Origin of the sequence: Caballeronia arvi (assembly GCF_001544695.2) — a bacterium.
Classification (GTDB): domain Bacteria; phylum Pseudomonadota; class Gammaproteobacteria; order Burkholderiales; family Burkholderiaceae; genus Caballeronia; species Caballeronia arvi.
On the sequence record NZ_FCOM02000006.1, the window covers coordinates 168682 to 225414 of the forward strand.

Sequence of the window (56733 nt, forward strand, 5' to 3'; positions counted from 1 at the left end):
GCTTTCCGACCGAGGCGCGGGCGTGCGGCGTCGGGTTGTCGATCGCGTGCAGCCGGTTGGGGTCGGCGGTGGGAACGTTCCTGCTGCCAATCGGTATCGCACAGGCCGGCATTCAGGTAACGATGATGGCGCTCGCGGCGGTTCTGCTCGTCGGGATGCTCGTTTCGATCGCGTGGGCGCCGGAGACGAAGCATTTGACGTTGAGTCAGGCGAGCGGGGGGTGAGGCGCGGGGCGATCTTGATCGCCCCTTTTGCGTTTTACCGTCACAGGACCGTCGCCCGTAACACGATCTGGCAGGTAGCGAAGATCAATGGGCATCATGTCGTTGATGCACGGAGTGCGTCATCGGATCGGCAGGCCTCGTCATGGAGCCAAGATAACTTTCTTTCCTGTTTTTTTCTCAATTTTAAAAGGAAGGTAAACGTGAAAGAACACTGTCCTCATACCAAGATACGCAAGTATCCATTGAGACATTGGATACGAGAAAAAAGAGAGAATTAGGAACACCACATGCGGTCCGCTAGTAGACTGAAAATGCTCAACTGAACTCAAAGCGATGCCACCAACCAGCGGTGCAAGCGACACTCCCCAGAAATGGAGCCGAGAGAATGGATTACGCTGCTTCAATGTCAAGATCACCGTCGACGCTTCGGCCGAGTAGACGATCCGGTCACTCTCGACTCGATACAAGCGACTCAACAATCCGAGACGCTCAGCATCGGACTCGTAATCGCGCCAAACAACGATCAACCAGTAAGCGGTCCCGGCAAGACAGGGCGAGAGGACTGTCCATCGGACAGACACGGGCATCGGAGCAAACAAGAAATAAGCAAGCCAGCACGACCCAAGAAGAAGCCATGTTGGAAGCAGACCTAAGGTTGCCGCTATACCCTCCCAGATCAAACGCCTTCGACGGCGATTTGCAAGGTATTGAACGAGCAGAACTGCACTAGATAGAAGAGTAAGAGCCCCTGTCACCTTCCAAGGCACGGTTGTAGTCTTGAAATCCGAGAAACCAGCGTAATACACGAACGTTATCAAGCCGCCGATGAACAAGTTTAATCCTGCAGCCTTTGGATGAAGATCGATACTTGTGAGGTCCCGGCTCGCCTCTGATGGCACGTAGATAGGCTCATCACTCATTGAGCATCTCCTTTAGCTTCAATCGTCCATTCTGGCACAATGGCCCATTGGGATGCTGCATACGAGTCGCCGTAGTCGGACGGTGTCGCCTCCTTTACTATCTTCACTAATCCACGGAGGAATTCACTCAGCTTATTGTTCACATCAAGTTCGTTGAACATCCAATCGACTGCATATCCAATGGATACCGTCAAGACGACTGTGCCAACGGCTATCGCCACCATCGATATTGCAAAGCCCGTCGCGGAAAGTGCTGCCACCGTGGTCAGTATCGCCGACACGGCTAGGGCAGTTCCCGCCGCATACAATCCTGCCGTTACGAGATCGACACCGACCAGAGTGAAAAGATCATAGAGATCCTTCTCACCGTTCTTATATTGATCGAACCACACCATTCCGTCGATGGCAATGTTTAAGGCTACTGCAACGCCCGCCCCGTGCACCACTGAACCTTTCAGCGCTGATTTTGTGGCGCTCCATGTCGCTGCACCTGTGCCGGCACCGCCAGCAAGCGTCATGATTTGACTCGTGCTCGGAAGTACCTTCTTATATCCTGTGAGTAACACACCCAAGATGCGCCAGTCTTCAGGACCGGTAGAGAACATCGCAACGAACTTGCCACCACTTCGCACGAGATAGAACTTTCGGTTCCAGAATTTCCGCAACCATGCTTCATCGTCCTTGAGCGCATCGAGTGCGAAAGCGAAAAGCCCGGTTGACTGCTGGATGAGCCAGTTTCGGCAAAGAATTTTGTTCGGGTCGAACGCATACTTTTCATCCCCTCGAACAAAAAACTGACGGAGATCGTCCAGACCGTTGGGGACGTTAGTATTAGTTACCTCGAATATGTGAACGGTTTGCAAGACTTCCGGCGAGCCATTACGCACCACTTTCAATCCCGACGCCCGCCCATGTGCCACTGTCGCGCTCAAAGGCTGATTCGAACGATCGAATGGCGCGCTCTGAAGCCCGACACCTTTGTGCGCGCGGTCTAACGTTGCGATTAGCTCTGCGGACGGCCGACCAACGGTAAGGGCTGCGTCGCTCAAGGCAAGCACATCTTGAGCGAAAGCTGTGTCATCTCGAAGAACGATAAACATCGGCGCAGGCTTATCCTTCGGGTCGTTGGTGCACGCCCCCGCGCAATCCATCTTCCGAACCGGATAGTGCCCAATCTCGTTGTCGCCGCTCAGCAAAATCAAGTTGCCCTGGAACCTACGTCCTACCCAGATGTGAAGCGGCTCACCATCGTTGAACGTTGTCCTCGCGATGGTCTGCTTGTGCCGGGTATCGTAGAAGCGCCCATACTTCGACTCCGGCCGATCGGTCTTCAGCGTATAAGTCGCGCCGGGTTTGAGCTTGATGTCGAACACCACGTCCCGATGCTTACGCAGCACGATGATGTTGTTGACCCCCGGCCACAACTTGCCTTCGGGAGGTTCGCCCGGCAAATCGATGTATTGATAGCTCTTCACGAGCGTGCGCGGATCACTCATGGTCGCTCTCCCTGCAGCTTCGGTAGTTCCGCCTTGAAATAGTCGAATGTGATTTGCAGGTGCGAGGCACTGATTGTTCTGGCATACAAAATATTTTTATTAAGAAAATTGATTCATCTATACGGATATGGATGAGTTCTACGACGAGACTAAGATCACGACGTACAGTCAGGGAAGCGCCATCGTGAACCGAGGTGGTTTGAGGAAGCCTTCCAGAGTTCGAATTAAACCAACGTCTTTCTGTGCATTCCCTTTGCAGGGTTCAAGCTAACGAACCCACTCTCCAGATATCCCCGCCCTCCCCCCGCAACCACTCCCCAAACGCCAGCACACAATCCGAACCCGCATACTCAGCCGCGATATCCAGCCAGTACCCATAAGGTCCCGCCGATTCCACCGCCGACAGCAGCACGAGCGAGCCATCGTGCAGTTCATCGGCGATCATGTTCCGGTCCACCACCGCCAGCCCCGATCCCGCGCGCGCCGCGTGAATCGCCTGATCGAGCGTCGAAAACTCGATGCCATTCTCGCCGAACGCGCGCGGCAATCCGGCCGCATCGAGCCAGTTCGGCCACAGCGTAAGCCGCGTATCGTTATGCAGCACATGCAGCGCCGGCAGCCGCTCGAGCAGCGCTTCGACCGATTGCCCCGCGAACTTCATCGCGCCGACGAGCACATGCCGCTCGATGAACAGCAACTCCGACCGATGATCCGCCCGCGCCTCGTAGCCGAAGCGAATGCAGCATTGACGATCATCGGTGGCATCGGTGCGCACGGAAAGATCGATGTCGGGCACCGCGTCCATCAGCGAGCCGAGCCGTGGCGAAAGCCAGCGCGTCGCGAACGTCGGCGGTGCGCTCACGGTCAGACGTCTGCGCGCGCCGCGCTGCGCGGTCGACAGCGAACGCGTCACACGCTCGATCGAATCGAACGCCTGCGACAAACACGCGAGCAGTTCCGCGCCATGCCTCGTGAGACGTATGCCCTTGTGATCGCGATCGAAGAGCTTCGCGCCGAGCGCATCTTCCAGCAGGCGAATCTGACGGCTCACCGCGCCCGGCGTCACGCACAACGCGGCGGCGGATTTGTTGAAGCTCATATGGCGCGCGCTCTCTTCGAAGAAGCGCAGCGCAGTGAGGGATGGCAGTCGGCGCACGATCTTTTCCTTCTAAACGCGCGTCCGCTTCCCGCCACGACCGCGCGTCTGCTTCTCGATCTCCGCGCGCAGCCACTCGCGAAAGAGCGCAACCTGAGGCGAATCGCCCTGGCCGGTCCGCGTGACGAGCCAGTACGACTGATGCCCGTCCACCTCGAGATCGACGATCGGCACGAGCGTGCCCTGCCGCAACTCGTGCGCGATCATGTGACGATCCGCGATGGTGATGCCCAATCCATCGACGGCCGCGCGGATCGCGTGATCGAGGAGATCGAACTCGTAGCCGCCGCGCGTATCGACATCGTCGATATTCGCGGCCTTGAGCCAGTGCTGCCACGTCAGATAACGCTGGTCACTGGCCGCGAGCACGTGCAGCAGCGTGAATGCGTTCAGGTCGATATCCGATGTATCGCGCTCGCCGATGAGCGCAGGCGAGCATACGGCGATATGCCGCTCGTTCATCAGCAATTGATTGTCGAGGCTGTCCCACTCGCCGTTGCCGAAGCGAATCGCGCAATCGAGCGCGCCCGATTCGACGAGATCGTCCCTCAGGCGCGTGGTCAGCGTGATTTCGAGTTCGGGCGCGGCGGCGCGCAGGGATTGCAGCCGCGGCATCAGCCAGCGGCTCGAAAAGGTAGGCGGCGCGTTGATGCGCAAGCGCTTCAGATGCGTCTTTTCCTGAATGCTGCGCACCGTGAGTTCGATGCGGTCGAACGACATCTTGAGCGCCTGCAGCAAGAGCCGCCCCGTCGCCGACAGTTCGAGATGATGATGCCGGCGCAAAAGAAGCGGCTCGCCGAGTTGCGTTTCGAGCTGGCGCACCTGCCGGCTCACCGCGCTTTGCGTCACATGCAGCATCTCGGCCGCGCGCGTGAAGCTGCCGGTGTGTCCGGCCACCTCGAAGGCCCTCAGCGCATTCAGGGCGGGCATCTTTCGCTTCAAGTCGATCTCCTTTCCTTGCGTTCCACGCGCGCTTTTAGCACGCATCGACGCCGGAACATGCCGCTCTCGGGCAGCATTTTACGAATCGAGCCAAATTATGCCGCTTCGGGACGGGAAAGCGGCGCGATGCCCTCACGCCCCGCGTGGATCAGGCGATCGCCTCGGGTTCCGCCGGCGCGGGAACCTGGGAGACGATCGCGCGCGCATCGTCGAGGATCATGTCGGACGCTTTCTCGGCGACCATCATCACCGGCGCATTCAGATTGCCCGACGTGATGTTCGGAAATACCGATGCATCCACGATCCGCAAGCCTTGCACGCCATGCACGCGCAGACGTTCATCGACGACCGCCGTGCCCGCGTCCGGACCCATCGCGCAGGAGCCGCACAGGTGGTAGATCGAGCCGGACTGCTCGCGGAAGTAGTCGAGCATGGCTTCGTCGCTCTTCACGTCCGGTCCCGGCGAAATTTCCTCGGCCGTGATCGCGCGCAGCGCCTTCGAGTTCATGATCTTGCGCACGAGCTTGCTGCCCTGCACCGCTTCGCGGATGTCCTTCGGCGTCGTCAGCGCGTTGATGCGGATTTTCGCGGCATCTTCCACGCGGTCCGATGCGATCTCGACCGATCCACGGCTCGTCGGCCGGCACGGGTTGAAGCACAGCAAGAAGCCCGAATACGGCTCCGGCTCCAGTTGCGCCTTGCTGCTCTTCGGAATGCGATACGACAGCGGATTGAAATACAGTTGCAGGTTCGGCTCGGTCTCGTCGTCATCGCCCTTGAAGAAGCCGCCCGACTGGTTGACGCTCATCGAGAGCGGCCCCTTGCGCGACACCAGATAACGCATCGCGGCCTTGGCCTTGCCGAAGAGCGAACCGAGCTCGTCGTTCAGCGTCTTCACCGTCGCGCGATAGTAAAAGCTCACGCATAGGTGATCCTGCAGATTCTTGCCGACGGCCGGCAGTTCCTGCACGACAGGAATGCCGTGCTTCGCAAGCAGCGCGCTATCGCCCAGGCCGGAGAGTTGCATCAGCTTCGGTGTATCGACCGCGCCCGCCGACAGAATCACTTCACGCTTCGCGCGGAACTGCATCGATTCGCCGTTGCGCGTTGCCATCACGCCCATCGCGCGCTTGCCGTCGAACAGCACGCGGCTCACGCTGACCTTGCGCTCCACGCGCAGGTTCTTGCGCCCGAGCACCGGATGCAGATATTCGAAGCTGCTCGACGAACGCTCGCCCTTGCGCGCGTTGAGATCGTAGACGGTTGCGCCTTCGTAATCCGCGCCGTTGATGTCGCCGGTCACCGGATAGCCCGCCTGCCGCGCGCCTTCGAGGAAGGTTCCGCAGATCGGATGCGCTTCGTCCTTCATCGACGATATGGCGATCTTGCCGTTCGCGCCGTGATACTCGGTCTCGCCGGCCCAGTGCGATTCGAGGCGGCGGAAATACGGCAGCACCTCGCGGTAGCTCCAGCCCGCATTGCCCGCGCGCGCCCAGTCGTCGAAATCGTGCGGCTGGCCGCGCACATAGATCATCGCGTTGATCGAGCCGGAACCGCCCTGCACCTTGCCGCGCGGGCAATACAGCGAGCGGTCCTTCAACTGCGCTTCCGGCTCGCTGTAATACATCCAGTTGTATTCCGGGTTGTAGTACGTCTTCGTGAAGCCGACCGGAATCTTGAACCAGAACGAATCGTCCGCGCCGCCCGCTTCGAGCAGCAGCACCGAATGCTCGCCGGATTCGGTCAGCCGGTTCGCGAGGATGCAGCCCGCCGATCCCGCACCGACGATGATGTAATCGAATTCCATGTGTCTGTTCGCCTTTTGCGCTCAGCCCTTCGCGGGCGCGAGATCCTTCACGTCGGCAGGTTTCGCCGCCATCTGCAAGTGCAGCCGTTCGCCTGTGTACGGCGTGTGCGCGCGCACGACGTCCATATTCAGTTCGACGCCGAGACCCGGCTCCGTCGACGGAATGATGTAGCCGTCTTCCCAGCGGATCGGCGTCTTCAGCACTTCGGCGTGGAAACCGCCCCACGTCTCGATGCTTTCCTGAATCAGGAAGTTCGGCGAGCACGCGGCGACCTGAATGCTCGCCGCAGCACCCACGGGACCGTTGTAGAGATGCGGCGCGATCTGCGCGTAATAGACTTCGGCAATACTCGCGATCTTCTTCGCTTCGAGCAAACCGCCCACGCGCCCGACGTTGAACTGCAGAATCGATGCGGCTTTCGCGTCGAGCAGCTTGAAGAACTCGTACTTCGTCGTGAGGCGCTCGCCCGCCGCGATCGGAATGCTGGTCTTCTCCGCGACTTGCGCCATCGCGCCCTCCTGTCCCGGCGGCACCGGCTCTTCGAACCACAGCGGATCGAATTTGGCGAGGCGCTGCGCGAGTCGAATCGCCGACGACGGCACCATCTGGCCATGCGTGCCGAACAGCAGATCGGCCTTGCTGCCGACCGCTTCGCGCACCTTGCGGCAGAACGTTTCGCAGCGGTCCATCACTTCGAGCGAAATCTGATGACCCGAATACGCGGTGTACGGGCCGGCCGGATCGAACTTGACGGCCGTGAAGCCCTTCGCGACGTTATGCGCGGCGCATTCGGCGGCGAGATCGGGATCGTCGTAGTCGTATTCGCCGCGGCTGTTCTTCGGATACAGATACGTGTACGAACGCAGGCGTTCATGCACGCGGCCGCCGAGCAGTTCGTAGACAGGCTTGCCCGCCGCCTTGCCGATGATGTCCCAGCACGCCATTTCGAGGCCGCTGACGACGCCCATCATCGTGAGATCGGGGCGTTGCGTGAATCCGCTCGAATACGCTTCGCGATAGAAGCGCTCGACATGATGCGGATCGTGGCCTTCCAGATAGCGCTGGAAGACGTCTTCGATGATCGGCATCATCGCTTTCGGATGGAACGTCGCGGAATAGATTTCGCCGACGCCCTCGATGCCGCACGCCGTGCGCAGTTTCACGAAAATCCAGTACATCCCGCCGATATGCGGCGGCGGCACAGCGACGATATGCGTTTCCAGCGCGGCGATCTTCATTGTTGTGCTCCCTGCTTCTTGAGTCGAAGTTTGAACATGATGGCCGCCACACCGCCGAGCGCGGACATGAAGGCGATGTAACCGAAATACAGCTGATAACCGTGCACGCCCGGATAGTTTTGCGTGAGATAACCGTTGATGAGCGGCAGCACCGCATCGGGCGAATAGCCGACGACGGACACGAGGCCGATCGCGAGGCCCATCGTTTCGGGCGGCACCTTGCATTGATCGAGCAGCGACCAGTAGAGCCCGCGAATCGCATACGTCATCACGCCGATGAAGAGCACGAGCGCTGCGATGACCCAATGACTCGAAATGCCCGGCGCGGCCATCAGCACGAGCAGCGCGATGGAAGCCGAGAACAGCGCGACGATCAGCACCGAAGTCTTCGAAAAGCGATCGCCGAGGAAGCCGCCGCCGATGCCGCCGATCGGGCGCATCCACAGCTTCAACGTCGTGATGAAACCGGCCGCGACCACCGTCAGGCCGATTTCCTTCTCGTGCAGATAAGCGGAGAAGCTGTACGTCGACCAGAACACCTGATAGCCGCAGAACACGATCGCCGAAAGCAGCGCGAGTTGCGGATTCTTTATCAGCGAAGCGAGATCGCGCAGCACGTTGCGCTTCTCGCGCTTCGCCGTTGCGGCGCCTTGTGCGGCTTGCGGATCGCGCACGAGACCGAGCACGACGCCCAGCCCGATGCACAGGAACGCGTACATATAGACGACGAGCCGGAAGCCCTCCGTGGTCGATGCACCGCGCGTCTGCGTCATCCACGCGAAAAGCGAAATCGCGATGGTCGCGAGCAGCGCTTCGATCAGGCCGCGCCCGCCGTCGAGAAAGCCGAAGAAGCGGCCTTGCTCGTCGGCGGCAGCGATCATCTGCACGCGCTTGATGATCGCGGCCCAGAACGTAAGGCCCGTCGTCAGGCCCCAGCCGCCGAAGATCACGATCAGCGAACCGAACGACGGCGCCGTGGAGTACCACAGCCCGAGCGCGCCCGTCGCGATCAGGGAAAAGCTGATGAGCACGCGCGGCCTGACGCGGTCCGCAAGCCAGCCGCTCGGCAGATAGCACACCAGAAAGATCGTGCCGAGCGCGGAGTAGAGATAGCCGAGCTGCGCTTCGGAGATATGGAAGACTTCGAGCATCGTCGGCTGGTAGACCTGCCGCAGATACAGAATCGGATAGATCGCACCAGCGGCGATCACGAGCAGCGCGAGCTGGATATAGCGGTCGGTGCGCGAGGCTTCGCGCGGCGCGGCGACGCTCTGAGTGGATTGAGCGGGATTCGATGACACGGACGTGCTCCTCGAAGGGCGGCGGCGCGCGGCGTGGATGCCGTGCTGCCGTGCCTTCACTATGTTTTTGTTGAGTGGATCGAGTGCGGACCGGCGCGCGCCGGCCGCGAGAATCAGTACTTCATGACGACGAGACGCGTTTGCGTGAATTCGAGCATGCCGTGCTTGCCGTCGTCGCCACCGATGCCGGAGCGCTTCCAGCCGGCATGGAAACCTTGATAGGGGTCCGCAGGCGTGCGGTTGATGTAAAGCTCGCCTGCTTCGATGGCATTGGCGACCTTCATCGCCGTGCGGTAGTTCTCGGTGTAGAGCACCGACGAAAGACCGAACTGATGATCGTTGGCCATCGCGAGCGCTTCGTCGATGGTCGCGTACTTCAGCACCGCGAGCACGGGACCGAACGTCTCTTCCTGCACGATCTCCATGTCCTGACGGCAGTTCGACAGCAACGTCGGCGGATAGAAAAAGCCCTTGCGGTTCGGCACTTCGCCGCCCGTTTCGAGCGTGGCGCCCGCTTCGATCGCGCGCCGGACCATCGCGTGAACGCCGTCGCGCGAGGCCTTGTTCACGAGCGGACCCATGTGGCTCGCGTCTTCATGGCGATCGCCGATCTGCTTCGCTTTCATTTGCTCGCGCAGCAAGCCGACGAACTTGTCATGGATGCTCTCGTGCACATACACGCGCTCGATGGCCGTGCAAAGCTGGCCGCTATGCGTGAGCTTCGACGCGACGAGCTCGCGCGCGGCCTTCTGCAAGTCGGCATCCGGCTCGACGATCGCGGGCGTCTTGCCGCCGAGTTCCAGCGAAGGCTTCGCGATGTTCGCCTTGCAGTATTCGAGCACCTTGCGGCCTGCGTTGACGCTGCCCGTCAACGTGATCATGCCGACCTTCGGATGCGTGCAGACGGCTTCGGCCGTTGCGTGATCCATCGCGAGAATATTGACGACGCCCGCGGGCAGCGCCGCGCGCTCGACCGCGCGCGCCAGTTCGAACGCCGACGTCGGCGTGTTGTTGCTCGGGCGCACGACGACCGTGTTGCCCGCGATCAGCGCGGGCGCGATCTTGCGCATCAGCGTGTAGATCGGGAAGTTGAACGGAATCAGGCACGCGACGACGCCGATCGGCTCGCGATGCAGCACGAGGTTTTCGTCGGGCGTATCGCTCGGAATGACTTCGCCTTCGATACGGCGCGCCCATTCCGCGTGATAGCGCGTGATCTGCGCGGCGTAGACGGCTTCGTTGGTGGCGTCGACGAGGCTCTTGCCGGATTCCAGCGCGAGCGCGGCGCCGATTTCGGCCGACGCTTCGACGATGGCGTCCGCGAGACGCTGCATGTGCGCGCCGCGCTCGACGGCAGGCATCACGCGCCACAGGCGTTGCGCGGCGGCAGCCTGATCGACGGCGATAAGCGCCTCTTCGCGCGACGCGTTGTGGACATGGCCGAGCACACCTTCGGTCGCGGGATTCAGGATGGCGGTGACCTGATCGTTCACGGGCTCGATGAAACGTCCGTTCACAAAATTCCGTTCTAGCTTCATGTCTGGCGGGTTCCTTGATCGCAGTGCGGGGTTCCATCGGGCTGCCGCATATCGGGCAGCGCCGCGACAATGCAACGCATTTGCGACGCATTCTTCCGCGCGTCGCGCTGCAACGACAAGCGAAGAATTCGCTGGAAGAACATTCCAAAAACTCACGATTGCCCTTCGACTAAATCCTTTTGCAGTCCCTCTTTCATCGCTCACAATCCGTCGCTCGCGGTCCCACTGCATCGACGGTTGGGACTTCTTAATCAAAAAGTAAAAGATTCGAGACTTTCATGAGAATCAAAGCAATTTCGCTGGCTGCGCTCGCGTGCATCGCCACGTCCGTTCATGCGCAAAGCAGCGTCACGCTGTACGGCATCCTCGACGAAGGGTTCGATTACACGAGCAACGTCGGCGGCAATCACGTCTATGAACTGACGAGCGGTTATGCGGCAGGCAGCCGCTGGGGCATGCGCGGCGTCGAAGATCTGGGCGGCGGAACGAAGGCCGTGTTTCAGCTCGAAAGCGGCGTGAATCTGAGCAACGGCGCGGCCGGTCAAGGCGGTCGCATGTTCGGGCGGCAGGCTTATGTCGGCGTGAGCAACGAGCGCTTCGGCTCGGTGAAGTTCGGGCGCCAGTACGATTCCGTCGTCGACTATCTCGCGCCGACGACCGCCAATGGCAACTGGGCCGGTTATCTCTTCGCGCATCCGTTCGACAACGACAACACCGACAACTCGTTCCGCGTGAACAACACGGTGAAGTACACGAGCCCGTCCATCGCCGGCTTCCAGTTCGGCGGCACGTATAGCTTCAGCAACGACACGGGCTTCGCGAACAACCGGCAGTACAGCGTCGGGGCGTCGTATGCGAATGGCGGATTGCTGGCGGGCGCGGCGTATCTGCGCGCCGATGGCACCGGGATGAACGCGAACGGCGCGATCGCAACGAACGATGCGAGCTTCATCGCGGCGCGCATGCAGATTTTCGGCGCGGGCGTGAACTACACGTTCGGCAACGCGACCGCGGGATTCGCGTACACGAATTCGAGTTATCGCGATCCGGTGACGAACGGGTATATCGGCGTGCCGCTCGCAGCGACGGGCAACACGCTCAAGAACCTCAAGTATCAGAACTTCGAAGTGAACGGGAAGTATCAGTTCACGCCGGCGTTCTTCGTCGGCGCACAGTACGTGTATTCGATGGAAACCTACGACTCGACGGCCGGCACCGTGAAGCCGCACATCCACTCGGCCGGGCTGATGGCGGATTACTTCCTGTCGAAGCGCACCGACGTGTACGTGCAGGGCGCCTATCAGAAGATCGCGGGCAGCTCGACGGATTCCGTGATGGATCAGGCTTTCGTTCCGGGCACGCAGGGTTTGTCGTCGAACTCGGAGCAGTTCGTCGCGCGCGTCGCGCTGCGGCACGCGTTCTGACGCTTTCCGCTGTCGAATCGGGCGGCGCATCGTAGCTGCCCGGGCGCGCATGGCGGCCGCGCCGGACCATACGCGGGCCGCATGCCGCGCTCGCGCGCGGCATGCTATCGTCGATGCGTCATTCCGATGGGTCATTTCGATGCCGCCATCATGAGTCAAGTGCGCTATCCCCTCGGGCCCGACGACCGGGTTCATCTGCTGTGCTGGCTCACGTGCGGACTGCTCGGCGCGTACTACATCGAAGGCGACTGGCCCGATGCGTCGTTTCAGGTACGCACGGCGCATCGCTGGCTCGACCGGCATCATCGCGCGGCGGAGTGGATCGAAACCGCGCGGCTTTCGGTTGCGGCGCAGGCGCTCGCCGCACGCTTCTCCGCGATGCTCGACGCCGACGCCTCGCGCAGCGATATCGAGCGAATTCTCGAAGGCGAAGACCTCGACTACGAAAGCGCGCTCGTGCAGCGCATCTATCACGAGTGCTGGATCGAGCTGTCGAGCCGGCGCAAGCCTTCGCATTAATAGCGCTTTCAATCTCCCTTCAGGTTTTCCCGCCGCCGCGCTCAATTTCCATGCCGCGCCGCGCTTAAGGCCCGGCGCGTCTTGCGTCGGCGCGCTGACATTTTTTTGCGCGCACGAATGTGCGGAACCCCACATTGACGCGTAACGCCGGGCGCTACCATCGGCGCGCCTGCTCGCACGTCGATGTTCGCGCCTCCCGGCCGTGAATCAAGAATCGCCGGGCGACAAGCGGCTACACCGTCAGCGGCCAAAACGACCAGAACGATCGACACTGACCGGAGAAAGGCCCATGCAGCGCAACATTCGTCCGCTTCCGCTTCTTCCCCGAATCCGCATTCGCCGCGGCGCGCGCCTGCGCCCGCTCGCGATGCTCGTGCCGCTCGTCGCGGGCCTGTCGTGCGCGAGCCCCGCCGATGCCGCGCCGCCCTTGCCGAGCGGCGGCCAGTTCGTCGCGGGCAGCGGTGCGATCGGCGGCGACACGGCGTCGCTCACCATCAATCAGACGACATCGCGTGGGGTCATCGACTGGAGCAGCTTTTCGATCGGCGGCGGGCGTCAGGTCACGTTCAACAACGGCAACGGCGCGACGCTCAATCGCGTGACGGGCGGCGAAGCCTCCGTCATCCTCGGCCAGCTCAACGCGACGGGCAGCGTGTATCTCGTCAATCCGCAGGGCGTGCTGGTCGGGCCGGGCGGTGTCGTCGCGACGGGCGGGCGCTTCGTCGCGTCGGCGCTGAACATCGACAGCGATGCGTTCATGCAGGGCGGCCCGCTGACGCTCTCGGGCGGCGGCGACGGCATGGTCATCAATCTCGGCAAGATCGGATCGAGCGGCGGCGACGTGTTTCTCGTGTCGCGCACGTCGGCGGTGAACGGCGGCAGCATCAGCGCGCCGCAGGGCACGGTCGAGATCGCGACGGGCAATCAGGTGTTGCTGCAGGACGCCTCGGGCGGACAACAGGTTTTCGTGCAGGCGGGCAGCGGCGGCACGGCGATGAACGGCGGCGCGATCGAGGCGGCGCAGGCGAATCTGCAAGCCGCCGACGGCAACGTTTACGCGCTCGCGGGCAACAGCGCCGCGATCCGCGCGACCGGCACCGCGACGCGCGACGGCCACGTGTGGCTCGTCGCCGACAAGGGCACGGTGCACGCGAACGGCGCGATCGTCGCGACGAATGCCGACGGCAGCGGCGGCACGGTCGAGACGCGCGGCAACACGCTCGACATCGCCGGCGCGGACATTCAGGCGCGCGCGTGGAAGCTCGGCGCGCAGACCTTCACCGTCGATCAGACGAGCGGCGACACACTCGCGCGCAGCCTGGCGAACGGCACATCGGTCGATGTCGAATCCGCCAGCGGCGATGTCACCGTGACCGGCAACGTGCAATGGAACGGCAATGCATCGCTGACGCTGGGCGCGGCGCATGGCGTGACCATCGTGCCCGGTGCGACCATCGGCAACACCGGCAACGGCAATCTCACGTTGCGCGCGGATGCGGGCGGCATCGACAACGGCGGCAGTGTGACGAACGGCGGCACGATCGACTGGTCGAAGAGCGGCGGCATCGTGAGCGCGCTCTACGACATGAACGGCACGTACGCGCCCGGCACGCTGCTCACGAACAGCGGATGGACGGCCGCGCCCTATAGCGGGCTCGTCACGCAGGCGACCGCGTACAAGCTCGTGAACAATCTCGGCGATCTGCAGAAGGTGTCGCAAGACCTCACGGGCAACTATGCGCTCGGCAAGGATATCGATGCGAGCGCGACCGCCTATCCGAACTATTTCACCGCGATCGGCGCGACGGCGACGCCCTTCACCGGCCAGTTCGACGGCTTCGGCCACACGATCGACAAGCTCACCTCGACTTCGAATCTCAACGACGATTACTACGGCATGTTCGGCGTGATCGGCGCGAGCGGCGTCGTGCGCAACATGAATCTCACGAACGCGAGCACGAGCGGCTATTCGTCGGGCGGGCTCGGCTTGCTCGCGGGGCAGAACGACGGTCTGATCACCTACGTCAACACGACGGGCGCGGTCAGCCAGAACGGTTTCGGCGGACGCGGCGCGGGCGGTGTCGCCGGCGTGAACAACGGGACGATCGAGCGCTCGTCGAGCACGGCGGATGTCGGCTATCAGATTCCGGCGGGCGGGCTCGTCGGCTTGAACAACGGCACTATCGCGCAGTCGTATGCGACCGGCACGACGTTCGCCGGCACGCATGGCGAGACGGGCGGGCTCGTCGCGTTCAACACGGGCCTCATCACGCAGTCGTACGCGACGGGCGGCGTCGGCGGATTCGGCGGCGGCGGGCTCGTGTACGTCAACGGCGCGACGGGCGTCATCAACGAATCGTTCGCGGTCGGCCAGGTCGGCGGCGGCGGGCCTCCGGGCGATGCATACGGCGGCATCGCGGCGTACAACCAGGGCGCGATTCATAACAACGTCTATTGGAACAAGGACACGACGATACGCACGAGCGCCGCGGGATCGAACTCGGGGACCGTGCCGCCGGATGCGAACGGGATGACCACCGCGCAGATGAGCAACGTGTCGAATTATCTCGACTGGAATATTCCGGCGGGCGGGGTTTGGGCGATGCCGGCGGGTGCGACGCATCCGGTGTTGCAGTGGCAGCAGGCGCAGCCGTAAAGCGGTTCGTGGGACGGAGCGCTATAGGCACCGAGGCACCGTCCCATGCTTCAACTCCCAATCACCAGAAACACCTCCCCCACCGGCGCCTTCGATCCGTTCGGCACCACCGCCTTCAACGGAAACCCATACGTCCCGCGAAAGCTGACGAACCGCCCCACCTGCACGCGAATCCCCACGCCGATACCCGCCAGCGAAGCATTGTTCACCTCCCCGAATTCGGGGATCCGATTCCATACGTGCCCCGCATCGAAGAACACGAACGGTTGCATCGCCGCGATGCCCGCCGATATCGCCGGTGCGCGCAGCTCCGTCTGCACGTTCCATCCGCGATCGCCCTGCGCCGAGTACGGCTCGTAGCCGCGCACGGTGGCATCGCCGCCCAGGCCGAGTTCTTCGCTAGGCAAAAGCGTGCTGCCCGTCCACTGCACGAGCCCGCGCGCCGACACCGAAAAGCCGGACGTCCCGAGTGCCATATCGCGCTGCGCCGACAGTTGCATGTACTGATAACGCGGCGTCGCGCCGAGGCGCGCGGCATCGTAGGCAGCGTCGTTGCTGTTGCTGTCGAAATAACCGGGGCTCACGAAGAGCGATGCATTCAGATGCGTATCGCCGGATGCGTCGCGGCGCAGGAGATCGTAGGCAAAGACGAACTGATGAATATGCGTGTTCGCATTGAACACCTGAAAGCCGCCGAATTCGAGGTCGTTATTCGAGCGCTTGAAGTCGTAGCCGATCTGCACTTGCTGCTGCCACGCGCCCGCGTTGTCGAGCGGCGGCAAGCGCCAGTCGTAGCGAAAGCTGATCTGCGCGCTCAGGCCAGTCTGCCCGTAACTGTCCGGCAAACGCGGCGTGCTTTCGGCAAACACGCCGAACAGTTCGACGCGATCCAACCACGGCAGCGGCGCGACCACATTGAACGCGTGCGCGATGTAGCGCGGACGATCCGGCCGCCCTTCGATATCCGGATTGCCGCTCAGCAGATCGTTACTCGCGGTCATCTGATAGCCGATGCGCGCATCGATGCCGAACAGATTGCCGTAGTCGAACCCCGCGAGAATGCGATCGCGGCCGAGATCGCGCACGCCGTCGTTGTTATAGCCGCCGTAGATACGAAACGGAAAGCGGTCTTCGGTTTGCAGCACGACATCCGTCGTATTGAGCGCGACGCCGGGCGCGTAGACCACATCGACACGCCGGTACGGATTCGCGTTAAGCAGCGCGAGCCCTGAAGCGACATCGGCTTCGCGGATCGGCTCGCCGCTCGCAAGCGGCATCTCGCGCATGAGCAGCGCATCGGAGAAATAGCGATTGCCTTTCGGGATCACGCGCCCCGCGCGAAACTCTGCGACGGCGATGGTCACGACGCCATTGCTCACGTCCTGCTCGGGCACGTACACATCGACGAGCGGCTGGCCTGCATCGCGATATCGCCGCACGACCGCGCGGCGAATCGCGGCAAGACGCGCGAACGTCAGCGGCCTGTGCAGATCGTTCGAGAAGCCGTCGAGAAACTCCGGCGTGAGCAAGGGAACGCCGCTCGATGTGATCGCGCCATCCGCGCCCGACTGCATCGGAGATGAAGCATCGGGCCGCACGAACGCGATGCCGCGCAGATCGCGGATCGCGACTTCCTGCGAGCCGTCCCCCGGCTCCGGCGGCGATGGCGACGCGCGCGGCCCCACGGGTGCGGGCGGTGCGATCGGCGCGACATCGCGGTACGACTGCGCGTCGGCATCGCGTGCATCGACGATGCAGACGATCGCGGACAACAACGTCGCGGCGAGTCGGGCGCGTGTCAATCGCTCAGGCGCGCGCGGCGAACATGTTCCATGTCTGCTCCGGCGTTGTCTCGCGTGGTCGGGCTTCGCATGGTATCAGCGCGTCGGGCGTCGCGGAACGCTTCATGCAGCAGACGTGCGCGTGACGCGCCGCCGCTACTTTGCTGCGCGTAGAAATGACCCGACACAAGCAGGCGAGCCAGTAGAAATCACCGTTCGCGCACGATGCTTGTCACGACGTGCCGCCAGCCTTCCTGCCGAGCGCTCAACGCATCTATGATTCGAAGATGATCGGCGCGACGAGAAGCCGCAACCGCATTGCCAGGACGAAGATGGACAAATCCTCAACCGCAGACAACGCGGACACCGCAACGCCCGATGCATCGGCGCATGCGCCATGCGCGCGCGAGCCGATTCACATTCCCGGCGGCATTCAGCCTCACGGCGTGCTCTTCAGCGTGAACGCGCACTGCCATATCATGCAGGCGAGCGCCAACGTCGGGCAGTTCGCGCGTATCGCGGCCGACGCGTGCCTCGGCCGCGCATTGTCCGACGTGCTCGGCGAGGATGCAGCCGAACGCGCGAGCGCGGGCCTGAAGCAACTCACGCGTAACGGCGCGACGATCCATGTCGGCAATGTCGTGCTCGACGGATGGACGCCGCGCGGTCCCGTCGCGATCGTCGTGCATCGGCATGACGGGTTGTTGTTCGTCGAAGTCGAGCCGGCGCAGGACACCGCCGACGTCTTCTCGACGATGTATCCGCTCGTGCGCTCCTTCGTCACCGAAGTGCAATCGATGCGCACCGTCGAGCAGCTTTGCCAGTTCGCCGCGATGGAGATCGCGCGCATCACCGGTTTCGGCCGCACGCTCGTCTATCGGTTCGACGATGAAGGTCACGGCAACGTGCTCGCCGAAGCCGTCGAGCCGGGTTATCCGTCGTACCTGCATCAGCACTTCCCGGCGTCGGACATTCCGGCGCAGGCGCGCGAGCTGTATCGCAGGAACCGCATCCGCCTCATTTCGAACGCGAACTACGAAGCCGCGCCGCTCGTACCCGTGCTGCATCCGGCCACCGGCCGCCCGACCGATCTCACTTACGCGTCCTTGCGCAGCGTGTCGGGCGTGCATCTGCAATACATGCGCAACATGGGTACGCTCGCCTCCATGTCGATGTCCATCATCGTCGACGACAAGCTGTGGGGCCTCATTTCCTGTCATCACGCGACGCCGCGCCTGCCGCCGTTCGAAGTGCGCACGGCCTGCGAGCATGTCGCGCAGATCGTGTCGCTGCAAATCGAGGCGCGCGAGACGCAGGCGGAAGCGCATTACCGGCTCGAACTGCGTCGCATGCTTTCGAAGCTGCTTTCGTCGATGGCGAATTCGGACAGCTTCGTCGAAGCGCTCGTCGGCGATGCCTCGGATCTGCTCGGCTTCACGCGCTCGTCGGGCGCGGCGGTGATCTTCGAAGGCCGCACGTCGCTCGTCGGCGTGACGCCCGGCGAGCACGGCGTCACCGCGCTCGTCGACTGGCTCGACGATCAGAGCGAAGACGTCGTGATGTCGGACCGCGCGTCGCAGGATTGCCCCGCGCTCGCCGGCTCGCCGGACGTGGCGGGCTTTCTCGCGGTGTCGATCTCGAAGATCTACCGCAATTACGTCATCTGGTTCCGCCGCGAAGTCGTGCAGACGATCGAATGGGCCGGCGATCCGCGCGCGAAGCTGACGGGCCTCGCCGCATCGCTTTCGCCGCGCGAGAGCTTCGACACCTGGACCGATGTCGTGCGCGACCGCTCGCTGCCGTGGCGCGCCGCCGAACGCGAGATCGCGCTCGAATTCCGCGCGGCGGTGCTCGGCATCGTGCTGCGCCGCGCGGAGGAAATCGCGCAGCTCGCGACCGAACTCGGCCGCGCGAATCACGAGCTCGAAGGCTTTTCGTACACGGTGTCGCACGACTTGCGTGCGCCGTTGCGGCATATCGTGAGCTTCGCGGATCTATTGAAGCAGATCGACGGCGACAAGTTATCGGAGCGCGGACGCGGCTATCTGGAGCGCATCGTCACGTCGGCTCGTTTCGGCGGCCGTCTAGTCGACGATCTGCTTTCGTTCGCGCAACTCGGCCGCGCGGCGCTGCGCCCGCACAAGGTCGACGTCCACGCGCTCGTGCATACGGTCATTCAGAATGATATCGATGAACACGCGTCGGCGCGCGTGCACTGGAAGGTGGACGCGCTGCCGCCCATCGAAGCCGATCATGTCTTTCTGCACGTGGCGTTCGCGAACATCATGGCCAACGCGGTGAAGTTCAGCGCCCAGCGCGAGCAGCCGGCGATCGAGGTCGCGGCGCACGACGGCACCGGCGAGCTGATCGGTCACGTCGTGTATCTGGTGCGCGACAACGGTATCGGTTTCGACATGCGTTATGTCGACAAGCTGTTCGGCGTGTTCCAGCGACTGCACGTCAACGACCAGTTCGACGGAACCGGCATCGGGCTCGCGAACGTGCGGCGCATCATCGAGCGGCATGGCGGCAAGGCGTGGGCCGAAGGCACGCCCGATCGCGGCGCGACCTTCTATATGGCGCTGCCAAAGCAGTTCCGTCCCGAAAGCGGCGTCAGGCGCGATACGGCCGCGACCGCGCTCGCGCGTCTCGCCGCGGGCACGGGTGGCGCGGGACACGACATCGGACAGCTTTTGAAGCGCGTGGAGCAGGAGAAGAAGTAGCCGCAAGCAGACGCAAAAAACGGCCGCGATCTCGTCGATCGCGGCCGTTTCGCGTGGCTTGCGGAGGCGTCGTGCTTAGAAGCGGTGACGCAAACCGACCGTCGCCGCGACCTGATTCTGCGTCGACGACGGCGACAGTGTGTTGATCATCGCGACGTTGGCACCTGCGTTGCCCAGATCGCCCGACGCGTGCTGATACACGCCTTCGACGTACACGTCGGTGCGCTTCGACAGCGAGTAGTCGGCTTGCAGCGAAACCGTGTGCCACTTCGGATCGCCCGAACCGTTGCTGCCAGACACCTTGCCGTCCGTGTACGTGTACGCGGCGTCCAGCGCGAGCGCCGGCGTCAGCGCGTAGCGGCCGTTCAACTCGAAGTTGTTCAGATGCAGGTTCGTGTTGCCGGGAATCGCGATCGACGTGCCGCCTTGCGATGCAGCCAGCAGTTGGTCGTAGTGCGTGTTGGTCCACACGAAGCCGACTTGCGCCGGGCCGTAGGTGTAGTTCACGCCCGCGCCGAACGTGCGCTGCAACTCGGCCGTCAGATTGGCGTTGTTGCCCTGACCGGCCGACACCGCGCCATTCGCGTTCGCGCTGTTGCGCGCGTTATTCGTCTGCAGATAAGCGGCGGCGAAATTCAGCGGGCCGTTGCCGTACGAAGCGCCCGCGCTCCATGCGCGGTTATTCGCGAACTGGCCGGCGTCGTTCGAGAAACCATACAGGCCGCCGAACTTGAAGCCCGCGTAACTCGCGCTTTGATATTTGACCGAATTCTTGATCGAGAACGAATGATCGAGATTGTCGTTATCGAACGGATGCGCGGCCATATTATTGCCGAAGCCCGAGCCCGTGTCCGAGAGCGGCGCGAGATAATCGACCATCGAATCATATTGACGGCCGAGCGTAACGGTGCCGTATTGATCGTGCTGCAAGCCGACATAAGCCTGGCGATTGAACATCGTATTGCTTTCGGTATAGCGGCCGTTATTGAGGTTGAAGCCGCTCTCCAGCTTGAAAAGCGCGTGCAACCCGCCGCCCAGATCTTCGGTGCCTTTCAGGCCGAAGTAAGTATCGGAAAGCGCTCCGCTGCCTTGCTGCCAGTTGTTATGGCCGCCGGAATTGTTCGTATAGACGAGACCTGCGTCTAGGGTGCCGTACAGCGTGACGCTGCTTTGCGCGTGGGCTGCCGCTGCGAACGTGCCGAAAATGCCCGCGATGAGAAGAGTTTTTTTCATGGTTCTCTGTGTGTCCTGTTTAATGCGAAAGCTTCCGGGTTTTCGCGGGCCATCGGTCGCCGCTCGCCCTCTGGAAACTGGGACACACTTTATTCGACGAACACGCCAATGTGTCCGCGTATCGCACGCAATAATCTTTTGCTGATTCCGCGAAGCGGCAGGCTCATCGCCTCATAGTCGTTTAAGGTCAGTCGCTTAGCGGCGATCCCATGCGGGTAATGGCGCCGCGCCTGTTGCGGATCGACGACGTGATTAGTGCGCATAGCGGATTAGTCCATTGCGCGGCACGCGGTTTATATCCGCCGATGCGGTTGTTAAGCTTCCCGCGTCAACAGAACTCCGAGAAATTATTCTGAGGACACGGGGCGGTTTCGCGAGAGGATACCGCTCCGTTTCAATTCGCCTTCAAGAAGCGGAGGCGAATCCGCTTTTAATCGCGTCGCCGTGAAGCCGCGCATCTCCGTCAGAAGAACATTCAGTTTTCCAAACGATTATCTGCGTCGCGATTGGCTGTCGAATTGCTTTCGCCGAGCGTGCGTTTTCGGTCGGAACGACTCGCATTTGCTCGCATAAGGCTCGCTACCCGCGATATGTTTCGCGGAATATCCCGATGACTTTGAAAACTTTGCGCGGTATCGATGCGCGCCGGGCGTGAAATCCACCAACGTCTCGGGCGCAGTGGGACACCCCATCAAAAATATGTTACCGGCGCGTGAACGTTTGCAGACGGGCACTTCGCGAATTTGAACACCGTAGTTTCAATTCGAAACATCTTGTATTGCTTTGAATCGCCTGTCCGGAACATGAATTGCTTAAATAGAGGTCTGTGTAAATTCAGCCGGAATCGCGATATGAAAAGAAGCGCCAATGCAACCACCGTCCCAGCATTTCGACAGCGACGCCCCGCTCAACTCGCGGAGCGTGAGCTTCAACATCTGGAAATGATTCTGGCGAATTTCGTCGAACGCGACGCGGTCTCGGACCGGTTGCCTACCCGATATTGGGACATGCGTGTCGCGCAACTGGATGCGGAATACGATCTGGTCCCGTCGCAGAGCCAGCGCGTCGCATCGCTTCAGCGCAGGCTCGCGCTGCTGGACAACGCGCTGAATACGGCCTCGTCCGCCGCGGATGTTCAGGAAGGACAACAGAGCCGGCGCGCCGCCGCCTAGCTCGACCCGAATCTTCAGGCGTTACGACGCCGCTCGCACCCAATCGTCGACAAGCGTGCGTGCCGCCGTGTGAGCGCACATCAGCGCGTCTTCCGCCGAGGTGAAACTCGAAGCGTGCTTGCTGTCCATGCACAGCGGCGAAAACGCGGTGACGGGCCGTCCCGATCGGCTGATGGTCACGCTCGCCAGATAGTGAACCGCGCCGGGCGGCGGCACCAGCCTGCAACTCGTCACGACCGCGACTTCAAGCACGAAGCCCTTGTGGTTGTACGACCGTATCATCGGATCACCCCGCCGCTGTCCAGAGACGCGCCGTGCACATGCGCTACACGGCGCGGCACGATGAAGCACGGCGTCTGACCTTGCCCGCAGCACGGACCGTACCCGCGGCGCTCAGTGATTCAGCTCTTCGAGGCGCAGCCCGTTGGTTCTCGGTCCGAACAGGCCGATTGCGAGCGCGACGATCAACATGAACACGGTAATGCCCGTGAACACGCCCGGCACGCCGAAGTCCTTCAGCAGGAACGCGATGATGAAGCCCGACATCATCGCGCCCGCTCGGCTCGCCGAATACACGATGCCGCTGGCACGGCAACGCACGGCCGTCGGGAAGAGCTCGGTCTGGTACGCGTGATAGCAGACCGAGATGGTTTGCCCCGCGAGCGAGATCAAGACGCCGAGCGCGATGAGCGCGGCAGGCGATTTCATCTGTCCGAACGCGATGCCGCTTGCGATCACGACGAGCGCGCCACCGACGATCAGCCACTTGCGCTGGATGCGATCGGCGTAAAACATCGCGAGCATCGGTCCGATGGGCAACGCAAACGCGATGATGAACGAATACAGCAGACTCTTCGTCACGTTGATGCCTTGCCCGATCAGCAGCGTCGGCACCCAGTTGGCGAAGCCGTAATAGCCGATCGCCTGGCAGAAGTTGAAGACGATGAGCATGATGAGACGCGAGCGATAAGGCGCGTGAAACAGCTCGGAAAGCGATGCGCGCCGATGCGCTGGCTGCTCGACGACGGGCGCGGGCGGCGGCAACGCTGCGCCCGACTGGCGCTCGACCACGCGTTCGATCTCGCCCACCACGCGCTCGCTTTCCTCGTGCCGGCCGTGCATCGCGAGCCAGCGCGGGCTTTCGGGCACCGCACGACGGATGAACCACACGATCACCGCGCCGACCGATCCGGCGAGCACGACGATGCGCCATCCGTCCAGCCCGAACACGGTCTCGGGCACGAGCCAGTACGAGAGAATCGCGGCGACGGGCGCGGCGGCGAACATCACCATCTGATTGAACGCCATCGCGCGGCCGCGCATGTGCTGCGGCACGAGCTCGGTCACATAGCTGTCGATGGTGATGATCTCCACGCCCACGCCGATGCCCGTCACGAAGCGCCAGAAGATCACGCCTTCGGGCGTCGTCTGGAACGCCATGATCGCCGAGCCGATCGAGTACCACAGCAGCGAGATGGTGAACACGCTGCGCCGGCCGTATCGGTCGGGCAGCCAGCCGAAGCAGAACGTGCCGATGAACAGCCCCGCGAACGTCGCCGCGATGAAACCGGCGATCCCCGTGAAGCCGAAGAACGCGTGCGTGGTCGTCTGCAAGAGACCGCTCTTCGCCATCCCCGGCGCGATATAGCCGGTAAAGATCAGATCGTAGATTTCGAAGAAGCCGCCGAGCGAGATGAGAAACACGAGCATCCACAGATGCCGCGTGATCGGCAGGCGGTCCATGCGCGCTGAAATTTGCGCGCCGGGCGTCGTGGCGACGCGAACGTCGGGCGATGCGAGCGGCTCGGCGACCGCGCTGATGGTTGGCTGCATAGTCTTGTCTCCAAAGATGCAACTGTTCTGGCGACGGCGCGGGTTTTTATGTGCGCCTGTCGCGATCCGTTAAACCGTGGCGCGCTTCGTCAGCCAGCCCAGTACTTCGTCCGTGTGCTCGCCGACGCGCGCGAGCGGCTGACGCACGCCGGGGCGACGTCCGCCCATCGTGAGCGGGAGCAGCACGACATCGGTGGTGCCGCCGTCGTCGGTCTGCATCGGCACGAGGCCGCCGCTCGCTTTCAGATGCGGATCGTCGAGCAGTTGCTCGGGGCGCATGATCGGCGCGTACGGAATGCCGGCCGCTTCGAGCTTCGGCGCGAGTTCGTCCGCGCGGTGATGCGCGAGAATCTCGCCGAGCCGTTCCAGAAGATGCGGCCGCACCGCGACGCGCATCGCGTTGGTCGCGAAGCCGGGTTCCTGCGCGAGATCCGGACGTTCGAGCACATCGCACAGCGTGACGAACTGCTTGTCGCTGACCGCGCCGATGAACAACTGCTCGCCTTCGGCCAGCGTGAACACGTCGTAGACGCTCCAGGCCGACACGCGCGAGGGCATCGGCGGCGGCGCTTCGTGCGTCATCGCGTATTGCTGCATGTGCTGCGCCGAGAGAAACACGCAGTTCTCGAAGAGCGCGCTCTGCACTTCCTGGCCGCGTCCGGTCAGATCGCGTTCGCGCAGCGCGGCCAGCACGCCGATCGCACCGAACATGCCGCCCATGATGTCGTTCACCGATGTCCCCGCGCGCAGCGGCCTGCCCGCCGGACCGGTCATGTAGGCGAGGCCGCCCATCATCTGCACGACTTCATCGAGCGCGAGACGCTTTTCGTACGGACCCGGCAGAAAGCCTTTGTGCGACACGTAGATGAGCTTCGGATGCGCCTTCGACAAGCTTGCGTAATCGAGGCCGAGCTTCGCCATCAGGCCAGGGCGGAAGTTTTCGAGCAGCACGTCGCATTCGCCGATCAGCTCGATGGCGGCATCGCGGCCTTCGTCCGTATTGATATCGATGACGACGCTCTTCTTGTTGCGGTTGAACGAGCGAAAGAAGCCGATGCCCAGGCCCGGCAGATTGCGCGTCTTGTCGCCGCCGGGCGGCTCGACCTTGATGACCTCCGCGCCGAGATCGGCGAGGATCATGCCGCAGGTCGGGCCCATCACCATATGCGTGAACTCGATCACGCGCACGCCTTCGAGCGGCAGGGTTGTATGACTCATATCGTCCTCAGGCTTCAATTGCAGTGGTTTCGTAGGTGACCGGCAGGCCCGCGAGCGCGAGCGCGCCGTGCAGCGTTTCGCCGTCGAGCCATTGCGCGAGCTTCTCGCGCAGCGTCAGCAACGCGGGAATGTCGATGCCGGTGTCGATGCCCATGTCGGCGAGCATGAACGCGAGATCCTCGCTCGACGCGTTGCCGCTCGCGCCCGGCGCATGCGGACAGCCGCCGATGCCCGCGAGCGTCGCATCGAAGCGCGCGACGCCGGTTTCGAGCGCGGCGTAGACGTTGGCGAGCGCGAGGCCGCGCGTATCGTGAAAGTGGCCGCACCAGAAACGCTCGCCCGCGATCTTGCGCGCCTTCTCGAAGAGCGCGCGCACGGCGGCGGGACCGGCATAACCGACCGTATCGGCGATGGAGACGCGATCCGCGCCCGCATCGAGCAAGGCCTGCATGTAGCGCAGCACATCGGCGTGATCGACGCGGCCCTGAATCGTGCAGCCGAACGCCGTACCGATGCCGCCTTCGATCATCGTCTTCGAGCCGGCCGCGTCGCGAGCGGCACGCATGCGCGCGACTTCATCGACGACTTCTTCCGGCGTCTTGCGCAGATTCGCGAGGCTGTGCGCGCGGCTCGCGGAAAGCGGCACGAGCATCAGGTCGGCCTGGGTTTCGATAGCACGCTCGGCGCCCTTCAGATTCGGCACGAGCACGGATACGAACAGGCCGGGCAGCGTCTTCGCATACGCGACGAGTTCGGCCGTATCGGCGAGTTGCGGCAGGAGGCGCGCCGGCACGAACGAGCCGACTTCGATTTCGCGCTGGCCGGCGGCGTAGGCATCGCCGATCCATTCGATCTTTCGTTCGGTCGGCACGATCGTGCGAATGCTTTGCAGGCCGTCGCGCAGGCCGACTTCGCGGATCACGGCGCGTTGGGGGAACGCGGGCATGGCTTTGTCTCCGAGTCTTTTGTGTGGTTGGACTCGACTTTAGACATTCCGCAAATGCCCTAACAGCGGTATTTTGGAAGGCCCATGCTTCCCGTTCGGAACGTTAGAGGAATCAAGCCGGCATGCGCGATATCGACCTGAAAACGCTGCGTCTCTTCGTCACCGTGTGCGAGCACCAGAACATCGCCCGTGCGGCAGAGGAATCGCATATCGAGCCTTCCGCGATCAGCAAGCGCATCGCGCAGCTGGAGACATCGCTCGGCGTGCCGTTGCTGTCGCGCTCGCGGCGCGGCGTCGAGCCGACGCCCGCGGGCATCGCGCTGCTCGAACATGCGCGCAGCGTGCTCTTCACGATGGAGCGCATCGCGAACGATGTCGCCGCGTTCGGTGGCGGCCTGAAGGGACGCGTGAGCATTTGCGCATCGGCATCGGCGATTGCGGAGGCGTTGCTCGACGATATCGCGTCGTTCATGCGCGAGCCCGCGAATCAGAACATCAAGGTCGATGTGGAAGAGCGCCTCTCGAACGATCTGGTGCGGCAGTTGCGCGAAGGCGTGGCGTCGGTCGGCGTGTGCTGGGACAGCGTCGATCTGCGCGGATTGCAGCATCGCGCGTACCGGCACGATCGGCTGGCGCTGGCGGTGCCTGCGGATCATCCGTTCGCGAAGCGGCGTTCCGTGGCGTTCGAGGAGTCGCTCGAATTCGAGCACGTCGGTCTGCCGCCCGCGACCGCCGTCCACACGATGCTTCAGCGCGCGGCGGCGCAGGCGGGCAAGACGATGTCGTATCGCGTGATCGTGTCGAGCTTCGACGCGGCGTTTCGCGTCGTTGCGGCGGGATTGGGCATCAGCGTCGTGCCGATGGAAGTGGCCGGAACGTATCGGCAGGCGCTCGGCATCGAAGCGGTTCCGCTCTCCGATGCGTTCGCGAAGCGCCGCTTCGTCGTGTGCTTTCGGGACTTTGACGCGTTGCAGCCTGCCGCGCAGCGTTTAGTCGAGCATCTGGAAACGCGCGCGTCGCGTTAGGCCGGCGCGTCGCAGAACACGGTTTGCGTGTCTTTCTTTTCGACGGTCAGATTGACCGATCGCGCGCCGCCCGGCCGCGTGCAATGCCGTTTGCCCGCGGGCACCGTCAGCAATTCACCGGCGTGCAATTCGACGGCGCCTTCTTCGAACTCGATGATCAACGTGCCTTCCACCGAGACGAAGGTCTCGTCGGAGTTCGGATGAACGTGCCATGGATAAGGCGCGTCCATCACGCTGATATGCACGTCGTGATCGTTGACGGAGGAAATGACGCGATTCATGTAGCCGTCGCGCGCGGCGTCGGCGATCGCTGCGTAGTCGATGATTTTGCTCATTCGTTCAGGCTAGCGCGGCGTGCGCGACAGCACAAACGAATCTTTTTCGCTTCGATGTGAGCGCGATTGGCTTATTTGCCTGCTTTGCCTTACGCGATGCGCAGTTCCGTCGCCGGGTCGAACACGACGGCCTTCGACACATCGAACACGAGTTCCATGTTTGTCTCGGGCTGCGGCGACGATGCCGGATGCACGCGGCTCACGATGCGCCTGCCGTTGACCGAAGCGAACACGAGCGTATCCGGCCCGGTCGGTTCGACGACATCGACGCGCACATCGAACGTCTGCGACAGCGCGCGGCTTTCACCGTGCGCGCTGCGTGCATCGGTGATGCGTTCGGGCCGAATCCCGACGATCACCTCTTGCCCGACACGACCGCCCAGCGCATCCGAAGGCAGCGCGAGCACGCCGCGCGCCACGCCCGTATCGATCTCGATGCCCACGCCCGCGCCTTTTGCAACGAGCTTGCCCGCGATGAAATTCATCGGCGGCGCACCGATGAAACCCGCGACGAACAGATTCGCAGGCGTGTCGTAGATCTCCTGCGGGGGCCCGAACTGCTGCACGACGCCGTCCTTCATCACGGCGATGCGATCGCCGAGCGTCATCGCTTCGATCTGATCGTGCGTGACATAGACGATCGTCGAATTCAGGCGTTGATGCATCAGCTTGATCTCGGAGCGCATTTCGATGCGCAATTTCGCGTCGAGGTTGGAAAGCGGCTCGTCGAAGAGAAAGAGCGAGGGATCGCGCGCCAGTGCACGGCCCATCGCGACGCGCTGACGTTGCCCGCCCGACAGTTGTCCGGGCTTGCGGTCGAGCAGATGCCCGATCTGCAGCGTCTCCGATACGCGATCGACGATCTTCTTCTGCTCGTCCTTCGCGACCTTGCGAATGTTCAGGCCGAAGGAGATGTTGTCGCGCACGCTCATCGACGGATACAGCGCGTACGACTGAAACACCATCGCGATATCGCGGTCCTTCGGCGAAAGCTCGTTCACGCGCCGCCCGCCGATGCGAATCTCGCCTTCGCTCACGCTGTCGAGGCCGGCGATCATGTTGAGCAGCGTCGACTTCCCGCAGCCCGATCCGCCGACGAGAATCAGAAACTCACCATCGTCGATGTCGATATCGACGCCCTTGAGCACGTCCGCGCCGTTCGGATAGCGCTTGTGTACCTTTTCGATCGAAAGACTTGCCATGTTGTCGGCTCCCTTAACCCTTGACCGCGCCGGCCGTCAGACCGCGCACGAAATAACGTCCTGCCAGCAGATAGATGACGAGCGTCGGCAGCGCCGCAATGATCGCCGCGGCCATGTCCACGTTGTATTCCTTCGTCCCTTCCGATGTGTTCACGAGATTGTTGAGCGCCGCCGTGATCGGCATGGAATCGGCGCCCGCGAACACGATGCCGAACAGAAAGTCGTTCCATATCTGCGTGAACTGCCAGATGAAGCAGACCATCAGGATCGGCAGCGAAACGGGCAGCAGCACGCGCGTGAAGATCGTGAAGAAACCCGCGCCGTCGATGCGCGCCGCTTTCACCAGTTCCGCGGGCACGCTCACGTAGAAGTTGCGGAAGAACATCGTCGTGAAGGCGATGCCGTAGATCACATGCACGAGCACGAGGCCGGTCGTCGAATTCGAGATGCCGAGCGCGCCTTCGAGCCGCGCCATCGGCAGGATGATCGCCTGGAATGGAATGAAGCAGCCGACCATGAGCATCGTGAAGAGCGCGTCGGCGCCGCGAAATCGCCACAGCGTCAGCACGTAACCGTTGAATGCACCGATCAACGTCGATAGCAGCACGGCCGGGATCACCATCTTCACCGAGTTCATGAAGAACGGCTGCATGCCTTCGCATCGCACGCCGGTGCAGGCTTGCGCCCATGCTTTCACCCACGGCGCGACGGTCCATTGCGTCGGCAACGTGAGCAGATTGCCGACGCGCAGTTCATCGATGCTCTTGAACGACGTGCTGAACATCACGTACATCGGCAGGAGGAAATACAGCGCGAAGAGTATGAGTGCGGCGTAGATGCATACGCGGCTGAATCGGGCTTTACCTTGCAAGGCGCGCACTCCTGGATTCGAGGTACATGAGCGGCACGAGCACCGCGACGATGGTGACGAGCATCATCATCGACGCAGCCGCGCCCACGCCCAGTTGTCCCCGGTTGAACGAAAAGGTGTACATGAAGATCGCGGGCAACGACGACGACGTGCCCGGCCCGCCCGCCGTCAGCGCGACGACGAGATCGAAGGTCTTGATCGTGATGTGCGCGAGAATCAGCAGCACCGAGAAGAACACAGGCCGCATGCTCGGAATCACGATCTTGCGATAGATGGTCGGCAGCGTCGCGCCATCGACTTGCGCGGCCTTGAAGACTTCCGCATCGACGCCGCGCAGGCCCGCGAGAAAGAGCGCGGCGGCAAAGCCCGTCGATTGCCACGCCGCCGCCATCACGACGCAGAAGATCGCGCGGTCCGGATCGCCGAGCCAGTTGAACGCGAAACTCGCGAAGCCGAGATCATGCATCACCTTGTCGAGACCCGAGCCGGGATTGAGGATCCATTGCCACGCCGTGCCCGTGACGATCGCGGAAAGCGCCATCGGGTAGAGATAGATCGCGCGCAGTGCGCCTTCGACGCGAATCTTCTGGTCGAGCAGAATCGCGAGCAGCAAGCCGACGCCCATGCAGATCGCGATGAACGGAATGCCGAACCAGCCGAGGTTGGCGGCGGAAGTCCACCAGACATCGTTGGCGAAGAGTTCCTTGTAGCGTCCGAGGCCCGCGAACGCGTAGCGCGGCAACAGACGCGAATTCGTGAACGATATCCACGCCGTCAGTCCGATGAAGCCGTACACGAACACGAGGCTCGCCGCGATGCTCGGTGCGAGCACGATTTTCGGAAGCCATTGGTCCGCATTGAAAGCCATGCGCGCGGGGCGCATCGCGTGTTCTGGCTCGCGAAGGCGAGCGCGTTCGACACTGCTCACGAGTGTTCCTCTCTGTCGAATCGAAGGGGAAGGGAGCGCCTCGAATGAAGCGCTCCGTAAGCTAGGCGTTAGTTCGCCTTGGCAGCCGTGGCGAGCGCCTGAACCGCGCTCTTGCTGTCCTGCTGCGAATGCATGAACTTCGTGACGACGTCCGTCATCGCGCCCGCGACGGCTTCGGTCTGCGCCATGCCTTGCGCGAGCGACGGCACGATCGTGTTCGCCTTGATCGCCGATTGTTCGTCGGCGTAAGAGCGCTTCGCGCAGTCGTCGAACTTGTCCATCGGAATGCCGATGCGCGCCGGAATCGAGCCTTTGTACAGGCTGAACTGTTCCTGGAAATCAGGCGACATCACCGCTTTCGCGAGCACGAGCTGTCCGGGCGTTGCGGTCTTCGAACCGTTCTGACTGAAGAACGCGAGCGAATCCGAGTTGAACATGTAGCTGCCCGCCGTGCCCGGACGCGGCGCGCAGATGTAGTCCTTGCCCGGCACCTTGCCCGCGCGCGCGAATTCGCCCTTCGCCCAGTCCGCCATGAACTGCATGCCGGCCTTGCCGTTGATGACCATCATCGTCGCGAGATTCCAGTCGCGGCCGGTCGTGCCGTTGTCGTAGTACGAGCCGATCTTGCGCACGATGTCGAACACCTGAACCATCTTGTCCGATGTGAGCGTCTTCGGGTCCAGCTCGACGATCGCCTTGCGATAGAAATCCGCGCCCTGCGACAGCACCACGCCTTCCCACAGGTTCACGTCCTGCCAGGGCTGCCCGCCATGCGCGACCGCCGTATAGCCCGCGGCCTTCATCTTGTCGGCGAGCGCGAAGAACTCGGGCCACGTATTGGGCGCGGCGCCGCCGACCTTGTCGAGAATCTCCTTGTTGATCCACAGCCAGTTCATGCGATGAATCTCGACCGGCACCGCGACGTAATGACCGTCGTACTTCAGGAACTTGCCGACCTGCTGCGGAATCAGTTTGTCCCAGCCCTGCGTCGCCGAATCGATATCGACGAGCACGCCTTGTTCGGCCCAGTCATGAATCGACGGCCCTTTCAGCTGCGCAGCCGAAGGCGGATGCCCCGACACGACGTTCGTCTTCAACACGGTCAGCGCGTTCGTGCCGCTGCCGCCCGCGACCGCGAAATCCTTCCACGTGACACCCTGTTTCTCGACGTCCTGCTTCAGCACGCCGACCGCCTTCGATTCGCCGCCCGACGTCCACCAGTGCAGCACTTCGATCTGATCGGCGGCGTGCGCGGTGTTGAGCGCGCCCGCCATCGCCAACGCTATCCATACGTTCCGCTTCATGATGTGTCTCCTCGCTTCTCTCTTTCCGATTGCGATGGCTTATTGATCGTCCCAGCGCGCGACGATTTGTTCCTGCACGCCGAGTCCGGCGACCGACAGTTTCATCACGTCGCCCGGCTTCAGGTATTGCTCGGGCTTCATGCCGAGCCCGACGCCGGGCGGCGTGCCCGTGGTGATGACATCGCCCGCTTCGAGCACGACGAACTGGCTGATGTACGACACGAGCGTTTTGATCGGGAAGATCATGTCCGATGTCGACGAATCCTGGATGCGCTTGCCGTTCAGTTCGAGCCACAGCGGAAGGTTCTGCACGTCGCCGAGTTCGTCGGGCGTGACGAGCCACGGACCGAGCGGGCCGAAGGTCGGCGCCATCTTGCCTTTCACCCATTGGCCGCCCTGTTCGAGCTGGAACGCGCGTTCGGAGACATCGTTGCAGACGCAATATCCGGCGACGTAATCGAGCGCGTTGTCTTCGCTCACGTAATGCGCCCGCTTGCCGATGACGAGCGCGATCTCCACTTCCCAATCCGCCTTGGTCGAATTGCGCGGCAGCAGCACGCGATCGTTCGGCCCGCTGATGCACGACGGCGCCTTGTTGAAGAGAATCGGCTCCTTCGGAATGGGCGCGTTCGTTTCGATCGCGTGCTGCACGTAGTTCAGGCCGACCGCGATGAAGTTGCCCGGCCGCGCGATGCACGCACCGATGCGCGGATTGCCTTCGACGATCGGCAGCGCGGCGATATCGAGCCCTTCGAGACGCTTCATGCCGCCCTTGGCGAAGAATGCGGGATCGAAGTCGTCGGTGATTGCGAAGGCATCGCGGATGCGGCCTTCGTTATCGAGAATGCCGGGCTTTTCCTGACCCGCATTGCCGTAGCGCAGAAGTTTCATGACGTGGTTTCCTTTAAGTTCGCGGAGAGTCGGCTGATCTCCAGCACGTAGACGTTGCATGGTTCGGCCGTCGCGCCGTGGCTCGGCCAGTCGTATGCATCGAGCGTCGAGCGGCATGCTTCGATGCCTTCGCGCGTGGCCGCTTCGAACATCACGATGTGGCTCGGCACCGTAAACGCGCGCGCCTTCGCTTCGGCGGTTTGCGCGTTGCTCGCGGTGTCGTCGGCGATGAACGCATGGGCCGCGAGCACATCGCCGCGTGCGAGCAATGACTCGAACCGCGCGAGGCCGGGCACGTTGCCATCGACGCGCAGTTGCATCGTCAGCACATAGCCGCCCGTGCTTTCGCCTCGCGTTTCGGCGATGCGGCAAATCGAGCGCGCCGTGTTGCGGAAGTCCGCAACCGATGCGCGCGTGAGCGGCGTCGGGTTGTCGAGGCGTTCGAGATACGCGTCGCCGGTAAGCACGCGCAGGTCGCGCGCTTCGTAGACCGTCAGCCATTCCGGCGAGGCATCGTCGCCGCGATAGCGCCTGCCGCGCAGAAAGCCATCGATGGAAAGGCGCTCCGGAATGTGCTCCTTGTCGTGCCATGCGTAGAAGCCGTCGCGTCCTTCGTCGACGATGTCGTTCCAGATCAGCACGACCGCGTTGCCCAGCAAAGACATGTTGTTTTCCTCGCGTCAGGCTGCGTTGAAGAATTCGAAGATCGCGTCGATCTGGCCGCTGTGCATGTCGATGCCCGTCACGACCGGACAGCCGCATTCGATCGCCTTCGCGATGAGCGCGGTCGGTTCACCTGGCGGCCGGAGCACCACATCGCCGACGATCTGCCCGCTTCTGAACGACGCGAACGGCGCGGGCATGCTATCGCTCGCTTTCATGCCGACGACCGACGCATTCACGATGATGTCGACGTCATTCGCATCGGCATCGCCCGCGACGATCTCGCAGCCTTCGCACGACGCCGACAATTGCGCGGCAAGCGCGCTCGCCTTCGCGCGATCGATATCGCACAGCGTGATGTGCGCGACACCCGCATCGGCGAGCGATACCGCGATCGCCGCGCCCGCGCCGCCGCAGCCGAGCACGAGCGCGCTTTTGTTGGTCACCGAATATCCCTTCGCGAGCAGGCCGCGCACGAAGCCTTCGCCGTCGAACATGTCGGCGTGCCAGCGGCCTTGTTCATCGCGGCGCAACGCGTTCACCGCGCCGATGCGTCGCCCTTTCGATCGCACTTCATCGGCGACTTCGAGCGCGTTCGTCTTGAACGGCGATGTGACGAGCAGGCCATCGAGATTCTTCAGGCGCAGGAGCGCCGGCAGAACGGCATCGATCTCGCTCGCATCGATATGCATCGGCACGAGCACCGCATCGATGCCCGCTTCGGCGAACTTGCGCGTATAGACCTCGGGCGAGCGAACCTGAACGATCGGATCGCCGATGATTCCGTAAAGGCGCGTGCGCCCCGTGATCGACGTCGTGCTCATGCGCGGCTCCCATACCATTCGGCGATGCGCCGCGAACGGTGCTTCCGCTCGCGCACCATCGTTTCTTCCTTGATGCCCATGACGCCCGACGCGAAGATGCGCGCGTCCATTTCGTGCACATCGGTGGCGACGGCGGGACGGAAATCCATGTGCGCGAAAACATCGCGTTCGATATCGACGCCGGGCGCGACTTCGATCAACTCCAAGCCTTTATCGCCGACACGAAACACCGCGCGCTCCGTGACGAACAATGCGCTATTGCCGCGCTCATGCGCGAACGGCGCGCTATAGCAGATCTGTTCGAGCGAACGCACGAACTTGCGATGCCGGCCTTCCTGCACGATGCGCGTCTTGCCGTTTTCCCACTGCACGTCCAGGCCGCCTGCCGTGAGTGTGCCGCTGAAGATCACGCGCTTCGCGTTCTGGCTGATATTGATGAACCCGCCCACGCCGACGATCTTGTCGCCGAAGCGGCTGATATTCACGTTGCCGTGCGCGTCGACTTCGGCGAACGAAAGGAACGCGAGATCGAGGCCGCCGCCATCGTAGAAATCGAATTGCGATGGCTGCTCGATCATCGCGGCGAAATTCTGCGCGCCGCCGGAATCGCGGCCCGTGATCGGCGCGCCGCCGATCAGACCTTGCTCGTTCGTGAGAATCACCGAATCGAGCAGGTCTTCTTCCGCCGCGACAGTCGAAAGCCCCGTCGAAATGCCCGCGCCGAGATTGCACACGGCATGCGGATACAGTTCCATCGCCGCGCGCCGCACGATCACCTTGCGCGGACCGAACGGCAGCGGACGAATCTCCGAAAGCGGCACGCGCAACTCACCCGCATAACTCGGGTCGTAGTCCGTCGCGTAAGTCTGACGCTGCTCGGCCTCGACGACCACGAAGTCCACGAGGATGCCCGGAATCTTCACCTGTTTCGGCGGCAGCGTGCCGCGCCGCGCCATGCGCTTCACCTGCACCACGACGATGCCGCCCGCGCGCCGCGTCGCCTGCGCCATCGCGAGCATTTCGCCGAGCACGGCTTCCTGCTCCATCGTGACGTTGCCGTCTTCGTCGGCGGTGGTGCCGCGCAGGAATGCGATATCGATCGGGAACGGCTTGAAGCGCAGCCATTCTTCGCCGTCGATATGCATCAGTTCGACGAGCATCTCTTCCGTCGACGGACTCTGACGCGCGCCCTGCTGACGCGGATCGACGAACGTGCCGAGGCCCGTCTTCGTGATGAGGCCGGCACGACCGCCCGCCATCTCGCGCATCAGTTGCGAAAGCACGCCTTGCGGCAACGTGTAGGCCTCGATGCTGTCGTTCGCGGCCATCGTGACGAGGCCGGGCGAATCGACGAGCGCGCTCGTGATTGCGCGCTTCAGCAATCCTTCGTGCGCGAGATGGCTCGCACCGAGCGCGGCGCGGTCGCCGATACCGACCACGCTGATCGACGTGATGCCTTGCGGTTGCCGTTCGGCGAGGAACCGCCGTTCCACCGCCGCGAGCAGCGCTTCAGGCACCGCATGTCCGCCGCCTGAACCGCTGATCACGATGGAATCGCCCGAGCGCACCAGTGCGGCCGCGTCGTCGCTGGAAATTCGTTCCATTTGTCACTCTTCTCCGTATCTTTGCCCGGCCATCGATCTGGCCGACGAACTCAATGTAACCGGTCTCATAATCGCTTTCAAGAGCAATCTCACAGAATGGACTTCCGCTAGGGAATATCACTATTCGCAAGCGTTGTCATGGTTTCAAACGATACGACGATGATTTACATGCATCCTTGTAACCGGTATCATGAATCGCAATCGAAGCATCTCTTCGAGTTCCCGCGGCCGCATGCAACGCGCCGCGACTTCAACGCAACAGGAGACAGAGCATGGCTATCAAGGGCGTCGAGATTGGCGACGAATACCGTTTCGCGAAGACCGTCGGCGAAGTCGACGTGACGCTGTTCGCCGGCCTCACGGGCGACTTCAGCGATACGCACATCAACGAGCAGTACATGCAGGAGAAGTCGGCGATCGGCCGGCGCATCGCGCACGGGGCGCTGCTGGTCGGCTATATGTCGACGGCATCGACGATCTCGATCGCGCACATCATTCATCGCACGGATCTCGATGAATTCCCCGTGTCGGCGGGCTACGACCGCATTCGCTTCATCAAGCCCGTGCTGCTCGGCGATACGGTCACGGTGATCTATCGCGTCGCGGAGATCGACGAAGAAAAGCGCCGCAGCACCGCCGACATGGAAGTCATCAACCAGCACGGCGAAGTCGTCGCGGCCGGACGTCATCTGATGAAATGGGCGAAGAAGCTGTCGAACGTGGACTGACGGCGGGCTTTCGCGCGGTGCTGCACGAATAGTGCGCCGCAGGTGGATTGCTATAATCGGCGCACCCCGCGCGAACCCCGATCAGGCATGGCCAAGAGCAAAAAGAGCACGACCGAAGACGCCGATGCCGCCAGCACCGCGAGCAGGAAGACGCGCTCGTCCGCTGTGACCCTGCGCGATGTCGCGCGTTTCGCGGGCGTGTCGTCGGCCACGGTTTCGCGCGTGATGAACAATCCCGAAGTCGTGTCCGACGAATTGCGCTCGCGCATCATGGTCGCGATCGAGCATCTGGGATGGGTGCCGCACGCCGCCGCGCGCGCGCTTGCAACGCAACGCACGGGCACCATCGGCGCGGTATTCCCGACGCTCGCGAACGAGCACTTCGCCACCGCCATTCAGACCTTGCAGGAAGCGCTCGAACAGGCCGGCTATACGTTGCTGCTCGGCTGCTCGCAGTACGATCTGGAGCGCGAATATCGCCAGGTGCGCACGATGCTGGAACGCGGCGTCGATGCGGTCGTGCTCGTCGGCGAGGCGCATCATCCGGACCTCTATACGCTGCTCGGACAGCGGCAAGTGCCGTTCGTGAACACATTCGCGTATCGCGACGGCGTGGATACGCTGTGCGTCGGCGTCGACAATCATCAGGCGTTCTTCGATTTCACGACCTATCTGATCGGCCTCGGGCATCGTCGTTTCGCGATGCTCTCGCAGAACGCCGATTCGAACGATCGCGCCCGCGCGCGTCGTGAAGGCGTGCGCGATGCGCTCGCCGAGCATGGGCTCGGGATATCGGCGGCGCATATGGTCGAAGGCTTCTGGGGCGCGCGCGAAGGCAGGCAGCTTTTCTCGAAGGTGATGGATACGCCGCAGCCGCCGACGGTCGTGATCTGCGGCAACGGCTCCTTCGCGATGGGCGCGATGCTCGAAGCGATGCAAAAGGGCTACGACATTCCGAACGAACTGAGTCTCGTCGGTTTCGACGATTTCGAACTGATGTCCGAGCTGCCGATTCCGATTACCACGGTGCGCGTGCCGAGCGCGGAAATCGGCGCGATGGCCGCGAAGATGATTCTCGCCGAGCTTGCCGAGAAAGGCAGCGCGGTGAGCGTGAAGTGCGAGGCGGAAATCATCGTGAGGGCTTCGTCGGGGCCGCCGCCGAAGGCATCCAAAGCACGCAAGACGCGCGGCTAATCCACCGCCCTTCCCCGCGCCGCTTCCAGAATCGCGAACCATTCCTCGCGCGTCAGCTCGATATCGAGCGCATCGACGGCATCGCGCAGACCTTCGATGCGCCGCGTGCCCGCAATCGCAATCGGCCGCGACGGCAGCCTGAAAATCCACGCATACGCGACCGACACCCAACTCGCCACGCCGCGCTCGCGCTGAATCGCCTGGAGCGTATCGCGCACGCGCGCGGCGGCGGCATCGGTTTCATCGAACAGACGGCCGCCGCCGAGCGGTGACCAGATCATCGGCGTGACGCGCGCCGCTTTCAATGCGCTCATCGTGCCGTCATCGATCGGCGTCGAATGAAACGGCGACACCTCGATCTGATTCGTCGCGAGCGCAATGCGCGCATTGAGCGATTCGAACGCGCGCGCCGAAAAGTTCGACACGCCGAACGCGCCGATCTTCCCCGCCGCCAGCAGCCGCTCGACTTCGCGCGCGAGTTCGTCCTCGTCGATCAGCGGATCGGGGCGATGCAGCAGGAACAGCTCGATGCGCTCGCATCGGAACGCCCGCAACGAACGCTCGACGCTCTCGCGCACATGCGCGGCGCTGTTGTCGTAATGCTTCACGCGATGCTGCGGCCGCGCGGGCGACACGAGTTTGATACCCGCCTTCGTGACGATTTGAATGCGCTCGCGCAAGCCCGGCCGCAACGCGAGCGCGTCGCCGAAGAAGGTTTCGGCTTCGTATCCGCCGTAGATATCGGCGTGATCGAAGCTCGTCACGCCGAGCTCGACGCATTCGTCGATGAACGCGGCAAGCTCCGCGCGCGTCGTGTTCCAGCGCATCACGCGCCACATGCCCGCGACCACGCGCGAGAGCGTTGTTTCGATGGATGGTGTCGTCATGGTTTGAAAACGGTTACAAACTAAATCTTATTGGGGTTTACGGTGTTTTAATGTGGCAGCAAATGAATATAATGATACCGGTTACATTCAAACGCAAGCCGAACACGGAGACACTCGATGCAAAGAGACATCGCCATCGCGCAGGAAGGCGCGCGCCGCTGGTATCGCGACATTAGCTGGACGCAGTGGCGCGTGCTGATCGCCGCCTGGGGCGTGTGGGTCAACGACGCGCTCGACTTCCTCGCCATCACCTTCGTGCTGCGCGATATCGCGACCGCCTTCAACGTATCGCTCGACACCGCCTCGCTGCTGTTGCTCGCCACCTACGGCGTGCGCTGGATCGGCGGTCTGCTCTTCGGCGGCCTGAGCGACCGCATCGGGCGCAAGATTCCGCTGCTCATCACGCTGACATGGTTCACGCTCGGCGCGGTCGCAACGGGGCTGTCGTGGAGTTTCGCGGCGCTCGTGGTGTTCCGTCTTCTGCTCGGCTTCGGCATGGCGCCCGGTTTCTCGCTCGGCGCGGCGATGGTCGCGGAATCGTGGCCCGAGAAGCATCGCGCGATCGGCATCGGCATTCTGGATACGGGCTGGGGCGTCGGCGCGATCGGCGCGGCGCTCGCGTATGAGTTCATCTATCCGCACTTCGGCTGGCGCGGGATGTTCTTCATCGGCTTGCCGCCGTCCATCCTGCTCGCGCTGTTCATCATTTTCTGCGTGCCGGAATCGCAGGCGTGGAAGAAGGCGCGGCCCGCTGCGGCCATCACGTGGCGCAGCAATCCGGTCGTCGATCTGTTCTCGAAGTATCCGAAGCGCGTGTCCTATCTCGCGCTCCTGATCTTCGTGCTGTGCTTCGGCTCGTGGCCGTTTCAGGCGCTGCTGCCGACCTATCTGCGCGCCGCCGGCCTCGCGCCCGCCGCCGTCAGCCAGATCACGATGGCGTCCGCGATCGGGCAGATTCTCGGCTTCGTCGCGTCGGGGTTCATCGCCGAGCGGCTCGGGCGGCGCATGGCGATTTCGGTGATGATCGGCATCGGCGCGCTTTTCGTCGCGGGCGTGATTCTGTCGACGGGCAATATCGCGCTCGCGGCGGCCTGCTCGTTCGTGAGCGGCTTCTTTCTGATCGGCTCGTCGGGCATCTGGGGCACGGTGCTAACCGAAAACCTGCCGCGCGACGTGCGCGCGTCCGGCGTCGGCTTTCTCTACAACTTCGGCGTGATCGGCGGCGGCATCGCGCCTTTCATCGTGCTCTCGACGATGCATCGCTTCGGCTTCACGATGCCCGACGCAATCATCGGCTTCACGATCGTCGCGGCGATCGCCGGCATGATCGTGATCCGTTTCGTGCGGGAGACGAAGGGGCTGTCGCTGGACGAGATCGATCGCGAAACGAACGGTTGATCGTTACACGCCACTCTGAAGCGTCGAAGCATTCGCGCGGCGGAGCAAAACGGCATCGACTAGACTTTTCGTCATGTACAGCCGATTCGCATCGATCCTCACCGCGCTCGCCGCCGCAGCGCTTTTCGGCGCGACGACGCCGATCGCCAAAGCGCTGCTCGGCCCGATGCCGCCGTTCATGGTCGCGGGCCTGTTCTATCTCGGCAGCGGCATCGGGCTGGGCGCGGTGTTACTCGGGCGCTCGTTCTGGCGGGTGCAAGGCAAAGGCGTCGGCGGGCGGGAACTCGCGTGGCTCGCCGGCGCGATCGCGTTCGGCGGCATCGCCGGTCCGGCATTGCTGATGCTCGGGCTGGCGAGCACGCCCGCCGCGACCAGTTCCCTCTTGCTCAACCTCGAAGGCGTGCTGACGGCGGCGATCGCGTGGATCGTGTTTCGCGAGAACGTCGATATGCCCGTGTTTCTCGGCATGGCCGCGATCGTCGCGGGCGGCGTCGTGCTCGCGTGGGAGCCTTCGGCGACGAACGCGAATGGCATCTCGTCAGGCGCGCTGCTGATTGCGCTCGCGTGCCTCTGCTGGGCCATCGACAACAATCTGACGCGCAAGATCGCCACCGCCGACGCGATGGTGATCGCGTGCGCGAAAGGACTCGTCGCGGGCGCGACGAATCTCGGCATCGCGCTCGCGATGGGCGCGCCGCTGCCCGCGCCGCGCATCGCCCTCGCCGCGATGACGACGGGCTTCGGCGGCTACGGCGTGAGTCTCGTGCTGTTCGTGATCGCGCTGCGCCATCTCGGGACGGCGCGCACCGGCGCGTATTTCTCGGTCGCGCCGGTGTTCGGCGTCGCGCTTTCGCTCGCGATATGGCCGCAGGCGCCCGGCGCGGCGTTCTGGATCGCCGCTGCGCTGATGATGCTCGGCGTATGGCTGCACGTGCGCGAGCGGCACGAACACGAGCACACGCACGAGCGGCTCGAACATACGCATCGGCATGTGCATGACGCGCATCATCGGCATGAGCACGACTTTCCCTGGTCCGGCGACGAGCCGCACACGCACGCCCACGTGCATCTGCCGATCACGCATACGCACGCGCATTTCCCCGACGTGCATCACCGGCATTCGCACAAGCGCGGCTAGAACACCTTGCCCGGATTGAGCAGACCGTTCGGATCGAGCGCGGCCTTGATCGCGCGCATCGACGCGATATCGGCTTCGCGACGCGCGAGATGCAGGTAATCGCGCTTCTTCGTGCCGATGCCGTGCTCCGCCGAAATCGATCCCTCGAACTCGCGCGTGACGTCGTAGATGACGGCATCGAGATCGTCGTGATCCTGCTTGCCGCGGCCGGGCACGTCCACGACGATATGAATGTTGCCGTCGCCGAGATGGCCGTAAGTCATCACGATCGCGTCGGGCCAGCGCGCGCGCAGACGCGCCTCGCACTGCGCGGCGGCATCGCCGACCTGCGCGATCGAAAAGCTCACGTCATACGCCGCGTAGTTCGGGATGAAGCGGTCGTATTCGCCGGGCGCGTCGCGGATCGCCCAGAAATCGCGCGCGTGCGCTTCGTTCGATGCGATCGCCGCATCGCTCACGATGCCCGCTTCGAGCATGCCGCCGAGAAACTCCTCGAACGCTTCGCCGTGCCGCGCGGGATCGGTGCCGACGCTTTCGAGCAGCACGTAGAACGGGTGGGCATCGGCGAGCGGCGCGCGCAGATTCTTCAGATTGGCGATGACCGTATCGTGATAGCCCGCCCACATCACTTCGAACGCGGAGACGCCCGGCGCGAGATTCGCCTGCGCGCGCGTGAGCAGCGTCGTGACAGCGGCGAAGTCCGGCAGGCCGCACCAGGCGGTGGCGGTCGCGGTGGGCTTCGGGCGCAGCCGCAGCACGACGCGCGTGATGACCGCGAGCGTGCCTTCGCTGCCGATCAACAGATGCCGCAGGTCATAGCCGCTATTGTTCTTGATCATCTTGTTCAGCCCGCCGACGATCTCGCCGCTCGCGAGCACGGCTTCGACGCCGAGCACCTGATCGCGCATCATCCCGTACTTGATGACGCGGTTGCCGCCTGCGTTCGTCGCAAGATTGCCGCCGATCGTGCAGCTTCCACGCGCGCCGAGATCGAGCGGGAAGTAGAAGCCCGCCGCGCTCGCCGCTTCCTGAACGACTTGCAGCGGCGTGCCGGCTTCGACGGTCATCGTCGCGGAGATTTCATCGATCTCGACAATGCGATTCATGCGCTCGAGACTCAGCGCCACTTCGCCGCCGAGCAGATTCGCGCCGCCGACGAGGCCCGTGAGACCGCCTTGCGTGACGACCGGTTGTTTGTGTCCGGAGCAAATCGCAAGCGCTTGTGAAACTTCTTCCGTGGTGCGCGGGCGGATGATCGCGAGCGGCGTTGCGCCCGGCATGCCACTCCAGTCCGCGACGCGCCTCTCGCCGAATTCGTCGGGCAGCGCCACGACCTGCGCGCCGAGCGCCTCACGCAATGCCACTACTGCTTCGCTTGCCGCCATGCGTCGTCTCCGTTCGTTGTTTAGCGTTGATATCAGATGCGCTAGTTTGAACCAAAACGCGCGAGAATTATCGAGAGGATTTTTCGGGGGATGACGACGATGGAACGGACCGACTTCGAAAGCGCGCTGGCTCAGCTCACCGGCGCGGCGGAACTGGTGGCGGCTGGCGCGAGCGACGATCTGCGCGCGCAGGCGTTCGAGATGCTGGCGTTCTTTCGGCTGCGTCGAGGGCGCGCGGCGGTTACATCGAACGATGAGCTGTTCAAGGACACCGCGAACGCCGCGCTCACGATGGCGGGACGCAAGGCGTTTCTCGCCGCGGCTGCGTTACTGGAGCAGGCGCGGACGTTGTTGCAGAGCTAAAACAGCTCCGTGTCCAGCGGCAGCAGGTTGATCCACTTCACCGCCGTGCGCCGCTCGACGCCATCGTCATGGATCGACCGTATCATCACGCGCTGGCCGCGCGCCTCTCCGAGCACTTCGACGATCCGGTTTCGATATCGTGCAAGCGAGCCGCGTAACGGCTTGCGCTTCCTGCTCTTGCGGGGAGAAACTTCGGGCATGGACGTGACAACGATTTATGACGGCCACATCATAACGATGCGCACGCTTTCCCTCAAACTCTCGACATTCTCACTGTGACCCGCCACACCATGCGTCGAATCACCGTCCGCACTTCGCCCGTTCATGGCCGGGGCGTCTTCGCTCTCGCCGATCTGCCCACGGGCGCGCTGCTGCTCGAATACAAAGGTCAGCGCATTTCGTGGAAAGAAGCGCAGCGCATGCACGAAAAATCGAACGCGGAGGACGGCCACACGTTCCTCTTCGGCCTCGACGACGGCAGCGTCATCGATGGCGCGCGCGGTGGCAATTCCGCACGCTGGCTCAATCACAGCTGCGCGCCGAATTGCGAAGCGGAGCAGGACGGCGAGCGCGTGTTCATCCGCGCGCTCAGGCCGATCGCAAAGGGACAGGAGTTGTTCATCGACTATTGCCTGACGGTGGAAGGCCGCCGCACCGCCGCGCTCAAGCGGCTGTATGCTTGCCGATGCCTTGCGCCCGGCTGCCGCGGCACGATGTTGTCGGCACGCAAGTAGAGGATGATTTTGTTACACCTCTTACGGAGGTGGGACCGCCAAGTTACAGAGGGCTTTCGACGGGCAGTTATACTCAGCCCCGTCTCAAAAAAACGAACAGCTCTCCATGTCGAAAAAATTCGTCTTGATACTTGGCTTCACGGCACTCACCACTGCGGCGTCGATGCCCGCGATGGCCGGCGATATGAATAACGCGCTTGGCGGCGCCCTCGGCGGCGTAGCCGGCGCTGCCCTCGGTGGCGCGGTGGGCGGCAGCACGGGCTCCGTCATTGGCGGTGCGGTGGGCGGCGGCGCGGGCGGCGCAGTGACGTCGAACCGCAGGGAACGCACGGGCGCGATCATCGGCGGTGCGCTCGGCGGCGGCGCCGGCACGGCAGCGGGCAATGCGATGGGCGGCCGCACCGGCGGCCTCGTCGGCGCGGCGCTGGGCGGCGGCGCGGGTTCTGCGCTCGGCGGCAATATCTCGCGGTCGAACTCGTATTCAGACGACTACTCGCGCGGCCGTCATAAGGGCAAGGGGCATCACAAGCATCACCATTACGATTGAGCGAAGTGGTCGCCCGGCGACGAAGCGCTTCACGAGCGCTTCATCGCCGAAACCAGATCACTTCTGCTGCATGCACACCTCGTGCAGCGCATTCAACCGCCGCACCGGATCGACGACATAAGGATTGGTCTCGTCCCACGCATACCCGGCCAGCACCGCGCTGATCATGCGGCGGATCAGGGGCGTCTGCTCACGCGCGAAGATGATGTCCTGAAGCTTCCCCGTGTACCAGTTCTCGACGAACGCGCGGAACGTATCGATGCCCTTGCGCAGCGGCGCATCGTATTGCGCGTGCCAGTCGACCATCTCGCCGTTCAACTGTCGCGTCAGCGTCTGCACTGCGAGATGCGCCGAACGGAACGCGATCGTCACGCCTGACGAAAACACGGGATCCAGAAACTCGCCCGCATTGCCTAGCAGCGCGTAGCCCGGCCCGTGCAGCCGTTCGACGTTCGCCGAATATCCGCCGATATGCCGCACCGGCATCAGAAACGGCGCATCGCCGATCAGGCGGTTCAGCGTCGGCTCGCATCGGATCAGCGCACGGAGCTTCGCCTCGCGCTCCGCCTCCGGCACATCGAGAAACGCCGCCTGCGCGACGCATCCGACCGACGAGCGCCCATTGGCCAGCGGAATCATCCAGTACCAGACATCGCCATGTTCGGGATGCACCGCGACCGTGATCTTGTTGCGATCGTGCGTCTCGGGCGCAATGCCGTCGCGCACGTGCGTGAAGATCGCGGCGCGCGTCGGCAGGCGCGTCGGCGCTTCGAGGTTCAGCAGGCGCGGCAGCACGCGTCCGAAGCCGCTCGCGTCGAGCACGAAGCGCGCATGCACCTGATATCGGGCGCCTGCCTCGTCGGCGACTTCGAGCACCGGCGCATCACCGGTTTTCATTTCGAGCACAGCATGTCCGAAGCGCACTTCGGCGCCCTGCTTCGCCGCGCGGCGGATCAGCAGATCGTCGAACACCGCGCGCTCGACCTGGAACGTCGTGCCCCAGCCGTCTGAATGTTTGTCGCGGAAATCGTAGGCTGCCGCCCGATCGCGATGGACGAACTGCGCGCCGTTCTTGTACTGAAAGCCCGCCTCCACGACGTCTTGCAGCATGCCCGCTTCTTCGAGATACGCCATGCTTTGCGGCAACAGACTTTCGCCGATCGAAAAGCGGGGAAAGTGCTGCCGTTCGAGCACGAGCACCGAATGGCCCGCTTTTCGCAGCAGCGCCGCTGCAACCGCACCCGAAGGCCCGGCTCCGATGATGGCGACATCGACAGAGACATTCATCGAACATTCCTTATTCATTGCTATTTCTCATAAAGGTGACGCCCGACCGTAGGGCAAATGCGACGCTTTCGCGCCGCATCAGCAACTACAATCCAGCCACCCGCATACCAAAAGCTTCAATCAATACTTCTTTACCGGATATATCGTGCAGAACACCGAAACATCCAGCGTGCCCTTCGTTTCCGAAACGAGGTTCGGCGTCTGGTTTCTGCGCACGCACACGTGGGAACACCACGTGCTGCGCGTCGCGATCAACGACCTCAAACGCCTGATCGACGGACCGCTGCCCGTTCGTCCCACGATCGTCGATGTCGGTTGCGGCCAGGGCATTTCGTTTCGGCTGCTGGCCAAAGCGTTCGAGCCGCGAAGCATCGTCGGCATCGACTTTCACGAGCCCTCGCTGGCGCTCGCCACACAGGCCGCGCGCGCCTGCGGGCAGCATCCTGACACGTCCACGACGCACATCGAAGTGCTCCATGGCGACTGCGCCAATCTGCCGCTCGGCGACGCGTGCGCCGATATCGTCTTCTGTCACCAGACCCTCCATCATCTCGTCGAGCAGGAACGCGCGCTCGCCGAGTTCCGCCGCGTGCTCAAGCCGGGCGGCGTGCTGCTGTTCGCCGAATCGACGGATGCGTACATCAAGTCGTGGGTCATCCGTTTGCTGTTTCGTCATCCGATGGACGTGCAAAAAAGCGCGGACGGCTATCTCGACATGATCCGCAACCGCGGCTTCAGCTTCGAACCCCGTAACGTGTCGCTGCCCTACCTGTGGTGGAGCCGCGCGAAAGACTTCGGCCTGCTGGAGCGCATCGGCCTCTACACGCCGAAGCCCGGCAAGCGGCGCGAGACGCTCGTCAACGTCGCGGCCGTCAAAACCCTCTGAGCGTACGGCGCGGCGTGCACTTGAAGCACGCGCCGCGCTTTCGACCCGTCTTACTTCTTCAGCGTCACTACTTCGCCTTTTAACGCGACGCCCGCGACCATCGCGCCCGCGCCGCAGGTGAATTCCGTCGCGCTTTCGCGCTCGACGTTCCGGTAGTTGCTCGTGATGTTGATGACCGCGTTGCCGCCTTCCTTGCGCACGCGCTCCTGCATCTCCAGCACCGCCGACAGGAACACGTGCCGGCACGCGATTTCATCGCTCTTGCCGAATGCGTTGGTCTTCTTGTTGGTCGCGAATTCGCCGAACGACTTCACCACGCCCGGATGCTTCTGTCCGGCGAAATAGAGCGGAATGTCCTGATCGACCTTGCCGTCTTCACTCTTCAGCGCGGATTCGATCGAATAGTTCGCCACCGTATCGCGCGCGAACGCGTGCGATGACAGCAAGCCCACGGTCAACGCCGCGCAGATCATCTGAAGCTTCATGTTGCCGATCCTCGTAGTGGGGCTTATTCGGTGTCGAGCTGAACGACATCGCCGCGCACGGCGAGGGTCGCGCCGGCCGTGCTCAAACCGCAGGTGAACTCCGTCGGCGACGAGCTTTCCCTGCGCTGGAAGCGCGTCGCCACGTTGACGACGGCGTTCGCGTGCTGCGTGCGCGCATAGACGCGCAACTCCTCAAGCGCCTTGCCGAGTGCGACGTTGCACATCGGTTCCTTGCTGTCCGGATCGCGCCCGACGCGCACGCGCACTTCCTTCGTTTCGATCAGCGTCTTCACCTTCGCGTGAGGTTGATCGCCGAAGTACAGTGCGACGCCCTCCTTGTTCTGGTTCTGGACTTCAGCGGGCATCGGCAGCGATTGGATGTGCGTGCATCCGGATTGCAAAATGACGATGCCGGCCACGATCCCCAGCGCGAATTTAGCTTTCATTTCAGGTCACTCTCGTTTCGTTAATCGATTCACGCCCGTAACTGCACCGACGGGCAACGGTCAAACCTTTCCGAACATCAGCGCCGCGCAACTTCCGCCGAAGCCGAACGACACTGACAACGCACGGTCGATGCGCGCTTCACGTGTGGCCTGCACGAGCGGCATGCCGTGCACGAGCGGGTCCGGCGATTCGACGCAACCGGTTCCCGCGATGAACCCGTCGCGCATCATCAGCAGCGTGTAGATCGCTTCATGCGCACCGCAAGCCCCGAGCGGATGGCCCGTCATGCCCTTGGTCGACGAAAACGGCGGCACGCGCGCGCCGAACACATCGCGCAACGCGTGCAGTTCTTCCGCGTCGCCGAGTACCGTGGACGGCGCCTGCGTGTTGATGTATTCGGGCATGGCATCCGCTTCGTCGAGCGCCATGCGCACCGCGCGCGCGATGCCGTCGCTGTGCGGCGTGACCATGCCCGCGCCGTCGGTGCTCTCGCCGAAGCCCGTCAGCTCGGCATGGATGCGCGCGCCGCGCGCGAGCGCGTGATCGAGCGATTCGAGCACCAGCACGCCCGCGCCGGAGCCGATCACGAAGCCATCGCGCGCGGTGTCGTACGGACGCGAGGCGCGCGTTGGCGTGTCGTTGGAGCCGCGCGAGAGCGCATGCATCGCATCGAACATCAGCGTCATGTTGTCGTGCAGCGCTTCGCTGCCGCCCGCGAGCACGACCTGCTGGCGTCCCGTCTGAATCAACTGCATCGCCTGCCCGATCGCGAGCGTCGATGTCGTGCACGCCGACGCAGGCGAATACGCGACGCCCTCGATGCCGAACGCCTGCACGACGTTCGCCGACGCCGTGCTGCTCATCGCGCGCGGCACGGTGTAGGGCGGCGTCCGGTCGATGCCGTGCGCCTCGACGACGCCGAGCGCCACGTCGTATTCCGCCATCGCGCCGACGCCGGAACCGATCACCGCGCCGGTCTTCGGCGAGCGCAGCGTGGCGTCGTCGAGCCGCGCATCGTCGATCGCTTTTTTTGCCGCGTGACACGCGAAGCGCGCCGTGTCGCCCATGAAGCGCTCCAGCTTGCGGTCGAACGGCGCTTCGCCCGCGACCGACGCAGCCGCCGCGACCTGCGAATGGAAACCACGCGCGCGCCACGCATCGATGCGCGTCACGCCGCTGCGACCTTCGCGCAAGGCCTGGCTCACTGCGTCGAGCGAGTTGCCGAGACACGAGACGATGCCCATGCCCGTCACGACGACGCGCTGCATGACCCGCGTGCGGCTCATCGAACGCGCCGGAAAATCAGCGACGTATTGATGCCGCCGAATGCGAAGTTGTTGCTCATCACGTATTCGGCGTCGATGGCGCGCGCTTCGCCCCTGACGTAGTCGAGCGGCGCGCACGCGGGATCGACCTCGGTCAGATTGAGCGTCGGCGCATACCAGTTGCGCTTCATCATCTCGATGGTCCACCACGCCTCGATCGCGCCGCACGCGCCGAGCGTGTGTCCGACATAGCTTTTGAGCGAGCTGATCGGCATGCGCTCGCCGAAGGTCTGCGCGGTCGCGTGGCTCTCCGCGATATCGCCGCGATCCGTCGACGTGCCGTGCGCGTTCACGTAGGCGATCGCTTGCGCGTCGAGCTTCGCGTCGTCGAGAGCGAGCTGCATCGCGCGCGCCATCGTGCCCGCGGTCGGCTGCGTGATGTGCGCGCCGTCCGAGTTGCAGCCGAAGCCGACGATCTCCGCGTGGATCGTCGCGCCGCGCGCCTTCGCGTGTTCGTATTCTTCGAGCACGAGCGTGGCCGCGCCTTCGCCGACCACGAGGCCGTCGCGCTTCGCGTCGAACGGGCGCGGCCTGAGCTGCGGCTCGTCGTTGCGCGTGCTGGTCGCGTAGAGCGTGTCGAACACGGCGACCGCCGGCCCCGACAACTCTTCAGCGCCGCCCGCGAGCATCATCGTCTGCTTGCCCGTCGCGATGGCTTCGAACGCGAAGCCGATCGCCTGGCTGCCCGACGCGCACGCCGACGACGCCGGGATCACGCGCCCCTTCAGATCCCAGAACAGGCTCACGTTCACGGCGGTCGTGTGCGGCATCATCTGCACGTAGCTGTTCGACGTGACATCGGTCATCGAGCCGGTGTTGAGCATCGTGCCGAACGCGCGGATCGGCGCGACCGAGCCGGACGACGAACCGTACGCCACGCCCATGCGCCCGTCGCTGATCGACGTGTCGCCGGCGAGACCCGCATCCGCGAGCGCGAGTTCGCTCGCGCGCACTGCGTACATCGACACGAGGCCCATCGAGCGCGTCTTCTTGCGCGGCCATTCGGCGGGCTGCGCGAACGCGGGAAGCGGACAGGCGAGACGCGTGTGCAGCGCTTCGAAGAAGTCCCATTCGTCGATGCGGCGCACCGCGTTTCGTCCGGCCTTCAGCGCGGCTTCGACATCGCTCCAGCGATCGCCCAGCGCCGTGACGCCGCCCATGCCCGTAATGACGACGCGCTTCATCAGATCATCCCGCCGTTCACGCCGATCACCTGGCGCGTCACATAGGACGCGGCATCGGACATCAGGAAGCCGACGACAGCGGCCACTTCGCCCGGCTGGCCGACGCGGTTCATCGGCACCGTCTTCAGCGCGTGTTCGACGGGCGCATCGGCGAGCATGCCGGTTTCGATCAACCCCGGCGCGACACAATTGGCCGTGATATTGCGCGACGCGAGCTCGACCGCGAGCGCCTTGGTCGCGCCGATCAGCCCGGCTTTGGCGGCGCTGTAGTTCACCTGCCCGCGATTGCCGATCACGCCCGACACCGACGCGATCGTCACGATGCGGCCGCCCTGCTTCGCGCGGACCATCGGCATCGTCAGCGGATGGATCACGTTGTAGAAAGCGTCGAGGCCCGTTTCGATCACGACGTCCCAGTCTTCTTCGGTGAGCGCGGGAAACGCGGCATCGCGCGTCACGCCTGCACTGCACACGATGCCGTAATACGGACCATGCGCGGCGACATCCGCTTCGAGTGCCGCGCGGCAGGCGGCGCGGTCGCGCACGTCGAACTGAACGACGCGCGCCGAACCGCCTTGCGCTGCGATGCCCGCGGTCACGGCTTCCGCTTCGGCGCGGCCGGTCCGGCAATGCACGGAGACGGCGAAGCCGTCGGCGGCCAGTTGATAGGCAATGGCGCGGCCGATACCGCGGCTTGCACCCGTTACTAAAACTCGACGGATCATGCGCTCACGCTCCCTTCGATGAACGTCTGAAAATCATGGGGCTGAAAGACCTTGATGACGGCGTCCGCATATCGGTGGCCGTCATGTTCGATGGTGCATTCGTACGCGCCGTGGCCTTCCTCGCTGCGCAGCACTTCGCGCACGCCGATGACGAGCCGCGCCCCGCGCGCGAACACGCTCGCGTGCGCCTGATAGCTGCGCGTGCCGAGCAGCACGCCGGGGCGTGCGCGTTCGCCGCTGCGCATCGCGATCAGCGAAACGTGCGCGGCCACGCTCTGGGCCATCAGCTCGATACCGATCCACGCGGGCATCGCGCCGTGCTCGTCGGCGTACCACGCGTCGGGGCGCACGGTGGCGCGCGCCGTCAGCGTCTCGTCGCCGAACGACGTGACGGCGTCCAACAGCAGCATCGTGCCGCGATGAGGAATGATCGATTCGATCGGCGGAAAGACTTCGTTGCTATTCATCGCGCTGTTCATCCTCGATCCGCGAGAATCAGGCTGACATTGCTGCCGCCGAACGCGAACGAATTGCTCATCGCATGACGCGTGCCCGCCGTGCGCGCCAGGCGGCGCTTAGTCCCGACGAGATCGAGGGCGGGCAGCGCGGCGTCGGCTTCGCCGTCCCAGACATGCAGCGGCAAAGCCATGTCGTCGCGCGCGAGCGTGAGCCACGCGAAACCGAGTTCCGTCGCGCCCGCCGCGCCGAGCAGGTGGCCCGTGAAAGGTTTGGTGCCGCTCGCCGCCACGCCGTCCGGAAACACGCGCGCCATCAGATGCGCTTCCATTTCGTCGTTCTTGCGCGTGGCCGTCGCGTGCATGTTCACGTAGCCGATGTCGCCTGGCGTCACGCCCGCATCGGCGAGCGCGGCGCGCAGCGCCATTTCGCCGCCGACGCCTTGCGGATCGGGCGCCGACACGTGATGCGCGTCGCTCGATTCGCCCACGCCGGCGAGACGCACGGCGCCTTCGTCGCGCGTCATCAGGAACACGGCCGCGCCCTCGCCGATGTTGATGCCGTTACGGTTGCGGCTCATCGGATTGGTGCGCACCGGGCTGACCGAGTCGAGCGAGGCGAAGCCCTGCACGGTCAGCTCGCACAGCGTGTCGACACCGCCGACGATCAGCGCATCGCACAGGTTCAGTTGCAGGAGACGGCGCGCTGCCGCGAACGCCTTCGCGCTCGACGTGCAAGCGGTCGACACGGTGAACGCCGGGCCTTGAAGGTTCAGCGCAGCGGCCGCGAACGGCGCCGCCGTGCCGATTTCCATCTGCCGATAGTCGAAGCTTTGCGGCAAGTCACCCGTTTTCGTGCGATGCGCAAACGCGGCTTCCGCCGCGCCGACGCCCGATGTGCTCGTGCCGAGCACCACGCCGATGCGCGCGGAGCCGTAACGCGCGCGCGCCGCTTCGATCTCGGGACGAATCAGTTCGAGCGCCGCGAGCAGCAGACGATTGTTGCGGCAATCGAAGCGTTCGAGTGCGGCGGGCGGCGCGATGTCGAGCGGCGCGAGCACGCGGCCGACGAACGCGTCGCCGTTCTTCATCGACATCGGGCCCATGCCGGGCGATTCCGATACCGCCAGCGCGGACGCGATCGCATCGGCGTCGTTGCCGAGCGCGTTGAGCATGCCGAGCGCATTCAGATAGACAGGCGGCCGCGTCATGCGGATTTTCTCCCTGGGGTTGGCATGCCCATCGGTGCGAGCAGCACGGAGACGAGGATGCCGAGCGTGAGTGTGGCGCCGAAGCTCTTCAGCGCGGGCATGGCGCTCATGCCGAGCATGCCGAACGACAGCAGCGTCGTCGCCGCCGACAGCAGCACGCCCGTCCAGACCGCGCCGAGGTCCGCGCCGTCGCGCAGGCAGCCTTCGCGCAGGAACACTGCGTAATTCGCGCCGACGCCGAGCACCAGCATCAGCGCGAGGCAGTTGAACAGGTTGAGCGGCACGCGCGCATAGCCGAACACCGCGAGCGTCACGCCGACGGCGAGCAGCACGGGCAATGTCGTCGCGATGCCGCCGCGCAGGCGATAGCGCGCGATCATCAGCACGAGCACGAGCAACAGCGCGCCGGCGAGCCACATGCCGCTGTCGACGCGATATTCGCCGAAGAGCTTCGACACGCCCGCGGCCTTGTCGACGAACGTGACGCCATCAGTGACGCGCGCCGTCTCGATCAGCGCGGGCAGATTCTGCGGCGTGACGCGGCGCGGCATTACGATGGCCGCGTAGCCGTGCCGACCGTGCGCCTCCACCGCGCCGAGCCACAAATGCGCAAACGGCTTCGACCAGTTCGCGGCGAGCCAGCGCTCGACAGTCAGCGGCGGCGTGCCGCTCTGCGCGAACGAGCCGATCCACGCATCGGCGACGTCGTCGCGGAAGCCCGCTTGCAGCAGCGTCGCGCGCAAGGCGGCGGGATCGGCGAAGACGTGTTGCGCGAACAGCGCACGGTCTTCGGCCTGGCGCCGCCCCGACGGCACGAACTGCGTGACCGAGCGCCAGCCGTCCACCGATTGCCGGCCCGGCAGCGCATCGAGCTTGGCGCCGAGCGCTTCCGCGCGTTGCAGCACGAGTTCCTGCGTCGCGCCTTGCACCACGAAAAACTGCGCGGTGTTGTCGATGCCGACCGCATCGCGCACGCGATTCTCCTGCGCGACGAGCGCCGGATCGCGCTGGATCAATAGATGGATGTCGTCGTCGCTTTCGAGCAGCAGCCAGCCCGGCGCGCAAACGGCGGCGAGCACGATCGCCACGGCCCACGAACGCTTCGCGCCGATCGCGCGTTGCCAGTGCACGAGCAGCAGCGCCGCGCGCGCGAAGAGACGCCGCTGCGTGGCCTTCGGTCCCTTGGCCAACATCGCGGGCAGCAGCCACATGACCGAAGCGAACGCGACGCAAATGCCTGTCATCGCGAAACAGGCGATCTGCTTGAGCGCGGGAAACGGCGCCCACGCGAGGATCGCGTAGCCGAGCAGGCTGGTGGCGAGTGCCACACAGAGCGCGGGCCGCACCGCGCGCGCGCCTTGCTTCGCGTCCCAGTCGCGCGGCGCGCCGAGATAGACGACGAAATACTGAATCGAGTAATCGACGGCCTCGCCGATCAGGCTCGCGCCGAACACGAGCGTCAGCAGATGCAGCTTGCCGAACACGGCCATCGTGACGGCCAGCGCGCCGGCGATGCCGAGCGCCGTCGACAGAAAACCGAGCAGCAAAAGACGCGGCGAGCGGAACACCCACAGCATCAGGAGCGCGATGCCGCACGCGGACGCGATGCCGATCAGATGCACCTCGCGCTCCGATGCGCGCCGTGCCGACTCCGCGTAGAACACGGCGCCCGCGCGCGCGACCGACACATCGGGCCACACGGAGCGCATCGACGCCTGCGCCTGAGACGCCGCCGACAGCACCGCGCGCTGCACGCGCGATTCGTACGCCGAGCCATTCAGCGTCGTGACGATGAGCACGCTGGTCGAATGACCGCGATGCGCGACGAGCATGTTGTCTTCTAGATCCAGATTCGACGTCGCGAGCGGCAGCGCGGACAGCCAGTGTTCGAGCCAGCCGAACGGATCGGCGGCGAGCGGCGTCGCGAGCGGGCCGCGCACCGGGTTGTAGATGCGCTGCATCAGCGCGTCATGTAGCGATGCCGCGCTGGCGGACGCATGCACGAGCGTGTCGCGGTCATCGCGCGTCAGGAGGCCGAAGCGATACGGCGCGTAGAGTCCACCGATTTGCGCGATATCGAAAGGCGGCAATTCCGCCGTCACCGATGCGAACGCGCCGCTCTCTTTCAGCGCCGCGCCGAACTGACGGGCGGCCGCTTTCGCGTGATCCGCGTCCCGGCTCGTCACGAGGAACACCGTGCGGTCGCCGAGCGCACCAGCAAGCCGATCCACGGCCAGTTCGGCGACGGGGTCCGCTTCCGTCGCGGGCAGCAGCGCGAGCAGGTTCGTCTCCAGCGGCGACGGCCCGGAAAAACGATGCACGCAATACAGCACCGCGACGAGCGCGAGCGCGACCCACGCGGCGCGGATGCGCCACGGCGATGTCGTCGTGCGTTGCCAGCGCCACGGTGTCATGGCGCGCTCAGCAAGGTGCGCTCGGCGGACGGAAGCTCGTCGGTTGCTTCGCTCTTCGTGAACTCGATGCGCGTGACGTCGCCGTTGGCGAGATCGATCCGCAGGCTCTTCAGGAATGCGCCGCCCGTCATGTGCAGGCTTGCTATCGCCTGCGCGAGCTGCGGCTGGTTCGGCTTCAGATCGAGCGTCCAGTCCGACACAGAGCCGCGTGCATCGACATCGAACTGTGAGTACAGCGCGGACAGATCGCCGCCGAGCATCGCGCGCATCATCTTCGATACCTGCGCGACGCCGCGCACGCCCTGCGCACTTTTCGTGCGGACGCGGCGGCCGTTCGCATCGGCCTCGGCGACGCCCGCATCGGTGATGACGTAAGTCGCCGCGTAAGGCGTGTCCACGCGCCAGATCACGCCACGATCGCGCAGGAACACGAGCATGCCCGTGCTGACGAGCGGCTGCTTCATCGCGGAGAGCGTCTGCGTCTGCGTGAAGCGCGCGCGCACGCCCTTCGTCTGCGCGAGCCGCGACGTCACTTGCGAGACGAGCGCCGGATCGGCGCTTGCGGCGTGTGCGGACGCAACGGAGAAAAGCGCCGCAACCAGCAGCGCGCGAAACATCGTCATCGCGCCCATACGCGCTCCAGCTTCTCGAACACCACTGGCGGCGACAGGAACTGCAACTCGTGCGTCGCCGCATCGACGGCGACCTGGATCGTGTAGCCCTTGGTCAGCCGCTCGCCCGTTTCGCAATCGACGAGTTCATAGCCGATCTTCAGGCGGTTTTCGTATTCGAGCAGTTCGGCGCGCACTTCGATGCGTTGTCCGTAGGTCGCGGGACGCACGTACTTCAGGTGCGCCTCGACGACCGGCCACAGATAGCCGGACGCCTGCATCTCGCGATAGTCGTAATCGAACGCGCGTTGCAGCGCCGAACGCGCCGCCTCGAAATACTTGAGATAGTGGCCGTGCCAGCATACGTTCATCGCATCGACGTCGTGAAACGGCACTTCGACGATCGCGCTTGCCTTGAGCGTTCGCGTTTGCAGGACGTCAGCCATGACGCGGCTCCTTCGCGTCCGCATCGACCAGCCCGCATTGCGCGATGCGTGCCGTCAGCGCGCGCAGATCGTGTTCGAGCGCACGATCCTCCGCGACGAACGGCGAAACCGACGCGACCGTTTCCGCGAAGTCGCGCAACGGCGCGGGCACGGGCGTGTCCGGAGCGAGACGCAGGCGCAGGTTCAGCGCCTGCACGGCGGCGAGCGTATGCGCCGCCGCGACCTGCTCCGTCAGTTCGAGCACGCGCAGGCAGTCGCGCGCGGCGATCGTGCCCATGCTGACCTTGTCCTGGTTGTGCGCTTCCGTCGAGCGCGAGAACACGCTCGCGGGCATCGTGTGCTTGAGCGCCTCGGCCGTCCACGCGGACGCCGAAATCTGCACGGCCTTGAAGCCGTGATTGATCGGCGCACGCGCGGGCGCCGCGCCCGTCAGATTGCGCGGCAGGCCGTTGTTGAACTTGTCGTCGACGATCAGCGCGAGCTGGCGATCCATCAAGTCCGCGAGATTGGCGACGGCGGTCTTGAGCGCGTCCATCGCGAACGCGATATGGCCGCCGTAGAAGTTGCCGCCGTGCAGCACGCGCTCGGCGTCCGGGTCGATCAGCGGATTGTCGTTTGCACTGTTCAGTTCGTTCTCGATGTCGCGGCGCATCCACGTGAGCGCATCGGCGGCCACGCCGATCACGTGCGGTGCGCAGCGAATCGAATAGCGGTCCTGCAGACGATGACCCGGCGTGTCGTCGCGGCCCGCGAGATCGTCGCGGATCCATGCGGCGGCTTCGGCCTGGCCCGCGTGCGGCTTGACCGCGAAGATCGTCGCGTCGAAATGCGCGGCGCGGCCGTCGAGCGCCAGCGTCGAGAGCGCCGTGAGGCGCGCGGCGAGCCGCGTCAGATGACGCGCGCGCGCGAACGCGAGACACGCGAGGCCGGTCATCACCGCCGTGCCGTTCATCAGCGCGAGCCCTTCCTTCGGCGCAAGCGTGAGCGGGCTCACGCCGAGCGCGGACCAAACGCCGGCGGCATCGCGCAGGGTTCCGTCGAACATCACGTCGCGCTCGCCGACGAGCGCCGCCGCCACATAGGACAACGGCGTCAGATCGCCACTCGC

Annotated in this window: 54 protein-coding genes (2 of these 54 cut by a window edge); 15 read left to right on the forward strand and 39 right to left on the reverse strand. The window is 63.9% G+C overall.

Annotation, left to right across the window (positions count from 1 at the left end):
- Positions 1–224, forward strand: the 3' portion of a protein-coding gene (locus tag AWB74_RS09855; RefSeq protein WP_087038934.1) for an MFS transporter. It extends 1138 nt beyond the left edge of the window; 224 of the gene's 1362 nt are visible here — the last part of the coding sequence; its start codon lies beyond the left edge, outside the window; it ends in the stop codon at positions 222–224.
- A gap of 140 nt (positions 225–364) precedes the next feature.
- Here AWB74_RS09855 and AWB74_RS45570 read toward each other — a convergent pair whose 3' ends face one another.
- From AWB74_RS45570 to aldA, 8 genes are all read right to left on the reverse strand, one after another.
- Positions 365–1144, reverse strand: coding sequence for a hypothetical protein (locus AWB74_RS45570; RefSeq protein ID WP_143749182.1), 780 nt, complete (start codon positions 1142–1144; stop codon positions 365–367).
- Positions 1141–2640 (reverse strand): hypothetical protein, encoded by a 1500-nt coding sequence (locus AWB74_RS09860; RefSeq protein ID WP_061146575.1) that lies wholly within the window; start codon positions 2638–2640, stop codon positions 1141–1143. The genes AWB74_RS45570 and AWB74_RS09860 overlap by 4 nt, the downstream gene beginning before the upstream one ends.
- 262 nt (positions 2641–2902) lie before the next feature.
- A complete protein-coding gene (locus tag AWB74_RS09865; RefSeq protein ID WP_061146576.1) occupies positions 2903–3796 on the reverse strand; it encodes a LysR substrate-binding domain-containing protein in 894 nt (297 codons plus the stop codon).
- A gap of 12 nt (positions 3797–3808) precedes the next feature.
- Entirely contained in the window at positions 3809–4726 is a 918-nt protein-coding gene (locus tag AWB74_RS09870) for a LysR substrate-binding domain-containing protein (RefSeq protein WP_061146577.1), read from the reverse strand.
- Between the two features lie 160 nt (positions 4727–4886).
- Positions 4887–6545 carry a GMC family oxidoreductase gene (locus AWB74_RS09875; RefSeq protein WP_061146578.1) on the reverse strand — a complete coding sequence of 553 codons (1659 nt, stop codon included), beginning with the start codon at positions 6543–6545 and terminating at the stop codon, positions 4887–4889.
- Positions 6546–6566: 21 nt separating this feature from the next.
- Positions 6567–7784: a mandelate racemase/muconate lactonizing enzyme family protein gene (locus AWB74_RS09880; protein WP_061146579.1), complete on the reverse strand. Its 1218-nt coding sequence runs from the start codon at positions 7782–7784 to the stop codon at positions 6567–6569.
- Positions 7781–9085, reverse strand: a complete 1305-nt coding sequence (locus AWB74_RS09885) for an MFS transporter (protein WP_061146580.1) — start codon at positions 9083–9085, stop codon at positions 7781–7783. Before AWB74_RS09885 ends, AWB74_RS09880 begins: the two co-directional genes overlap by 4 nt.
- A gap of 113 nt (positions 9086–9198) precedes the next feature.
- A complete protein-coding gene (gene aldA / locus AWB74_RS09890; RefSeq protein ID WP_061146581.1) occupies positions 9199–10623 on the reverse strand; it encodes an aldehyde dehydrogenase in 1425 nt (474 codons plus the stop codon).
- A gap of 278 nt (positions 10624–10901) precedes the next feature.
- Here aldA and AWB74_RS09895 point away from each other — a divergent pair, with 278 nt between their 5' ends.
- The 3 genes from AWB74_RS09895 (at position 10902) to AWB74_RS09905 (ending at position 15222) form a co-directional block, all read left to right on the forward strand.
- A complete protein-coding gene (locus tag AWB74_RS09895) occupies positions 10902–12047 on the forward strand; it encodes a porin (RefSeq protein ID WP_061146582.1) in 1146 nt (381 codons plus the stop codon).
- Positions 12048–12197: 150 nt separating this feature from the next.
- Positions 12198–12566, forward strand: a complete 369-nt coding sequence (locus tag AWB74_RS09900) for a hypothetical protein (RefSeq protein ID WP_061146685.1) — start codon at positions 12198–12200, stop codon at positions 12564–12566.
- Between the two features lie 289 nt (positions 12567–12855).
- A complete protein-coding gene (locus AWB74_RS09905; protein WP_061146583.1) occupies positions 12856–15222 on the forward strand; it encodes a beta strand repeat-containing protein in 2367 nt (788 codons plus the stop codon).
- 50 nt (positions 15223–15272) lie between these two features.
- Here the strand turns inward: AWB74_RS09905 and AWB74_RS09910 are convergent, their stop codons facing one another.
- Positions 15273–17024, reverse strand: coding sequence for a ShlB/FhaC/HecB family hemolysin secretion/activation protein (locus AWB74_RS09910; RefSeq protein ID WP_407642424.1), 1752 nt, complete (start codon positions 17022–17024; stop codon positions 15273–15275).
- 311 nt (positions 17025–17335) lie between these two features.
- On the opposite strand from AWB74_RS09910, the gene AWB74_RS09915 reads away from it, so the two are divergent.
- Positions 17336–19726: an ATP-binding protein gene (locus AWB74_RS09915; protein ID WP_061146687.1), complete on the forward strand. Its 2391-nt coding sequence runs from the start codon at positions 17336–17338 to the stop codon at positions 19724–19726.
- 75 nt (positions 19727–19801) lie between these two features.
- Here AWB74_RS09915 and AWB74_RS09920 read toward each other — a convergent pair whose 3' ends face one another.
- Positions 19802–20959, reverse strand: coding sequence for a porin (locus AWB74_RS09920; RefSeq protein WP_061146584.1), 1158 nt, complete (start codon positions 20957–20959; stop codon positions 19802–19804).
- Positions 20960–21048: 89 nt separating this feature from the next.
- On the reverse strand, positions 21049–21222 hold the full coding sequence (locus AWB74_RS46380; RefSeq protein WP_160110238.1) for a hypothetical protein: 174 nt from the start codon (positions 21220–21222) through the stop codon (positions 21049–21051).
- Positions 21223–21900: 678 nt separating this feature from the next.
- Here AWB74_RS46380 and AWB74_RS09925 point away from each other — a divergent pair.
- Positions 21901–22131, forward strand: a complete 231-nt coding sequence (locus tag AWB74_RS09925) for a hypothetical protein (RefSeq protein ID WP_061146585.1) — start codon at positions 21901–21903, stop codon at positions 22129–22131.
- Between the two features lie 21 nt (positions 22132–22152).
- On the opposite strand, the gene AWB74_RS09930 is transcribed toward AWB74_RS09925, so the two are convergent.
- From AWB74_RS09930 to AWB74_RS09945, 4 genes are all read right to left on the reverse strand, one after another.
- Positions 22153–22413: a hypothetical protein gene (locus AWB74_RS09930; RefSeq protein WP_061146586.1), complete on the reverse strand. Its 261-nt coding sequence runs from the start codon at positions 22411–22413 to the stop codon at positions 22153–22155.
- Positions 22414–22524: 111 nt separating this feature from the next.
- On the reverse strand, positions 22525–23964 hold the full coding sequence (locus AWB74_RS09935) for an MFS transporter (RefSeq protein WP_061146587.1): 1440 nt from the start codon (positions 23962–23964) through the stop codon (positions 22525–22527).
- A gap of 69 nt (positions 23965–24033) precedes the next feature.
- On the reverse strand, positions 24034–25182 hold the full coding sequence (locus AWB74_RS09940; RefSeq protein ID WP_061146588.1) for a CaiB/BaiF CoA transferase family protein: 1149 nt from the start codon (positions 25180–25182) through the stop codon (positions 24034–24036).
- A 7-nt stretch (positions 25183–25189) separates the two neighbouring features.
- Positions 25190–26128, reverse strand: a complete 939-nt coding sequence (locus AWB74_RS09945) for a hydroxymethylglutaryl-CoA lyase (protein ID WP_061146589.1) — start codon at positions 26126–26128, stop codon at positions 25190–25192.
- A gap of 122 nt (positions 26129–26250) precedes the next feature.
- Here AWB74_RS09945 and AWB74_RS09950 point away from each other — a divergent pair, with 122 nt between their 5' ends.
- Positions 26251–27153 carry a LysR family transcriptional regulator gene (locus AWB74_RS09950; protein ID WP_061146590.1) on the forward strand — a complete coding sequence of 301 codons (903 nt, stop codon included), beginning with the start codon at positions 26251–26253 and terminating at the stop codon, positions 27151–27153.
- Here AWB74_RS09950 and AWB74_RS09955 read toward each other — a convergent pair.
- The 9 genes from AWB74_RS09955 to AWB74_RS09995 all read right to left on the reverse strand — a co-directional run bounded on the left by AWB74_RS09955 (position 27150) and on the right by AWB74_RS09995 (position 35775).
- A complete protein-coding gene (locus AWB74_RS09955; RefSeq protein ID WP_061146591.1) occupies positions 27150–27488 on the reverse strand; it encodes a cupin domain-containing protein in 339 nt (112 codons plus the stop codon). The genes AWB74_RS09950 and AWB74_RS09955 overlap by 4 nt on opposite strands.
- 89 nt (positions 27489–27577) lie before the next feature.
- Positions 27578–28690: an ABC transporter ATP-binding protein gene (locus tag AWB74_RS09960; protein WP_061146592.1), complete on the reverse strand. Its 1113-nt coding sequence runs from the start codon at positions 28688–28690 to the stop codon at positions 27578–27580.
- 13 nt (positions 28691–28703) lie between these two features.
- A complete protein-coding gene (locus tag AWB74_RS09965; RefSeq protein WP_087038925.1) occupies positions 28704–29483 on the reverse strand; it encodes a carbohydrate ABC transporter permease in 780 nt (259 codons plus the stop codon).
- A 67-nt stretch (positions 29484–29550) separates the two neighbouring features.
- Positions 29551–30444, reverse strand: a complete 894-nt coding sequence (locus AWB74_RS09970) for a carbohydrate ABC transporter permease (RefSeq protein ID WP_327361622.1) — start codon at positions 30442–30444, stop codon at positions 29551–29553.
- A 113-nt stretch (positions 30445–30557) separates the two neighbouring features.
- Entirely contained in the window at positions 30558–31793 is a 1236-nt protein-coding gene (locus tag AWB74_RS09975) for an ABC transporter substrate-binding protein (RefSeq protein WP_061146593.1), read from the reverse strand.
- Between the two features lie 39 nt (positions 31794–31832).
- A complete protein-coding gene (locus tag AWB74_RS09980; RefSeq protein WP_061146594.1) occupies positions 31833–32684 on the reverse strand; it encodes a fumarylacetoacetate hydrolase family protein in 852 nt (283 codons plus the stop codon).
- Positions 32681–33349 carry a hypothetical protein gene (locus AWB74_RS09985; RefSeq protein ID WP_061146595.1) on the reverse strand — a complete coding sequence of 223 codons (669 nt, stop codon included), beginning with the start codon at positions 33347–33349 and terminating at the stop codon, positions 32681–32683. The genes AWB74_RS09980 and AWB74_RS09985 overlap by 4 nt, the downstream gene beginning before the upstream one ends.
- Positions 33350–33364: 15 nt before the next feature.
- The gene (locus AWB74_RS09990) at positions 33365–34171 is read right to left on the reverse strand and encodes a shikimate dehydrogenase family protein (protein ID WP_061146690.1); all 807 of its coding nucleotides are present in this window, start codon (positions 34169–34171) and stop codon (positions 33365–33367) included.
- A complete protein-coding gene (locus AWB74_RS09995; RefSeq protein ID WP_061146596.1) occupies positions 34168–35775 on the reverse strand; it encodes an acyl CoA:acetate/3-ketoacid CoA transferase in 1608 nt (535 codons plus the stop codon). Before AWB74_RS09995 ends, AWB74_RS09990 begins: the two co-directional genes overlap by 4 nt.
- 272 nt (positions 35776–36047) lie before the next feature.
- Here AWB74_RS09995 and AWB74_RS10000 point away from each other — a divergent pair, with 272 nt between their 5' ends.
- Positions 36048–36503 carry a MaoC family dehydratase gene (locus tag AWB74_RS10000; protein WP_061124223.1) on the forward strand — a complete coding sequence of 152 codons (456 nt, stop codon included), beginning with the start codon at positions 36048–36050 and terminating at the stop codon, positions 36501–36503.
- An 87-nt stretch (positions 36504–36590) separates the two neighbouring features.
- Positions 36591–37697, forward strand: coding sequence for a LacI family DNA-binding transcriptional regulator (locus AWB74_RS10005; protein WP_061146597.1), 1107 nt, complete (start codon positions 36591–36593; stop codon positions 37695–37697).
- Here the strand turns inward: AWB74_RS10005 and AWB74_RS10010 are convergent.
- Entirely contained in the window at positions 37694–38584 is an 891-nt protein-coding gene (locus AWB74_RS10010) for an aldo/keto reductase (protein ID WP_061146598.1), read from the reverse strand. The two genes, AWB74_RS10005 and AWB74_RS10010, sit on opposite strands and share 4 nt — an antisense overlap.
- A gap of 117 nt (positions 38585–38701) precedes the next feature.
- Between AWB74_RS10010 and AWB74_RS10015 the strand changes: the two genes are divergently transcribed.
- Together AWB74_RS10015 and AWB74_RS10020 are read left to right on the forward strand one after the other, a co-directional pair.
- Positions 38702–39982 (forward strand): MFS transporter, encoded by a 1281-nt coding sequence (locus AWB74_RS10015; RefSeq protein WP_061146599.1) that lies wholly within the window; start codon positions 38702–38704, stop codon positions 39980–39982.
- A 73-nt stretch (positions 39983–40055) separates the two neighbouring features.
- Positions 40056–41120 (forward strand): DMT family transporter, encoded by a 1065-nt coding sequence (locus AWB74_RS10020; protein ID WP_061146600.1) that lies wholly within the window; start codon positions 40056–40058, stop codon positions 41118–41120.
- On the opposite strand, the gene AWB74_RS10025 is transcribed toward AWB74_RS10020, so the two are convergent.
- Positions 41117–42505: an FAD-binding oxidoreductase gene (locus AWB74_RS10025; RefSeq protein WP_061146601.1), complete on the reverse strand. Its 1389-nt coding sequence runs from the start codon at positions 42503–42505 to the stop codon at positions 41117–41119. The genes AWB74_RS10020 and AWB74_RS10025 overlap by 4 nt on opposite strands.
- A 99-nt stretch (positions 42506–42604) precedes the next feature.
- Here AWB74_RS10025 and AWB74_RS10030 point away from each other — a divergent pair, with 99 nt between their 5' ends.
- On the forward strand, positions 42605–42868 hold the full coding sequence (locus AWB74_RS10030; RefSeq protein ID WP_061146691.1) for a hypothetical protein: 264 nt from the start codon (positions 42605–42607) through the stop codon (positions 42866–42868).
- Here AWB74_RS10030 and AWB74_RS10035 read toward each other — a convergent pair.
- Complete coding sequence (locus AWB74_RS10035; RefSeq protein ID WP_061146602.1) at positions 42865–43068, reverse strand: hypothetical protein; 204 nt, start codon at positions 43066–43068, stop codon at positions 42865–42867. The genes AWB74_RS10030 and AWB74_RS10035 overlap by 4 nt on opposite strands.
- 90 nt (positions 43069–43158) lie before the next feature.
- Between AWB74_RS10035 and AWB74_RS10040 the strand changes: the two genes are divergently transcribed.
- Together AWB74_RS10040 and AWB74_RS10045 are read left to right on the forward strand one after the other, a co-directional pair.
- Positions 43159–43602 carry an SET domain-containing protein gene (locus AWB74_RS10040; RefSeq protein WP_061146603.1) on the forward strand — a complete coding sequence of 148 codons (444 nt, stop codon included), beginning with the start codon at positions 43159–43161 and terminating at the stop codon, positions 43600–43602.
- A 106-nt stretch (positions 43603–43708) separates the two neighbouring features.
- Complete coding sequence (locus tag AWB74_RS10045; protein ID WP_061146604.1) at positions 43709–44149, forward strand: hypothetical protein; 441 nt, start codon at positions 43709–43711, stop codon at positions 44147–44149.
- A gap of 57 nt (positions 44150–44206) precedes the next feature.
- On the opposite strand, the gene AWB74_RS10050 is transcribed toward AWB74_RS10045, so the two are convergent.
- Complete coding sequence (locus tag AWB74_RS10050; protein WP_061146605.1) at positions 44207–45454, reverse strand: NAD(P)/FAD-dependent oxidoreductase; 1248 nt, start codon at positions 45452–45454, stop codon at positions 44207–44209.
- A 127-nt stretch (positions 45455–45581) separates the two neighbouring features.
- On the opposite strand from AWB74_RS10050, the gene AWB74_RS10055 reads away from it, so the two are divergent.
- Positions 45582–46322 carry a class I SAM-dependent methyltransferase gene (locus tag AWB74_RS10055; protein WP_061146606.1) on the forward strand — a complete coding sequence of 247 codons (741 nt, stop codon included), beginning with the start codon at positions 45582–45584 and terminating at the stop codon, positions 46320–46322.
- A gap of 50 nt (positions 46323–46372) precedes the next feature.
- Here AWB74_RS10055 and AWB74_RS10060 read toward each other — a convergent pair whose 3' ends face one another.
- The 11 genes in view from AWB74_RS10060 to AWB74_RS10110 are tightly spaced (at most 60 nt apart) and all read right to left on the reverse strand, a layout consistent with a single transcriptional unit that may run on beyond the window.
- Entirely contained in the window at positions 46373–46807 is a 435-nt protein-coding gene (locus AWB74_RS10060; protein ID WP_061146607.1) for a hypothetical protein, read from the reverse strand.
- 23 nt (positions 46808–46830) lie between these two features.
- Complete coding sequence (locus tag AWB74_RS10065; RefSeq protein WP_061146608.1) at positions 46831–47253, reverse strand: hypothetical protein; 423 nt, start codon at positions 47251–47253, stop codon at positions 46831–46833.
- 60 nt (positions 47254–47313) lie between these two features.
- Entirely contained in the window at positions 47314–48540 is a 1227-nt protein-coding gene (locus AWB74_RS10070; protein WP_061146609.1) for a beta-ketoacyl-[acyl-carrier-protein] synthase family protein, read from the reverse strand.
- Complete coding sequence (locus tag AWB74_RS10075; RefSeq protein WP_061146610.1) at positions 48537–49763, reverse strand: beta-ketoacyl-ACP synthase; 1227 nt, start codon at positions 49761–49763, stop codon at positions 48537–48539. Before AWB74_RS10075 ends, AWB74_RS10070 begins: the two co-directional genes overlap by 4 nt.
- Positions 49763–50488 carry a 3-ketoacyl-ACP reductase FabG2 gene (locus AWB74_RS10080; RefSeq protein WP_061146611.1) on the reverse strand — a complete coding sequence of 242 codons (726 nt, stop codon included), beginning with the start codon at positions 50486–50488 and terminating at the stop codon, positions 49763–49765. Before AWB74_RS10080 ends, AWB74_RS10075 begins: the two co-directional genes overlap by 1 nt.
- A complete protein-coding gene (locus AWB74_RS10085; RefSeq protein ID WP_235024530.1) occupies positions 50485–50955 on the reverse strand; it encodes a hotdog family protein in 471 nt (156 codons plus the stop codon). The genes AWB74_RS10080 and AWB74_RS10085 overlap by 4 nt, the downstream gene beginning before the upstream one ends.
- Before the next feature lie 8 nt (positions 50956–50963).
- Positions 50964–52154: a beta-ketoacyl-[acyl-carrier-protein] synthase family protein gene (locus AWB74_RS10090; protein ID WP_061146613.1), complete on the reverse strand. Its 1191-nt coding sequence runs from the start codon at positions 52152–52154 to the stop codon at positions 50964–50966.
- Positions 52151–54568 (reverse strand): MMPL family transporter, encoded by a 2418-nt coding sequence (locus AWB74_RS10095; RefSeq protein ID WP_061146614.1) that lies wholly within the window; start codon positions 54566–54568, stop codon positions 52151–52153. Before AWB74_RS10095 ends, AWB74_RS10090 begins: the two co-directional genes overlap by 4 nt.
- The gene (locus tag AWB74_RS10100; RefSeq protein WP_061146615.1) at positions 54565–55200 is read right to left on the reverse strand and encodes a LolA family protein; all 636 of its coding nucleotides are present in this window, start codon (positions 55198–55200) and stop codon (positions 54565–54567) included. Before AWB74_RS10100 ends, AWB74_RS10095 begins: the two co-directional genes overlap by 4 nt.
- The gene (locus tag AWB74_RS10105) at positions 55188–55625 is read right to left on the reverse strand and encodes an acyl-CoA thioesterase (RefSeq protein WP_061146616.1); all 438 of its coding nucleotides are present in this window, start codon (positions 55623–55625) and stop codon (positions 55188–55190) included. Before AWB74_RS10105 ends, AWB74_RS10100 begins: the two co-directional genes overlap by 13 nt.
- Positions 55618–56733, reverse strand: the 3' portion of a protein-coding gene (locus AWB74_RS10110) for an HAL/PAL/TAL family ammonia-lyase (RefSeq protein WP_061146617.1). The gene runs 465 nt beyond the window's last position; only the last 1116 of its 1581 coding nucleotides appear in the window; its start codon lies beyond the right edge, outside the window; it ends in the stop codon at positions 55618–55620. The genes AWB74_RS10105 and AWB74_RS10110 overlap by 8 nt, the downstream gene beginning before the upstream one ends.

Bases quoted from the DNA above. Each gene is read 5' to 3' on its own strand.
- AWB74_RS45570 (WP_143749182.1), bottom strand. From the start codon at position 1,144: ATGAGTGATGAGCCTATCTACGTGCCATCAGAGGCGAGCCGGGACCTC.
- AWB74_RS09860 (WP_061146575.1), bottom strand. From the start codon at position 2,640: ATGAGTGATCCGCGCACGCTCGTGAAGAGCTATCAATACATCGATTTG.
- AWB74_RS09870 (WP_061146577.1), bottom strand. From the start codon at position 4,726: ATGCCCGCCCTGAATGCGCTGAGGGCCTTCGAGGTGGCCGGACACACC.
- AWB74_RS09875 (WP_061146578.1), bottom strand. From the start codon at position 6,545: ATGGAATTCGATTACATCATCGTCGGTGCGGGATCGGCGGGCTGCATC.
- AWB74_RS09880 (WP_061146579.1), bottom strand. From the start codon at position 7,784: ATGAAGATCGCCGCGCTGGAAACGCATATCGTCGCTGTGCCGCCGCCG.
- aldA (WP_061146581.1), bottom strand. From the start codon at position 10,623: ATGAAGCTAGAACGGAATTTTGTGAACGGACGTTTCATCGAGCCCGTG.
- AWB74_RS09895 (WP_061146582.1), top strand. From the start codon at position 10,902: ATGAGAATCAAAGCAATTTCGCTGGCTGCGCTCGCGTGCATCGCCACG.
- AWB74_RS09900 (WP_061146685.1), top strand. From the start codon at position 12,198: ATGAGTCAAGTGCGCTATCCCCTCGGGCCCGACGACCGGGTTCATCTG.
- AWB74_RS09905 (WP_061146583.1), top strand. From the start codon at position 12,856: ATGCAGCGCAACATTCGTCCGCTTCCGCTTCTTCCCCGAATCCGCATT.
- AWB74_RS09915 (WP_061146687.1), top strand. From the start codon at position 17,336: ATGGACAAATCCTCAACCGCAGACAACGCGGACACCGCAACGCCCGAT.
- AWB74_RS09920 (WP_061146584.1), bottom strand. From the start codon at position 20,959: ATGAAAAAAACTCTTCTCATCGCGGGCATTTTCGGCACGTTCGCAGCG.
- AWB74_RS46380 (WP_160110238.1), bottom strand. From the start codon at position 21,222: ATGCGCACTAATCACGTCGTCGATCCGCAACAGGCGCGGCGCCATTAC.
- AWB74_RS09925 (WP_061146585.1), top strand. From the start codon at position 21,901: ATGATTCTGGCGAATTTCGTCGAACGCGACGCGGTCTCGGACCGGTTG.
- AWB74_RS09930 (WP_061146586.1), bottom strand. From the start codon at position 22,413: ATGATACGGTCGTACAACCACAAGGGCTTCGTGCTTGAAGTCGCGGTC.
- AWB74_RS09935 (WP_061146587.1), bottom strand. From the start codon at position 23,964: ATGCAGCCAACCATCAGCGCGGTCGCCGAGCCGCTCGCATCGCCCGAC.
- AWB74_RS09940 (WP_061146588.1), bottom strand. From the start codon at position 25,182: ATGAGTCATACAACCCTGCCGCTCGAAGGCGTGCGCGTGATCGAGTTC.
- AWB74_RS09945 (WP_061146589.1), bottom strand. From the start codon at position 26,128: ATGCCCGCGTTCCCCCAACGCGCCGTGATCCGCGAAGTCGGCCTGCGC.
- AWB74_RS09950 (WP_061146590.1), top strand. From the start codon at position 26,251: ATGCGCGATATCGACCTGAAAACGCTGCGTCTCTTCGTCACCGTGTGC.
- AWB74_RS09955 (WP_061146591.1), bottom strand. From the start codon at position 27,488: ATGAGCAAAATCATCGACTACGCAGCGATCGCCGACGCCGCGCGCGAC.
- AWB74_RS09960 (WP_061146592.1), bottom strand. From the start codon at position 28,690: ATGGCAAGTCTTTCGATCGAAAAGGTACACAAGCGCTATCCGAACGGC.
- AWB74_RS09965 (WP_087038925.1), bottom strand. From the start codon at position 29,483: ATGTACGTGATGTTCAGCACGTCGTTCAAGAGCATCGATGAACTGCGC.
- AWB74_RS09970 (WP_327361622.1), bottom strand. From the start codon at position 30,444: ATGCGCCCCGCGCGCATGGCTTTCAATGCGGACCAATGGCTTCCGAAA.
- AWB74_RS09975 (WP_061146593.1), bottom strand. From the start codon at position 31,793: ATGAAGCGGAACGTATGGATAGCGTTGGCGATGGCGGGCGCGCTCAAC.
- AWB74_RS09980 (WP_061146594.1), bottom strand. From the start codon at position 32,684: ATGAAACTTCTGCGCTACGGCAATGCGGGTCAGGAAAAGCCCGGCATT.
- AWB74_RS09985 (WP_061146595.1), bottom strand. From the start codon at position 33,349: ATGTCTTTGCTGGGCAACGCGGTCGTGCTGATCTGGAACGACATCGTC.
- AWB74_RS09990 (WP_061146690.1), bottom strand. From the start codon at position 34,171: ATGAGCACGACGTCGATCACGGGGCGCACGCGCCTTTACGGAATCATC.
- AWB74_RS09995 (WP_061146596.1), bottom strand. From the start codon at position 35,775: ATGGAACGAATTTCCAGCGACGACGCGGCCGCACTGGTGCGCTCGGGC.
- AWB74_RS10000 (WP_061124223.1), top strand. From the start codon at position 36,048: ATGGCTATCAAGGGCGTCGAGATTGGCGACGAATACCGTTTCGCGAAG.
- AWB74_RS10005 (WP_061146597.1), top strand. From the start codon at position 36,591: ATGGCCAAGAGCAAAAAGAGCACGACCGAAGACGCCGATGCCGCCAGC.
- AWB74_RS10010 (WP_061146598.1), bottom strand. From the start codon at position 38,584: ATGACGACACCATCCATCGAAACAACGCTCTCGCGCGTGGTCGCGGGC.
- AWB74_RS10015 (WP_061146599.1), top strand. From the start codon at position 38,702: ATGCAAAGAGACATCGCCATCGCGCAGGAAGGCGCGCGCCGCTGGTAT.
- AWB74_RS10020 (WP_061146600.1), top strand. From the start codon at position 40,056: ATGTACAGCCGATTCGCATCGATCCTCACCGCGCTCGCCGCCGCAGCG.
- AWB74_RS10025 (WP_061146601.1), bottom strand. From the start codon at position 42,505: ATGGCGGCAAGCGAAGCAGTAGTGGCATTGCGTGAGGCGCTCGGCGCG.
- AWB74_RS10030 (WP_061146691.1), top strand. From the start codon at position 42,605: ATGGAACGGACCGACTTCGAAAGCGCGCTGGCTCAGCTCACCGGCGCG.
- AWB74_RS10035 (WP_061146602.1), bottom strand. From the start codon at position 43,068: ATGCCCGAAGTTTCTCCCCGCAAGAGCAGGAAGCGCAAGCCGTTACGC.
- AWB74_RS10040 (WP_061146603.1), top strand. From the start codon at position 43,159: ATGCGTCGAATCACCGTCCGCACTTCGCCCGTTCATGGCCGGGGCGTC.
- AWB74_RS10045 (WP_061146604.1), top strand. From the start codon at position 43,709: ATGTCGAAAAAATTCGTCTTGATACTTGGCTTCACGGCACTCACCACT.
- AWB74_RS10050 (WP_061146605.1), bottom strand. From the start codon at position 45,454: ATGAATAAGGAATGTTCGATGAATGTCTCTGTCGATGTCGCCATCATC.
- AWB74_RS10060 (WP_061146607.1), bottom strand. From the start codon at position 46,807: ATGAAGCTTCAGATGATCTGCGCGGCGTTGACCGTGGGCTTGCTGTCA.
- AWB74_RS10065 (WP_061146608.1), bottom strand. From the start codon at position 47,253: ATGAAAGCTAAATTCGCGCTGGGGATCGTGGCCGGCATCGTCATTTTG.
- AWB74_RS10070 (WP_061146609.1), bottom strand. From the start codon at position 48,540: ATGAGCCGCACGCGGGTCATGCAGCGCGTCGTCGTGACGGGCATGGGC.
- AWB74_RS10075 (WP_061146610.1), bottom strand. From the start codon at position 49,763: ATGAAGCGCGTCGTCATTACGGGCATGGGCGGCGTCACGGCGCTGGGC.
- AWB74_RS10080 (WP_061146611.1), bottom strand. From the start codon at position 50,488: ATGATCCGTCGAGTTTTAGTAACGGGTGCAAGCCGCGGTATCGGCCGC.
- AWB74_RS10085 (WP_235024530.1), bottom strand. From the start codon at position 50,955: ATGAATAGCAACGAAGTCTTTCCGCCGATCGAATCGATCATTCCTCAT.
- AWB74_RS10090 (WP_061146613.1), bottom strand. From the start codon at position 52,154: ATGACGCGGCCGCCTGTCTATCTGAATGCGCTCGGCATGCTCAACGCG.
- AWB74_RS10095 (WP_061146614.1), bottom strand. From the start codon at position 54,568: ATGACACCGTGGCGCTGGCAACGCACGACGACATCGCCGTGGCGCATC.
- AWB74_RS10100 (WP_061146615.1), bottom strand. From the start codon at position 55,200: ATGGGCGCGATGACGATGTTTCGCGCGCTGCTGGTTGCGGCGCTTTTC.
- AWB74_RS10105 (WP_061146616.1), bottom strand. From the start codon at position 55,625: ATGGCTGACGTCCTGCAAACGCGAACGCTCAAGGCAAGCGCGATCGTC.